Origin of the sequence: Photobacterium sp. MCCC 1A19761 (assembly GCF_037389125.1) — a bacterium.
Lineage (GTDB): Bacteria > Pseudomonadota > Gammaproteobacteria > Enterobacterales > Vibrionaceae > Photobacterium.
In genome coordinates this window covers 1-57,671 of the sequence record NZ_JAZGTF010000036.1, presented here as the reverse complement: position 1 = coordinate 57,671, position 57,671 = coordinate 1, and the positions used below count along the sequence as shown (strand labels likewise).

Sequence of the window (57,671 nt, the reverse complement as noted above, 5' to 3'; positions counted from 1 at the left end):
GATCGTTGCGCTCCAGGACAAGTATGGCCCGATCACGGATCTGGCCAGCTGTGCCGGGATCCTGCATCTGGGGAGTTTGAGTGACATGAATATCGCGGCGGTGCAGGAGACGTTCATGATTAATGCCTTCGGTGCGTTGGCGGTGATGCAGGCATTGAGTGGGCCGATGAAACAGGCCGGTCGCGGCGCGATGGTGGTGGTGGGCTCGAATGCCGCCAATACCCCGCGGCCGAATATGGGGGCCTATCCGGCGTCGAAAGCCGCCCTGCATATGTTGGTGAAAAGTATGGGTATCGAGCTGGCACCGTATGGCATTCGCTGTAATCTTGTCAGCCCGGGGTCAACCCGAACTGAGATGCAGCAGCAGCTCTGGACCGAGAGCTATGGCGAGCCGCAGGTGATTGCCGGGGATGCCGCGCAGTACCGGTTGGGGATCCCGCTCGGAAAGATTGCCGAGCCGCAGGATATCGCAGGTACCGTCCTGTTCCTGCTCTCCGAGGCGGCTAATCACATCACCATGCATGATCTGCGGGTTGACGGCGGGGCAACGCTGGATAACTAGCAGGGCTAGTTTGACCGTGGTCGGGGCTGCTTTGACTTTGGAGCAGATGACAGACTGTCAAACGACAACTGATTTACGCCGGTTCGGGAAACGCAAACCGGCGTTTTGTAATGGTTTTTCAAATCCGGCGTCAGGCTCAGGCGACCGTTGAATATTGTTTGCTGAGCGCTATTTCCTTGGCATTGGCCAGAGTGTCGATCAGCGTGCGGGTATCGTCCCAGCTGAGGCAGGCGTCGGTGATGGACTGGCCGTAGCTCAGCGGCTGCTCACCAAGTTTCTGGCTTTCGCCGACCAGGAAGCTTTCCGCCATGACCCCGGCAATATATTGCTCGCCGTCGATCAGTTGCCGGGCCAGGTCTTCGGCGACATGAAGCTGGTTTTTCGCCACTTTCAGGCTATTGCCGTGACTGCAGTCAACGATCAGGCGGGGGGAGAGCTGGCTGGCTTCGAGCTGTTGGGTCACGGCAACCACATCTTCGGAACTGTAGTTCGGGGTTTTGCCGCCGCGCAAAATCACATGGCCATCCGGATTCCCTCCGGTCATCACCATCTGCGGGCCGCTGCGTAGCCCGGAAATACACAGATGATGCGATGCCTGGGCGGCATGGATTGCATCCATAGCAATCTCGACATTGCCGTCCGTCCCGTTTTTGAACCCGATCGGACACGGCAGACCGGAAGCCATCTGGCGGTGGATTTGAGATTCCGTGGTCCGCGCGCCGATCGCGCCCCAGCAGATCAGATCGCTGAGATACGGATACACCGTGGTATCAAGAAACTCGGTTGCCGTTGCCAGCTCCAGTTGGATCACATCATGAAGAAACTGGCGGGCGATCCGGAGCCCTTTGGGCATGTTGTGGCTGCCGTCGAGATCCGGATCCACCACCAGCCCTTTCCAGCCCACCCGGGTTCTCGGCTTTTCAAAATAGGTTCGCATCACGATCAGTAATTGATCGTGATAGTCCTGCTGTAGCTCGGCCAGCCGGGCGGCATACTCAAGACCGGCCTGAGGATCATGGATCGAGCACGGGCCGACGATCAGTATCAGGCGATCATCGTGACCACGCAGGATGTTGCTGATGGCTTGTCTTTTCTGAGCAATCAACTGGTCGCTGGCGGGATCTAGGGCGATGTCGCTGAGTAGGTCTTCAACATAAGGCAGTGACTCAACAGCGGTTGAGCGCATTACTTTTTGGAGCATTTGCATGTGTATCCCTCACGAGGCAGGTCTTTCTGTACGGGCTAAAAGATTACTCACTTGAAAATGGTAATTATTATCAAGTGGTGATTATGAGGAAGAGGCTCCGCGGTTGTCAAGGTGTTCGCAACGCTTTGATTTCAGCCTGAATTCATTCAACACGTTGATAAAGTGTACTGATCGGCAGGGGCAGGGCATCCGGCGATAGCACGGCTTCCAGAAACTGAAGCAGGCGATGCTGATGCTGCTCAAAGGCTTCCTGTGGATATGCCAGGGGATCGGCATCCAGGCTCAGGCTCAGGGCGTCGGCGTTGGTCCGCCCGCGGAAGGTGATATTGAAGCCGTCGGCCGGGCCACTGGTGATCACCCGATGTTTGACCTCACACCCGGTAAACACGGGAGGATCGAACGGCAGCACATTAACAAAGGGCGAGAAAAAGTAGCGGCTGTTGGCAGTCAGCCCCTGATCGGCGGCAATCTGCTCGATCCGGTAACGACCACGGCTGTAGAGCTGTCGCAGCGCTTGACCGCTGCCGGTCAGGTAGCGGGCCAGAGTGTCATTCGGGTTGACGGTGACTTTGAACGGCAGGATGTTGACCAGCAAAGCCGGCATATAAGCCCCGACGCTGCCCCAGCGACTCATGAACGGGACCCACAACGGCATTGAGTTGCTGCGTGGATTATCACCGGGTTGGTCCAAAAAGCGGTACAGGTAGAGGCCGGAGAGGTTGACCAGCAGATCCGGCCAGCCCATCTTCAGCTCGCCCGCCATCGCTTTGAGCTGCTCGCTCAGGGCCGGGGAAAGCTCGCAACTGAAATGCAGTGTTTCCTCGCCGAAGTCGTCTTCTTTGTTCAGCACCGTCAGCGCATTGCTGCTCGCCAGGTAGTCTTGCCAGAAGGCTTTATCCTGCTCAAAACGGCTGCTGCTGCGATAGCTCTGCTCTTCGTCGAGGAAGCTGGCGAAGGCGTTGAACGGGGCGCCAGCTTCCCCTTGACCCAGGAAGTGGGCATACAAGGTGGCACAGCGTTGCTCCAGTAAGGTCATCCCAAAGCCGTCCATCACAATGTGGTGAGCCCGGATATACCAGAGATAGCGGGATGCATCGAGTTTGATCAGCCACTGAGCGGACAGGGGCTGGCTGAGCAGGTTCAGCGGGGCATCGACATCCACTTGCATCAGGGCTTTGGCGGCCTGCTCTGGAATAGCATGGCCTTGCAGATCAATCAGACGGAGCTGAGGCTGGCGCTGCGGATCCCGGGCTTGTTCCGGGGTGTGGTCGTCTTCACCGATGCGAAAACGCAGCGACAGGACATCAGTTTCCCGGACTGCCTGTTCAATGGCCAGGCTGAGTGCCTGTTCATCAATCACACCGCGAATGTCGATGGTATGGGCAACGGTGGACAGGGGCTCATCCGGGTGACAGGAAAATTCTTCCCAAAAATCCAGTTGGGGCAGCGTGAGTGGCATCCAGTTCAGGGCATGTTCTGACATGTTTTGTACCTTGTGATCAGGTGAGATATAGCAGTATCCATACGTGTTCCGAACGTATTCTGAAGCCGTGGAAACCCCTGGCATGGGATGTCACGGCGGTGAACCAGGACACGTTATGGTTAAAATAATAAATTTATCAATATAAATGGCAATCATTATCATTTGCATCAAGATCATGTTTTTTGTTTTTGCTCTGGAGAAAAAGAGCCGGGGTGTTGACGTCAGGGGGAAGGTGAATTGAAACGCTGAACACGGAGGCGAATGACGATATCGATTAGAATAGTCTTGCAGTTAAATTGATTATTTAGTGTTTTAATTCTCAAATAAATAACTTAAAAATCATTATTTGTGAATTGTTATTCTTTTGGTGTTTATGGCTGATCTGGCGTATTAAAATTTGGTATACATGCTGGTTTTATTGTTTTAGTTGGCATTTGATGCTTTTAGAGCATCAACAATTGCGTCATGGAGTGGTTGTTTTTTATCCGTGTCGGTTTGAGTTTGCAAGATTATCTTTGCTATAACCTAGCTGTATCGCGCTGAGCAAGCGTATTTTTATTCATAACAAAGGATACAAGGATGTTTATGCGAAAGTTTCTGAAAAGCATGATTGCGACGTGTGCATTGATTGGGGTGTCGAGCACCGCCACGGCCGGACCGATTCTGGATGATATTGTTGAGTCGGGGGAGCTGCGCGTCTGTTTTGATGCCGGTTACATGCCGTTCGAGATGAAGAGCAAAAACGGCTCTTATATCGGGTTTGATATCGATCTCGGCAGGCTGATGGCTCGTCAGATGGGCGTGAAATATGTGCCGGTCAACACCGCCTGGGATGGGATTATTCCGACCTTGCTGACCGGCAAGTGCCATATGATCAATGCCGGGATGACGATTAATGCTCAGCGGAACATGCGCGTGAATTTCTCTGATCCGTATATCGTCATCGGCCAGAGTATTTTGCTCAATCCGAAGCTGAAAGGCGAAGTCACCAGCTATCGCGATTTGAACAACAGTAAGTACACCATCGTGTCTAAGCTCGGCACCAGCGGGGAGCAGGCGAGCAAGCGGATGATCGGCAATGCCAAGATGAATGTGTTTGAAACCCAGGCTGATGCGGCGTTGGAAGTGGCCAACGGTAAAGCGGATGCCCTGGTGTATGACATGCCGTTCAATGCGATTTATGCCGCGCAAAATAACGGCAAAGTGGTGCACCTGGAACAACCGTTCACCTATGAGCCGCTGGGCTGGGCCGTCGCCCAGGGCGATATTGATATGCTCAACTTCCTCAATAACTTCCTGCGTCAGGTGAAAGGTGACGGGACGTACGATCGAATTTACGACAAGTGGTTCAAGAGCGACAGCTGGCTGAGCCAGGTGCAATAAGCCGTTGTACTGCAGCGGCCGCCGGGGCGGTCGCTGCGGATTGTGATCCCACAGGACGTCTAAGGAAGAAGTATGATGAAGACGACTCACCGCTGGCTCTGGCACCTGGCATCCTTCGCCATTGTTGGTGCACTGATGCTGGGCCTCTACCAAGCCTCTAAAACCATTAACTATAACTGGCAGTGGCAACGGGTGTTGCCGTTTATTGTCGATACCTCGCCGCAGGAGTTCCGTGCCCAGGGGGACGGCACAGTAGTGCTCAATGCTGACAACTCCCTGACCATTCAGCTTGATTACAGCGACACCCCACAGCAGATCACCGGCTATGACGAGCGGCTGGTTCAGCCCGGCGATTTAGTCTTTGAAGGGGACGTGATTGCTCGCAGCGAACAATGGACCATCGGACCGGTGACTTTAGGGCTCTGGATGACGCTGAAAATTTCGGTGCTCTCACTGTGCTTTGCGATCGTACTCGGTCTGGTGGCCGGGCTGATGCGGATCTCCCATAACCCAATTAGCAGAAACCTGTCGTTGCTTTATGTTGAAGTGATCCGGGGCACGCCGTTGCTGGTGCAAATCTTTATCGTCTACTTCTTTCTCGGCACCATTTTTGAACTGGAGCGGTTTACTGCCGGGGTTGCGGCGCTGTCGATTTTCACCGGGGCCTATATCGCAGAAATCATCCGTTCGGGGATCCAGTCGATTCCACCGGGCCAGATGGAAGCCGCGCGCTCGCTGGGGATGAGTTATCCCAAAGCCATGATGCACGTGATTTTGCCGCAGGCGTTTAAGCGCACCTTGCCGCCGATGGCCGGGCAGTTGATCACCCTGATCAAGGACTCGTCCCTGGTGTCGGTGATTTCCATTACCGATCTGACCAAGGCGGGACGGGAAGTGATCAGCGGCAGCTTTGCCACGTTTGAAGTCTGGTTTGTAGTGGCCGGATTGTACCTGGTGTTGACCACGAGCCTGTCGTGGGGTGTTCAGCGGATTGAAAAGAGGATGGCGAGCAGTGACTAGAGCGTATCAGGGCGATGACATGATCGTCGCAACCGATGTCAACAAGGTGTATCCCAATCAATGCCATGCGCTGAAAAATGTCAGTGCGACCGTCAAGCGCGGCGAAGTGGTGGTGATTATCGGCCCGTCCGGGTCCGGCAAGTCGACCTTTTTGCGAACCCTGAACCAGCTGGAAGTGATCAGCTCAGGGGCAATCCAGATTGATGGTCTGGATATGTATGCCAAATCGACCAACATCAATGATTTGCGTGCCAATGTCGGCATGGTGTTTCAGTCGTTCAACCTGTTCCCGCACAAGACGGTGAAAGGCAATGTGATGCTGGCACCGGAGAAGGTGCTGGGTCGCAGCCGGGCCGAACTGGAGCCGGAAGCTGAGGCGCTGCTCAAGCGGGTCGGGCTGGCTGAAAAAATGAATGTCTACCCGTCGCAGCTGTCCGGCGGTCAGCAGCAGCGGGTGGCCATTGCCCGCGCGCTGGCGATGCAGCCGGATGTGATGCTGTTTGACGAGCCGACCTCGGCACTGGATCCGGAAATGGTCGGCGAGGTGCTGGACGTGATGAAAGATCTGGCCGCGGAAGGGATGACTATGGTGGTGGTGACCCACGAAATGGGCTTTGCCCGTGAAGTCGCCGACCGGGTGCTGTTCATGGAAGATGGCGAGCTGCTAGTGGGCGGCAGCCCGGCAGACATTTTTGACGCGCCTGAGCATCCGCGGTTGCAGCAGTTCTTGTCGAAGATCCTGTAGTGCGGCTTTTATGGTGCCGGTCTTAAACAAACAAAGCCTGACGCTGGTCAGGCTTTGTGTTTTATGGGGCTGAGGGGCTTGCTTTGGAGCGAGATAAGAAAGCCCTGCGATTTGAGGAGATTTGCTTAGAACTCAGGTGAGTGATGATCCATATGAATCGACAATCCCGATTCCCCTGCTGCGAGGTGATCAGCTAAAGTATGACGCTGATAATCGCCACTATTCTGATGCCGGAACGGAATGGGGGTTTCATTAAAGATATTTCTGAGCCGTAAACGCCAGGCCGTCAGCGCCTTCTCCGCCGTGCCTTGTTCTAACTTCCCCGTGCCGTAAATTGCATGGGTCGGTAACACATCAAAGCCGGGAAAAAAGAGCGCACCGTGGGTGATGGGAAAGAGGAGCTCATCCAGGGGGCCATTAATCCCCCGAGGGCCGTAGTCGTCCGCGGGCCCGCCGATCATGACCGATAACAAGGCGCGTTTCCCTTTGAAAATACCGTCTCCGTATCGATAGCGATTGCCCTGGCCTTTGTAGCCGTAGGCAAATCCGTAAGCATACACGCGGTCTATCCACCCCTTCAGAATCGCCGGCATCCCAAACCACCACAGCGGAAAATGGAAGATGACGGCGTCAGCGGCCAGAAGCTTCTGCTGCTCTGCCTCAACATCTTGGGTTTGTTGGCCCGTTGTATAAGCATGTCCGGACTCATGAATCAAAGAAAGGCGGTCATTGTCGAGCCGGTTGGGGAAGTCGTCCTGGTCAAAATGAGCTTTCCAGTTCATGCCGTAAAGATCTGATTGCAAAACCTCGTGGCCTTGCTGCTCCAGGGTTTGTATCGTTTCGCTCACGAATCGGCGGGTCAGAGACATCGGTTCCGGGTGTGCATACACAACTAATACTGTTTGAGTCATCGATTTTTCCTTCAGTGGGTGCAACGAGCGAGGCGCTCTTTCTTGTAGATGCAGAAACCATTGTGCAGTACATTGAAATATCGAAGAAATTCAGATTTTTTACATTAGGTATAAACGAAATGGATACCAAACGGCTCGATCTTAACTTGCTGGCAACGCTTGAGGTCTTGATTGAAGAGAAAAATGTCACCAAGGCGGCCAGTCGTTTACATCTGAGTCAGCCTGCAGTGAGCGCCCAGCTCAGCCGTTTGCGAGATTTGTTCAATGATCAGTTACTGATCCCTGCCCGACATGGGATGATTCCGACCGCAAAGGCCCTGGAGTTAAGTTCACCGTTGCGGCTTGCGATGGATCAGGTGCGGGACACATTGACAACGCATCAATCTTTCGATCCCTTGCAAGCCAATCTAACCGTGATGATCGCCTGCACGGATTACCTGCAATCCGTGATTGGTTTATCCATGATCAAAGCGTTGAGACAGCAAGCTCCCGGAGTGAAGATCGGATTGCGGGCGCTTGAACCGATCCGGTTGGAATCTCAAATGGCCAACGGCGAAGTGGATCTTGCGCTCATGACCCCCGAAGCAGCGCCTTCGGCTCTTCGTTGCAAACATTTATATGATGAAACGTATGTGCTGATCGGGCGTCAGGACCACCCGCACCTTGCTGAAGGAATGACGATAGATGACTATGTCCGGCTTGAACATATTGTGCTTTCACTGAATGAAGGAAGCTTTCTGACACCGATTGATCAGGCACTAAAAACGTTGGGGTACACGCGCGAGGTCGCTCTATCTGCCGCTTCTTTTTTGATTGTCCCTGAGATCGTGTCTCAGTCAGACTTGGTCGCTTTAGTGCCGAAGCGGCTGGTTGAGGGGCGGACGAATTTGACCGTCGTCTCTTCTCCCATTACCTCGGCTGGGTTCTCTGTTGGCATGGTGTGGCATGAGCGCAATCATGGGCACAGTGCACATCGCTGGGTACGTGAAACGATTAGCCATATGATGGCGCTTAAGAAATGACGTGATCAGACTTGTCTCGTGTGGCTAACCTCGATAAGAGGGAATGATGTGAATCATCACTTTTGCAGCGTCTGCGGGATTTACCCTTTCCATGACACATCGTATGAGCCAGGCAAATACAGAATTAATTTAGGATGTGTAGAGAACCTCGAACCAAGAGAGCTGAAGATCACTCACTTTGATGGCAGAAATGCGTTGTAACGGCGAATCGAATGTCGTGATCTCAATGTGAGCTCAATAAAAAACAGGGCAATTTTATTTCAACGAACCCCATTAAATCGGGTTTCGAGGAAGATAAAATTGCCCTGATTGATTTCAACTAAAACCATCGCTTGGCAATCAATCAGAGCCAAGCGAAAGGCGGTTAGAATTGATAATCAGCAACGACACCAATGGTGCGAGGTCCGCCAACTTCAAACATGTCGTTCTTCTGGCGAATAACGTAATCGGTATCCGCAACGTTTTTCACGTATGCACGAACGGTCAGGTTATCACGGGCATAACCCGCATTGAGGTTCAACACCGTATAATCACCCGCTGATTTACTTTCATCATTTTTCAAGTCTGTATAGTAATCTGCGACGTGGTTGACACGCGCGCCGAAGAAGATGCCGGAATCGAAGTTTTGAGTAAAGCCAAGTCCGGCCGATACTTCCGGTGCATAACTGAACTCATTCCCTTGGAAATTCCCCATGATCCCGGTTGGGCTTTCTTTGATTTCGGTTTTTAACAGACCAACAAATGCGAAAATATCCAAACCGGAATCAAACCAGTACGTTGTTTCGATTTCTGTACCGTAAGTCGTTCCTTCCGGAATGTTGGCAATGAAGGTATCAAACCGATTACCGCTGTCACCACGAACAGAGGTTTGGTAGTTCTCGTAATCGTTATAGAAGACGTTGGCAGTGAGGCCTAGTTTATTGTCCATAAAGGTTGAACGGGAACTCAGCTCGTAGGTCCACACTTCTTCCTGATCAAAGGCAAACACCTCTTGTTTGAATTCGTTAAAGCCCAGGCCGCCGACGTTATAACCCTTACGTGCCGTTAAACCAATGATTGATTTGTCAGAGATATCGTATGTGACCCCGACTTTCGGCAGGAAAATGTCATTGTCTTCATCTGCATTAAATTCGATTGAGAACTTAGATGCACCAAAATCGCGCTTGAGGTCGTCATGCTCATAACGCGCGCCGAGTAAGAGTCCCCAACGGTCGGTGAGTTTGACTTTAGAATCAAAGTAGATCGCGTTGGTTAGTACTTCGTCTTTACGCTGTAATGAATCCGTTTGGGTATCCTGATCCTTGAAGTAGCTGCTGATACCGAATGTCGCCCGGTATTTATCATCGAGAGAATTGTACGAAACTTTGGCTTCGGCGGTGTAATTGTCCTCGTCGACGTCGCCCCACCATTTCACCCGTGGGTAGGATTCAAAATCGGTCGAGTAATAACGTTGGGCCAGCAGGACATCTAGAGCTAATTCGTCGTTGATCAGATAAGCCACATCGAAATTGACGTTCCAACTCTTGGTTTCCTGGCGACGAGTCCCTGCTTTGTCGTTATAAATAAATGTGCCTTCCTGTGATACCAAGTTGGTATACTGGCCTTCTTCATTCCGGCTGCCGACCGTCAGTTTTGCAGTCAACTTGTCATTACCCATAGGTCTGAATAACAATTTCCCCCGGACATTAAAGGATTCAATCTCTGACGGATCCCAAGGATACTGGTCATTGTTCGGCAACGAGTATTGAATTGGGGTATTGCCTTTGGTCCCTTCTGCGGCCAGACGGAAGGCAAGCTTCTCATCGACAATCGGTGCCGAAACCATGCCCGCCAGATGGTATTTATCATCTTCATTTTCATAGCCGGCGCGAACTTTGCTCTCGGTGTAGAACGTTGGATCTTTAGTCTTGATGACTACGGCACCACTAATACTGTTTCGACCCTGGTTGGTTGACTGAGGGCCTTTATAAATCTCGACCTGCTCGGTATCCCACAGCCCGGCTTTGCCGAAGGCCTCACCGGTCCAGGACTCGGAGACACCATCCACCGTCGTGTTCACGCGGGGCGTTGCACCGGTCATAAAGGTCAGGAACCCTTCACCCGGGCCACGTCCGTCGACACCCCGAATATGTGGGATCCCAGAAGGGGCATTCAGCACGTTCGGAACGCGATCCAGCAAGTCGTAGTAGGTTTGGTCTTCACCATTATCCGCTTCTTCAGTGAATACAGTCACCGAGCTGGTATTTTCTGCAAGCGTTCCACCCAGTCTTTCACCGGTCACAACGATCGTTTCCATGTTCTTATTTTTGTCTTGCTCATTGGCTGAGGCAGAAATGCTGGTACCGAGACAAATTATGCTGATGAGCGTGGCAAGTTTGGTCTTGTTGGCATGACTGATTGAAATACCGCTGCTTAATTCCATGGGCTTCATGACCTAATAAATCCTTAATTACAAAATGAAGAAAAACATTTGAAGTTGCCGCAACAATTATGTAAAAGTTAACTCGGTTGGCAATACTAATGATAATTGTTTTTATTTGCAATATTGACTTAGGTAAATTTGTGCTAATCAATTTCCATTTTTGCGAATGGCCTTGTGGTCGATGAGTCAGAATCGTGATGTTTACTGAAAAAAGCCAAAGACAAGAAAAGAAATCCCTTTCAGGAATATTTCATTTGCTTTCAAGAGAGCATTGTTGTGTCGGTGATGAACAATGGTGGGCAATCATTCAATCGGAAGGGACGCCTTTATTTCTCACCCAGGATGGGGAATACCGTGAGGTGCTGTTTCTTTGGCGGGAGACTCCGAATAATAATGAGCATTCTATCAAAGAAGTCTATATCGATATTAATGGCGTGACCGATCACCATAGTTTGAATATGGCGAAATTGTCCCGTTTGGAAGGGACGGACGTCTGGTTCTATATCAATAGCATCAAGCAGACTTGGCGTGGGGGATATTCGTTTATTCCGGTCACATTACAGCAGGTGCAACCCCATTATACCGGGAGTGCTGAAGCGCAAAAAGTTCAACACCGGCAATGGCTGCGGTCTATTTTTCCCCTGAGCTGCTGTGATGATTTAAACCCGCACGGGTTGCATCATTGTGAGTGGGGAAAAAATAAGACCCCGTTACAGATGCCAAATGCCCAGCCACAACCTGAATGGCAAGCGTTTGATTTGATATCCGGACAAAGCCGGACTCATGCTGATCTTATTTTGCGCTGGCACAGCAAATTATTAAACGGTACGCGAAAGCTATGGCTTTATTCTACGAGTTTATCAACAACGCGTCGTGATTTGCCTTTGGTACTGATTCTTGATGGCCGATTTTGGGCGCAATCTTTACCTGTCTTTGATGCGCTGTCACAGGCCACACAAAACGGCACATTACCCGAAGCAATCTACGTGTTGATTGATGAGGTCAATGGTCATCAACGCAGTGAAGAGCTGAGTTGCAATCCCACTTTTTGGCAGGCAGTGATGACGGAACTGCTGCCGCTGGTTTCTGACTATTTTCCGGTGACTCAAGATCCCAAGCAAACCGCGATTGTCGGCCAAAGCCTGGGCGGGCTGGCAGCGATGTATGCCGCGTTAAATTGGCCGGAGCGCTTTGGCGCCGTGGTGTGCCAGTCCGGTTCATTTTGGTGGCCCGACTTTTCTCTGGTGAAGCCGCCGAGCGAGTATTCCCCGCCCCAAACGTCCGATTTACTCAGCGAGATGAGCCGCCAGGTGCACGGCGGGCTTGGCGCGAACGCGCGCTTAAACCTCTTTTTAGAAGTGGGGAGTGGTGAAGACATCATGATCGACCTGAGTCGGGATATGTCCAACCAGCTGGCCTCGCAGCAACACCGAATTCAATTCAGAGTCTTTGATGGCGGCCATGAACGCTTATGTTGGCGGGGGGGCATCATCGATGGACTGTCTTACGTTTTCTCTTGTGAATCTTAATCAACATCCGAACGGAGTTAGGTATGTCGGAACAATACGTGAACCCTTTTGATGAGCTGAAACATCAGTTCCTTGTGCTGATGAATCATCGCGGTCAGTACAGCTTGTGGCCGGAGTTTAAGCAAACCCCATCAGGCTGGGAGCGTACTTTTGGCCCGTCTTCAAAACAAGACTGCCTTGAATATATCGAAGCGCATTGGCAGGACATCCGGGTCTGAATCCAACCAGGGTAGAACATCACGATCACGACAATCCGTGATTTTGACTTTAAGGAATGAATGAATGCAGAACCACGACGTACAAGAGGAACTTTGGCCTCTGGTTGGGACGCAGCAGGGGATTTGGTTTGCACAGCAAGTAATGCCGAATCCAGCAGAATTTAATGTCGCTCACTATACAGAGATCTTCGGCGACATTGATCAAGCGCAGTTTGCCAAGTCGGTCAATGCCGGTATCGCAGCCGCTGATTCGCTGCACTGCCGTTATGTGGAAATTGACGGCGAGATCAAACAACAGTTTTCGCGTCCATCCGTGGCGATTGATGCACTGGAAATCCTGGACTTTTCGCAGGCGGCATCCCCGCACGATGCTGCGGTCGCCTGGATGAAGGAAGACCTGGCGATAACGGTTGATCTGCAAAGCGAGGCACCTCGATACCGGCATTGCCTGATTGATGTCGGTGAAGACGGCGCGCCGAAGTGGCTGTGGTATCAACGCTACCACCATATCGATGTGGATGGCTTTAGCTTTCATGGCATCACTGAGCATATCATTCGCGAATATAACCACGCCAAGCACGCGACCGGTGAGCCGGCTCCGTTTGGTGCGTTCACGGCGGTAATAGCTGAACACCAGCAGTTCAAAGAGTCCGCGCAATATCAAAAAGCCCAACAGTTCTGGCAAGACTATGCCGGGGCACTGCCCGAGATCCCGTCGCTGGTGTCTGGCGGTCGCCGTCACGATGCCATCGGTGTCGAAAAATACAGCATCGATCTGGCCGATGGGGCGTGGCTGAGCCGTGAAGGCAACAACATCTTACCGTCAGAGTTCGCGATGTCACTGGTCTTTGCGTACCTGCATCGGGTCACGGGAAACAACCACCTATGTGTCGGTTTCCCACTGATGCGCCGGATGGGGCGTGCCGCCGGTGCCGTTGGTGCGGTGGTGAACGTCTTGCCGTTGTCGTTGACACTTGAGCCTGAGATGACGATTGCTGAGGTCGCGGCTTTGATGAATCGGTCGATTCGCGACATTCGCCGCCACCAAATGTACGATGCCGAGCAAATCCAACGGGATCTGGGCAAAGTCGGGCAACCGCTCTACGGGCCGGTCCTCAACTTCAAGCCATTTGCGGACAACATCGATTTGGCCGGCATCCCCGGAAAAACGCACATTCTGTCGGCCGGGCCGATTGATGAGATTGAATTTTCGCCGGCGCTGGCCCCAAATGCAGAGAGCCAAAACGCGCTCAGCCTCACGCTGACAGCCAATGCGGCGAAATACTCACCACGCGCGTTGGCACTGCATGCCCGCCGCTTTGCCTACATGGTTGAGCAAATTGCGGCCAATCCCGATATGGCGTTAAGCGATCTGGCGCTGGTTCCGCCTAGCGAGCAAGCGGATATTGTACAGTGGTCTCAGGGCCCGATGCTGGATGTCACAGAAGACCAGACGGTCTTGGATGTGTTTGCGCGTCAGGTCCGGTCGAAGCCTGACACAGTGGCGCTGAATTTTGCTCAGCAAAGCTGGACGTTTGCAGCGCTCAGCCAGGCGATTGATTCCCGGGCGCAGCAACTCATGGCCCTCGGTGCCGGAAAAGGCACCCTTGTTGGTGTGGCATTGCCGCGCGGCCCGCAGACTATTATCACGATGCTGGCGGTATTGCGCTGCGGCGCGGTCTATCTACCGATTGATTTGGATTATCCGCAGGAGCGTATTGAAACCATCCTCGAGCAGGCGCAACCCTGGGGCGTGGTTGTCGAAGAGGTTGAAGGTATTGAATGGCGCTCCTTGGCACGCTGTATCACTCTGACAGAGCTGGTCAATAGCAATTTTACCCGTCAATCCGGCCCGGACATTGATCCGTCTGATGTGGCTTATATCGTTTTCACCTCGGGCTCAACCGGCAAGCCGAAGGGCGTGATGAATACGCACGGGGCGCTGCTAAACCTGCTTCATTCACACCAGAGCTCTGTGTTTGCCAAGGCGATTAACCAGATTGCGAAGAAACGGCAATGTGCTGAGCGCGACGTTCAGGTCCGTGCCGCACACACGACGTCTTTCTCATTTGATGCCTCCTGGGAACAAGTCATTTGGATGCTGTGCGGGCATACGCTCTACTTGTACGATGACGAACAGCGCAAAGATGCTTATGAGCTGGTCGCGCGCGTGCAGCAAGATCAGATCGACGCCCTGGATTTACCGCCGTCCTTGTTCAGCCAAATGCTGGATAACGGTCTTATGGATAACGGGCTCATGGACAGCGGACGAATGGACCGTGGAGTGACGAATGCCAACCACGTACCGTCGCTGGTGCTGATCGGCAGTGAAGCCGTCCCTGAAAAACTGTGGTTGAGAGTTCAGGCATTCCCTGAACTACTGGTAGAAAATTTCTATGGCCCGACGGAGTTTACCGTGGATGCGGTGAGCGCGCCGTTAACGGCTGATGACACGCCGGTGATCGGTCGACCAATCCTGAATGCCCGGGCCTATGTGCTGGATCCGCAGCTGACTCAGGTTCCCGTCGGTGTCGTCGGCGAGTTATACCTGGCTGGTGCGGGCCTGGCTAAAGGCTATCTTAACCAGGCGGGTATGACGGCGGAGCGGTTCGTGGCCAACCCGTTTGAACACGGTCAAGTGATGTATCGCACCGGAGATCTGGTGAAATGGCGGGATAACGGCCAGCTGGATTTCATCGGCCGGAGCGATGATCAAGTGAAGATCCGCGGATTCCGAATTGAGCTGGGCGATGTCGAAAGTGCCATCAATGCGGTGGCAGGGGTCGACACCACGGTGGTGATCGCCGAGCGCTTCGGTGAATCACATCGGCTTATTGCTTACTGCACCCTGGTCAGTGCGGCGAAAGCGGCTCTGGATGAGCAAACCTTGTTGGCAACCCTGGCCAACACGCTGCCTGAATATATGGTGCCTGCGGCTTTGGTGATCCTGGATGCGTTTGCGCTCAACGTGAACGGCAAGATCGACCGCAAGGCATTACCCAAACCTGTGTTTGCCTCCCGCGGTGAACGGGTTGCACCGCAGACGAAAGCCGAGCAGGCACTGTGCGAGGCGGTGGGCGAACTGCTCGGGGTTGCTGAAGTCGGCATGTCAGATGATTTCTTCAACCTGGGCGGCGACAGTATTTCCGCGATGGGACTGGGAACCTTGCTGCGAAAGTCTGGGTATGAGCTGCGCTCCAGAGAGATTTTTGCCGCCCGTGAGCTGGGCGCGATGGCCGCATTGATGCAGCCGCTGCAAAACCAGGCGGACATCAACCAGGATGGCGACATTCAACCGCTGCCGATGTGGAACTGGTTTGAAGAGACCTTCTCGGAAGAGACCCGTTATGTTCAGGGGGTGTTTATCGAGATCGAATCTGAGGTTACGCAGGAGCATCTGCAAGCCGCGCTGGCACAATGGGTTGCTCTCAACGCGGCATGCCGACTGGTGAAGCAAGGGACGCAGTATGTGATTGCGCCTGTGAAAGCGCTGGATATGCAGCGCTGGCTGGATTCGGTGTCGGTGGATGCCATGGCTACCGCGCCGCTGGACGAGATCTTTGAACACGCCAGTCGGCGTGTGTCACTCGGGTCGGGGCAACTGTTACAGTTGGTGATGCTGAGCGATCCGAACGGCCGTCGCGGGCTCATGATCCTGGCGCACCACCTGATCATTGATGGTGTGTCGTGGCGGATCGCTTTACCGCAGCTGAGAGCCCTCACCCGCGCTCAAGTGAACGGGGATCAGGTCGAACTTGCGGGCGAAGTGACCGGGATCAATACCTGGTCCAAAGCCCTCTATCAGCACTTAGGCAATCTGGCGAGCCAGATGGATCACTGGCGTCAGCTGGAAGCGCGTTCGGTCGCGCCGTTAAAAGCTCCGGTTGCTCCCGGCAAGGCGGTCCATCGCCGGGTGCTCCTGTCCAGTGCGCTGACTCAGGCGGTGTTAACCCACAGCCAGTCGTCTGCTGCGCTGGATATCGATGAACTGCTGTTGGCGTCGGTGACCTCTGTGCTCGGTGCGACATATCGACGAAACGCCCTGAAGGTGAATGTCGAGTCGCATGGCCGGGAAGAATTTGATCCGGGATTGAACCTGAGCCAGACCCTGGGGTGGTTTACGACCGAGTATCCGCTGGTGATTGATTTGCCGGGTCAGGGCGCCATCCCGGATCTGATCAAAGCCGTCAAGCAAGCCAAGCGAAGCGTCAAAGACAAAGGGCTCGGCTACATGGCGCTCCGGTATCTGGAGAACCCGCATCGTGAGGAGCTGCGGGCACTGTCTGAGGGGAACAAAGCGGCCTTGCTGTTTAACTACCTCGGGCGCTTTGAGCAGGCGCAGGGTGCCGCGACGCCGGAGCCATGGATGCCGCTGAGCCGCTCGGGTAAGTTTGCCGATACTTTTGCTGTCGCGCTCGATAGTGAGTGTGCGCTACAACACGAGCTAGAGCTGAACATTTTTATTGATGAGTCCGACGGCGGGCCGAAGTTTGCCCTGAATTGGTCGTGGAACGAGGCCCAGTTCAGCAGCGAAGAGATCGATGCGATTGGGGAGGGCATTGAGCAAGCACTTGCTGCGCTGGTGGCATGGTTGTCGAACTGTGACGATCCGAGCCTGGCCTTACAAGTGCCTGCGGAATATACCGAAACCGGCATTACCCTGAGAGATGCGCAGGCGTTTACCGATCGCTATGGCCGGGTTGCCGATATTCTCCCTGCGCTGCCGCTCCAGGAAGGGCTGCTGTTCCAGTCGCAAATCGGGGATGAAAACAGCCATTACAACTCGACGACCCGGCTCACCTTTCAGGGTGAAGTGACCTTATCGCGCGTTCAGCAAGCACTGGATGCGGTGATCGATCGCCATCCGCAACTGCTGGCGAAGTTTGACAGCAGTATCCTGGGTCGCACGGTGCAGCTGATGCCGCATCATCGGATGTCGTGGCCGATCGAATTTGTTGATCTCCGCCAGCAAAGTGCCGAGGCGCAGCAGGCTGCGATGACGGCGATTGAAACGAAAGAGCTGGTGCGCCAGTTTGATCTCAACCATCCCGAGCAGTCATTGCTGAATGCGACGCTGATCCATCACCGACAGGACCTCAGCACCTTGTATCTCTCGGCGCACCACCTGGTGGTTGACGGCTGGTCGACGCCGATATTATTGGGCGATTTCCTGACCGCGTACGCCAGCGGCAGTGCAGCACTGCCCAAGGTCTCTGCAAGCTACGCGGATGTCGTCAGCCGGTTGAAGCAACGCGATAAAACGGCGGCAGAAGCACTGTGGCGCGATGTGCTGCAAGACGTTCATCCGACCCTTGCGTTTGAGGATGTGCCGGTTGCAGCGCAAGTCCAGGAGCATGAACTGATCATCTCAGCTGAAAAAACGCAGCAACTGAACCAGTTACTCCACCGATCGGGCCTGACCATGAACTCACTCATGCAAGGGGTTTGGTCCAGCATCCTCGGAATGATGACCGGGCGTGAAGATGTGGTCTTCGGGACCCCGGTGTCGGGCCGATTCGGGGACGTGAAGGGTATCGATGAACATGTCGGTTTGTTCAGTAACACCATTCCGGTGCGCATGAAGCTCCACGCCAACCAGAGCCTGCTGGCGCAATTAAAAGCGCATCAGGAAGTTCAGATCCAACTGATTGAACACGATGAACTGGGGCTGGGTGAAATCCAGCAGCTCGTAGGCGGCGAGACCTTGTTTGACACCCTGCTGGTGGTGGAGAACTACCCGGATCACACCGACTGGTATCAGCAGGATTATGCCGGTGCCCGACTGACGCAGATCCACAACCGGGGGTATACGCACTACCCGCTTACGATCCTGGTGCTGCCGGGCGAGCAAATTCAGATTCTGTTCGAATACCGGGATACCGTCGGGATTGCCCGGCAGGTGGTGCAACGGTTTGAAAACCTGCTGCAGGCGGTGATTGACCATCCTGAGCTGCCGCTCACGCAGCTCGATTTACGACTGAATGAAGAAATCGCCCTCCAGCAGCGGGTGAACCAAACCCAGGCGGCGGTCAGTAGTGACACGCTGCAATCCTTGATGGCGGCGCAAGCGGCGCGGACACCGGAACGTATTGCACTCATCGACAGTGAGTGCCAATTGACTTACCGGGACATGCGCCGGCAAGTAACAGCGATGGCGAATTTACTGGCCAGGCATGGCGTGGGCGTCGGGGACATTGTCGCTGTCGCGCTGCCGAGAAGTGCCAAGCTGAGCCTGGCATTGAACAGCATTCTCGAGTGCGGGGGCGCGTACTTACCGCTGGATGTCAGCTATCCGGATGAACGGCTGGCATACATGGTCGGTGATGCAAAACCTAAACTGATCATCACTACCTCCGAGTTCCAGTCGCGTTTTGACGGGCTGGCAGAATTACTGATCCTCGATACGCTGCCTGAGCCAACTGGTGTCAGCGAAATCGCGCACCAGCCGCTCTCGCCGGAACAGGGAGCCTATATCATTTACACCTCGGGGTCGACGGGCAATCCGAAAGGCGTGCTGGTATCGCATCAAGCCATTGTGAACCGACTGCAATGGATGCAGTTTGAATACCAGCTCACCCCTGATGATGTGGTGCTGCAAAAAACGCCGTGCAGTTTTGATGTGTCGGTGTGGGAGTTCTTCTGGCCGCTGATCCAGGGCGCGAGCCTTGTCATGGCACCGCCTGAATCCCATAAAGATCCGGAGTGGCTGCGTCAGATCATCGATGACTACAAGGTCACCACCCTGCACTTTGTGCCGTCGATGCTGGCGGCTTTCGTGGCATCTTTGGATGCAAGTGCGGCAGCCGGCGATACTGTTGTCCCGAGCCTGCAACGCGTCTTTTGCTCGGGGGAGGCGCTGTCGAAAGCGCTGTCTCAGGCGTACGGTCAATGGATCCATGCGCCGCTGCATAACCTTTACGGCCCGACGGAAGCCGCCGTCGACGTGACCTATTGCCCCGCATTTGGTGAGCCGATGGCGGAAAGCCTCGGCAACAGTGTGCCGATTGGCCTGCCGGTGTGGAATACCCAGGTCTATGTGCTGGACAGTTTCCTGCGCGAAGCGGCAATCGGGGTTCCCGGGGAGCTCTATCTGGCGGGCGATCAGCTGGCAATCGGCTACCTCAACCGGAGCGCACTGACGGCGGACCGCTTTATCGCGAACCCGTTCCGTGCCGGTGAGCGGATGTACCGCACAGGCGATGTCGTGCGTTGGTTGCCTTCCGGCAAAATCGAGTACCTGGGCCGCAGCGATGATCAGTTGAAAATCCGTGGGCAGCGAATTGAGCTTGGCGAGATCGAAACTGCACTCCAGTCATGCGGTGGCGTGAAGCAGGCACTGGTCTGTGCCAAAGCGCTGGGTGCCGAAACCAAAATGGCCGGCGCCGATGACCGGCAGTTGGTGGGTTACGTGATTTTAAATGACGACGCGCAAACGGACGGGGAGGCCCTGCGCGCGCAGTTGGCTGAGCATTTACCTGCCCACATGGTGCCGGTTGCCGTGCTGGTAATGGCGCAGTTCCCGCTGAGTGCCAACGGCAAGTTGGATCGTAAAGCGTTGCCGCTGCCAAGTGAGATTGCCGCCGGGACGGGGCGTACCGCTCATCTGGGTCTTGAAACCCAGTTGGCTGCTATTTTTGCCGAGGTGCTGGGGATCGAAACGCTTTCGGCGGAGGATGACTTCTTTGCGATGGGCGGTCACTCTTTGATGGCCATGAAGCTGGCAGCAGATATCCGACGCGAGTTAGCGGTTCCGGTCACGGTCGGACAAATCATGGTCAATCCGACGGTCGAGAAACTGGCGTTGCTGCTGCAGGATGAAGACGCGCTTCAGGCGCCGGAGTCAGCCGGGTATGGGGAAGTGTTGCCGATCCGGGCCGGGAACGGACCGGCGTTAATCTGTATTAACTCGGCATCGGGCTTTGCCTGGCAATATACCGGCTTACCGAAGCATTTAGGGGGCGCTTACCCGATTGTCGGCTTGCAGTCGCCGCGTCCCGGTGGGCCAATCGCGACGGGGAAAGACATGGAAGAGACCTGTGAAATGTACATGCAAGCGTTGAAGCAGGTGCAACCGCAAGGCCCTTATTATTTACTGGGCTATTCCTTCGGGGGCACGGTGGCGCACAGCCTGGCGGTGATGTTGCAACAGCAAGGCGAAGAAGTGGCGTTTCTGGGGCTGCTCGATACCTATCCGCCGGAAAGCCAGGATTGGGACGGACCATTGAGTGAAGAAGTCCAGGGCGAGATTGAACGGGAGAAAGCGCTGTTCCTTGCCGCGAGCGACGAAACAGATGCCGATGAGGAGCTGGCGCAGCAAAGGGCGGAGATGTTGCAAGACATTACGGCCAGTTATGAAGATGCTGTGCGGTTATTATCGGGGGCGCGTTCGTCTCACTATGACGGACGGGTGGATCTGTTCATTGCCCGGCGGACCCTTCCGGACGACTATGACGTTGACCGGCACTGGCAGCCGTTCTTAACGCAGTTAGACAAGCATTTCTTCGACTGCTCGCATGACGACATGATCGCGCATGAAAATGTCGGTGACATCGGAGAGCAGCTCAATCGGCTGCTCAGCCAGCACCCGACCTTGCAGTGACAAAAACAAAAACCAGCGTTCGCGCTGGTTTTTTTGTCTCTGTTTTTTTGTATCTGTTTTTTGTATTGCTGCCAGCTTCTGTCAGAAGTATCGCCTTTCAGGGGCTTCGTCTTTCCGGGGTTTTGCCTCTCAGGCACTTGGTCTCTCTGGCGCTTCTTCTCTCTGGTGCTGGTCTTTCAGGAAGACGTCTTTTGGGTTTAAGCCGGTGAACCCTAAAGTGTATTCGGTAACACCAGCGGGGTATGCGTCAGGGGATCATCCAGAATGACACTGTTCAGGCCATACACCTCTTTGATGAGGGTTTCGGTAATGATCTGCTTTGGGGCGCCCTGGGCGATGATCTCACCCGATTTCATCACCACCAGGTGATCGGCATACCGGCACGCGTGATTCAGGTCGTGCAGGACGGCGACAATGGTCCGGCCTTGTTGCTGATTCAGGGTTTTGAACAGCTCAAGCAATTCAATTTGGTGGGCGATATCCAAGTATGTGGTGGGCTCATCCAGCAGTAGATAAGGCGTGTCCTGAGCCAGTACCATCGCCACCCAGACCCGCTGGCGTTGCCCGCCGGATAAGGACTCCACGCTCTGTTCCAGCAGCGGCTCAATTTGTGTCGCGGCAATGGCGGCGCGCACGGCCTGCTCATCTGCCGCCGTCCAGCGGCGCAGGAATGACTGATGCGGGAAGCGCCCTCTGGCGACCAAATCATGGACCGTGACGCCGCCGGGTGCAATGGCCGACTGAGGCAGCAACCCCAGCAGCTTTGCCAGTTCGTGGCGCGGATAATGGTCCAGCTGTTTGCCGTCAAAGGTGATACTTCCTTCCCGCGGCGTTAACAGCCTGCTGAGCCCGCGAAGCAACGTCGACTTGCCGCATCCGTTCGGCCCTAAAATCACCGTAAACTGCTGATCCGGGATGTCGAGGGATAAAGCCTGGGTGATCAGCGTGTCCTGATAGCCGAGGGTAATTTTTTCCGCTCTCAGGCGGTGTTGGCTAGGGGGCGGTGCGTGTGATACATCCGTCAAAACATTAATTTCCTGATTGTTGAATCAAAAGATAGATCAGATAGAAGCCGCCAATGCTGATGGTGACCATCCCAACGGGTAACTGATTGGGTGCGATCAGGTTTGAAGCGGCAAAGTCGGACAGGGTCAGCAACATGGCACCCATGAAAGCGGAGGGGATGATGGCGACGCCGCCTTCCCGGGTGAGCTTTTTCGCCAGTTGTGGCGCAACCAGGGCGATGAACGAAATCGGTCCGGCCGCAGCGGTGACGGCCGCCGTTAAAATGACGCCAAACAACATCGCCAGCCGCCGGATCTTTTCGCTGTCGACCCCGAGCATATTGGCGCTGTCGTCGCCCATTTCGAGGATGTTCATCTGCCGGGCAAGCATGGCCGCAGCCATCAGGGCCAAGGAGATAAACAGGAAAGCGGGCATCACTTTGCCCCAACTGAGGCCATTGAGCGAGCCTGCTCCCCAAAGCGCAGCCGTCATCGCGGTTTCCAGGCTGCTCGATACCATCAGCCAGCTATTGAATGCGCCCAGCATGGCGCTGACGCCAATGCCAATAATGATGAGCCTAAAGCCTTGCACGCCTTGTTTAAAGGCCAGCACATAAACCAGCCCTGCGCACATGATGCCGCCGGCAATCGCGCCGAACGCAATCTGGAAGTAGTTGCCGCCAAACCCGATGATGACGATTAAAGCGCCTGTGTAGGCGCCGGTGTTAAACCCGATCACATCGGGGCTACCCAACGGGTTGCGGATCAGGGACTGAAACAGCGCGCCGCTGACTCCCAGCGCCGCGCCAAAGAGCAGGCTTGAGGTCAGTCGGGGTAAGCGCCACTCCAGAATCACTGTGGACAGAAACGGATCCCCTTCGCCCCAGATGACCTGGGACAGCTCGGTCCATGTGGTTTTGAGCTGTCCGGTTGACAGCGTGGTCATGGCGACCATCAGGGTTGCCAACACCAGCGCCAAACACCACATCAGGGTGCGCCGTGAGATCAGAAGATTGTAAAAGCCCGTCTGGCTGCCGATTAAGATGGATTTGGATGGGTGCATTAGAGTTTGCCGAAAGAGGTGACTTTACGCGCCAGGTAAATCAGCACAGGTGCGCCGACGAAAGCCGTGACGATGGAGACGCGAATTTCATTGGTCGCGATGATTCGGCCGAGGATATCGGCACTTAATATCAGCAGCGGCCCCAGACCGATAGAATACAACGTGATCCAGAGTTGATTAGGACCGGCCAGTCTTCGGGCAATATGCGGGATCATTAAGCCAACGAAGCCAATCGGCCCCGCGATGGCCGTTGAACTTCCACATAGCAAGGCAATCGCGCACAAGGCGGTCAGTTGCACCAGTCGGACATTGGTCCCCAAGCCTTGCGCAACATCTTCCCCAAGCGCGAGATTATCCAGGGCCGGAGAAATCGCGAGAGCTGCGACCAGCCCGAGCAGAATCGGCGGCAGCGCGATGGTGGCGAGCGACAGATCCCGGATATCGAGTGAGCCGGCATCCCAAAAGCGCATCTGATCGAAAGCCTCGGGGCTCATCAGCGTGATGGAAGATGAGATCCCGGCAAGCAATGCCCCGATCGCCACCCCCGCGAGGGTGATTTTCAGCGGATTGACCTTGGCCTCTTTATACGTGCCGATAAAGTAAACAAACACGCTGGTCGCCATGGCGCCGACAAAGGCGAACCACAAGTGTTCCGAGATCCCCTGGTTGCCCAGGAAAAGGACGCCCGCCAACACAAAAAAGCTCGCCCCGGCGTTCACCCCGAGAATGCCCGGATCGGCGAGCGGGTTGCGGGTGATGGACTGGATCAGGCAGCCCGAAACAGCCAGCGCAGCCCCCACGAGCAATCCCGCCACGGTCCTCGGCAGGCGGCTTTCCAGCACGATGAGGCTTTCTGTGGTGTTGACCTGACCGGCGAGAATATCGGCCACCGTGCCCGGCGATATATTTTTGGACCCCAGAAACAGGCTCAGCGCGCAGGCAACCAGCACGGTAATCCCCAGGCCGATCAGCCTGACGACCCTGCCGGTGAAAACATCAGACAGAAATGAAACTTGTGCTGGTATTCGGGGATTCAGGAGAGGGGAAACCGCAGATGTTTTCAATTCAGTCATTGTTGTTAATGTAAATGGTTATCATTGCGGTTATTATAGGTTGGTGTTAAGAATGTTCAAGCTTTAAGCATTAACTCTGAAAGTGACTCAAATTTATCCTCAATTTTTAACGTATTAAGATCATGACAATGCCCAAACTTCTGCTGGATTTCAGCTTACTGAAAGAAAATCCGAACTTCCGAATGGTATTTATCGCCCGAATGATGTCCGTGCTTGCGCTCGGCATGATGACCGTGGCGGTCCCGATCCAAATCCATGAGATGACAGGGTCGACATTACAAGTGGGTATGATCATGGCCCTGGACGGGATCGGGATGTTTGTCGGACTCCTGCTCGGCGGGGTCCTGGCGGACAAATATGACAGACGCAAACTAATCCTCATCGCCAGGGGCACGTGTGGCATTGGCTTCGGCGCCTTGGCCCTGAACAGCTTGCTGGCGGAATCATCGTTGGCGGCGCTGTATATTTTGTCGGTGTGGGATGGTTTCTTCGGTGCCATGGGCATGACGGCACTGATGGCCTCACTGCCGGTGATTGTCGGTCGGGAAAACCTGCCGGCGGCGGCGGCGCTGAGCATGCTGACCGTGCGCCTCGGCATGGTGCTGTCCCCGGCCATTGGCGGGCTGCTCATTTCATTTGGCGATGTCAGCTGGAACTATGTGGCAGCGTCTGTCGGCACGCTCTGTACGCTGATCCCGCTGTTCAGGCTGCCATCGATGAAGCCGACGCACCAAACGCCGGAAAACCCGTTCCTGTCGCTCTATGAAGGGGTGAAGTTTCTGACATCCAATAAAGTCGTCGGGTGCGTGGTGGTGTTTGGTACCCTTGAGACGCTGGCAACAGCTGTCAGGGTGATGTTCCCGGCGCTGGCGTTAGAGACGTTTACGGGCGATGCCACCAACGCCGGCCTGATGTATTCGGCGATTCCACTCGGGGCGATGGTCGGCGCGCTGACATCCGGCTGGGTGAAGCAGGCGAAAAAGCCGGGCATGGTGATGATTTACTCGACCATGGGCACCTTTTTCACCATTGTGATGATGGGCCTGACGGCGAACTTCTGGCTGTTTTTAGCCGTGTTGGTGGTGTATGGCTATTTGGGCTCTGTCGCCTCGCTGATCCAGTACTCCATCGTCCAGGGTCACACGCCGGACCATTTACTTGGCCGTGTCAGCAGCTTGTGGACGGCGCAGGATGTGACGGGAGATTCCGTCGGCGCTTTAGGGCTGGGGGCTTTGGGTAAGATCATGGCACCGGCCATGTCTGTGCTGAGCTTCGGGCTCGGGGCGACTGGTATTGGGATGCTGATGGTCCTCGCGTTTCGTCCGCTTCGCCGTGCAACGCTGTTTGACCCGGCACTGGCACCTCAGGGATCCGCGCACTCAGCATCTGCTCCGCAAGACGCCTCGCAACAAAACAACCAGACGGCACCAGCGGCCAGCTAACCAGCCCACGGTGACCGCCTCTGCGGAGGCGGTCACCGTTCTAATCACAACACCTGCTCACGAAACGTTGTGTCTAACGTGGCGAGTAAATTCATGGCGCTGTAGTAATCCAGCCGGAAAGAGTCATTGCCCATCGGGAACACAAGACCTTGCTGGATGGCGGGCAGGTGGGCGATGAACTTGTTGCGCTTCATTTGTTCGACCATGGCATCGTCTGCAGAGAACAGCAAGATTGAATGGCCGGTGATTGCGTCGGCGAAATTCTCTCCGTTTACCGGCACAATATCTTTCCTGACACCCATTTGATGGTTGTTTTTGAATGCCTCCGGTAGCGGGCTCAGGGTAAAGCCCAGCGCATTGAGGATCCCCCCTTGCGCGGAATCGTTGGTCCAGAAGTTTCCGCCCCGATCGTCGCCGTAGTACACCATGGCACTCACCGGTTGCGGTGGAAGATGGATCCGTGTTTTCAGCTCGGCGAGTTTGGTCTCAAAGGTCTGTATCGCGGCTTCGGCCTGTTTTTCCCGATCGGTGATGGCTGCCAACAGACGGGCCAGCGCTTGCCAGCTTTTATCGTCGTAATTGATGACGACCGTCGGTGCTATCGATGCAAACTGCTCGTATAACTTCACCTCAGAGTCACCGCCGGTTGCAGAAACGATGATCAAGTCCGGCTTTTCCTTGGCAATGGTTTCGGCATTCGCCTTCCCCTGATACAGCGATTTAATCCCGCGCTCATAGGCCACATGATGCCATTGCTTAAAAAAACCGTTGGCGTCGGCGATGGTCGTATTCGGGCCGGTACCGCCGGAAGCGATGATTGGCGCATCGATGGCCAGTAAGGTGCCGGTGATCGAGACACTGGTGGAGACAATGCGCTTCGGCGGCGCGTTGAGCGTGATGTCGCCATAGCGACTGGAGATGGTTTTCGGCCATCCCTCAGAAATGGTTATCGCCTTTTCAGGTGGGCTGTCACGATTGCAGCCTGCAAGAAGCAGCGAAAAAATCAGCCCGAAGACGGGCAAGTGAAGGCGAGAACGAGACATAAGTCACTCCATGATGTCCAAGTACTACCGCGCGCGTTGCCAGGTTTCTAAGTGCTGTTGGGATAAAACAGCGCACTGGCGGTGACTTGAATTGGTCCATTGAGAAAAAAGATACTTTATTGCGAATGGCTCTCATTATCAATTTGTTTGCGTTTGATGTGATCTCGTTTTGTGCGCAGCACCTTGCCAGGGTGAAACGGAGTGTGGATACTGAGGCGCTATTGTTAGACTAGTTGCGTATGTGATTGTTTTCGAGGCTGTCCGTGATTGGCCGACGGGCTGGTCCGGTGGCTAAAGCCTGATGAGGTCGGGCTGGTCATTCAATCGGTATTTGAAGGAGGAAAGATGGCGTTTTCGGATTCAGAAAGAGAAGCACTGCTGGCGGTGAAGGGGGTGGGTCCTACCGTCCTGAAAAGATTCGAGGAAATTGGCATCGACACCTTGTCTGATTTAGCCACGTATCAGGCGGATGACATCGCGGAAATGGTGGCTTCCATGCTGCGAACCACATGTTGGAAGAATAGTCCGCAAGCCAAGGCAGCCATCACAGCGGCAATTGCCCGAGCGAAAGAAGGGCTAGGGTGAGTTATTGAAATGTTTGATGAGGAGAGTCCGTAACATTGCCCGGCTGAGGAGAACATCCAATGAAATGGATGGATAAAATATTATGGATAGATGGCCTTGCCGCGCTGTTTGTCGGGTCTGTTTTAATCAGCTTTCATTCGTTTATTGGTGAAATTTACAGCATGCCGGAAAAGGTTGTGATCTTTCTGGCGTCCGCGAATTTACTCTATGGCCTCTATTCGTCGAGCCTCGCGATGAGCCGGAAAGTCTCGCTACGAAAGATTCAGGGACTGGTTTTCGGTAATTGTCTTTGGGCATTGATTTGTCTACTCCTCGTTTATCGATTCATGGATAGCGCAAGTTGGATCGGGATTGTGTTCATTTTGTCTGAGGCTTTATTCGTCACTCTTCTTGCAGGCGTCGAATGGCGCTGCAGATTTGACTTGTCCGAAGCCCAAGCCACAGTCTAACAAGGTGACAAGAACGCCTTTGGCAGCCACGACAGCTTCAACGCATTATGGAATGCAATGTTGGGCGATAAGATGTGGTTTTGAATACCACACCTTATCTGAAGCAACAAGAATGGAGTATATGCTTTAACAAGTTTCTGCCCCAAAACAATTCAGAGCAAATAATCCATCATATTCTTTTAATGCCCCTTTACCTTACCAGAACTCATCCGAATACTCGTAAGACTACGATCTGCTGAATGCAAATGATGACCTTTCTGCCTATTAAGCGACTTGCGGATTTTTAACATATCAATTTACATCCTAAATATCTGATTTAATGTTGTATAAAGATGTAAAACTCTGCAAGATAAGCGTTAAAAGACGACTTTGTGAAGTATAGAAAACGTTAGCTGTTTCATTGGCATAGTTGTAAATTATATTTCGACATACAACGATTGAGACAGATAAAATAGTTAATATGGGAGAGTACATGAAAGAAGTTATCGTAGAAAAAAGTAAGCTAGGTGAGATTGTATATTTGTTCTACTACAAAAAAGAGTCGATAAATAAACCTTTAGTCATCATTTCTCATGGTGCTGGTAATGACAAATATGAAGTTTCAAATTTGGCCTTGAATCTGGCTATTCAAGGTTATTGCGTTATCTGCTTTGATGCAGATAAACATGGTGAAAGAGATGATGGCAGTACTCAAAATGCTGGTAGTCATTCAAGTTTTGCTAAGATAATGGTACACGTCATTAAGCAAAGTTCCGATGATATTAACCTTTTGATTAATAATTGTAAGTCGGATAATCGTGTTGATCAGTCTAGAATTGCATTGGTAGGTATTTCCATGGGGGCAATGTCTACATTTTATACTCTAACTAAGAATCAGGATATTAAAGTAGCTATACCAATCATCGGCTCCCCAGACTTTGTAGGTTTAGAAAAGTACGCTTTAGAAGCTAACTCGGCTAACAAGGTTCTCAGCCAAGATGAGAAAATAGGGATCAAATATATGGAAGATATCGATCCATATTTATATCTGATCGAAAACGAGAACCGTCCCTTGCTAATTATGAATGGCGAAAAAGATGACTGGGTTCCTGCTAATTTCTCTAAAGGGTTTTATGAAAAAATCAGGGAAAAATACGAGAAAAATAACACTCAAATAGATTTCTTTCTATCTGATGAATCGCATTACTTTTCTAATGGTATGCGAGATTATGCTATAAAGTGGTTGAACGAAAATCTCTAAGTTCACTTTAAGGTTTCAAGATTATTTTTCGCATTCGAATAAACCAAGTTAGAACAGATAGTCTAACTTGGTTTTGTCCAAAAATAAGTGACGACCCCAGCAGTCCAACCTACTGGCGTCGTCACTCCCGCGGATGGTTCAGGACTTAAACCCGGCGGCGTGCATCAGGGCGCGGAATCCGAAGGAGACCAGCGCCAGTGAGGCGATACTTCCCACCCAAATCAAGATGAGCCAGGACCACTGTTTCAACGGTTGCTTCATGCCCGGTTTGGGGTCGGTCACTTTCTCCATGGTTCCTCCTTTTTTGCAATTACATCGTCATATCAGGTGGCGCGGTGGTTCAAGCGCATCAGTGATACGCTTCCCCGGCTTTCACCTTGCCGCTGAACACGTAGTAGCTCCAGTAGGTGTACACCAGAATAAACGGGATGATGAACAGGGCCCCGACCAGCATGAATCCCAGGCTTTGCGGTGGTGCGGCAGCTTCCCAGATGCTGATTTCCGGCGGAATGATATTCGGCCACAGGCTGATCCCTAAGCCGCTGAACCCGAGGAATGTCAGCAGCAGCGCCATCACGAACGGGCTGGTTTGTCCGCCGCGTTTCACCGCCGTGGTGATCCGCCACAGGCAGAACAGGGAAAGCAGCGGTACCGGTGCCAGGAAGTACAAGTTCGGCAGGCTGAACCACCGCTCGGCAATCTGCGGATAGGCCAGCGGCGTCCACAGGCTGACGACAACCATGGCAATCGCAAAGGCGGTCAGCAGCGGCGTGGTGGCCTGATACATCCGGCGCTGGAGATCGCCTTCGGTTTTTTTGATCAGCCAGGTGGCGCCCAGCAGGGCGTAAGTCACCACGAGCCCCAGGCCGCAAAAGAGCGTGAACGGTGTCAGCCAGTCAAACGCGCCGCCGGCAAAACTGCGTCCGACAACCGGAAAACCCTGGATCACCGCGCCGACGGTTACGCCCTGACAGAAGGTGGCGACGATCGAGCCGATGATAAACGCTTTGTCCCAGAAGGCGCGGTGGTTTGGCAGCGCCTTGAAACGAAACTCAAAGGCCACACCGCGGAAGATCAGGGCAATCAGCATGATGGAAAGCGGGATGGTCAGGGCGTCGACGATCACCGCGTAAGCCAGCGGAAATGCGCCGAACAGCCCGGCACCGCCGAGCACCAGCCAGGTCTCATTGCCGTCCCAGACCGGGGCGACGGTGTTGACCATCAAGTCCCGATCGTCTTTATTGCGGACCAGCGGCATCAGGATCCCGATGCCCAAATCAAAGCCGTCCATGGTGATATACATCAGGGTGGCGAAAATAATAATGCCGAACCAGATCACGGCAAGTTCAATACCCATGGGGTTCTCCTTCTCAAATAAGCCGGGCGTTACACGCGGCCGGAAATCGACAGCGGTTCGTGGTCAGGGAGGGCATCACCGGGTTCGGCGTCACCGTCGTGATCCGGGCCTTGTTTGATTTGGTGGATGAGGTAGACATACCCGATCCCGAACACCAGGGAATAGACCACGAAGAAAGTCAGCAGGCTGATGCTCATGTGCAGCTCGCCGTGGGCCGATACCGCATCCTTGGTGCGTTGCAGCCCGTGGACCACCCAGGGCTGGCGGCCGACTTCGGTGGTCACCCATCCGGCCAGAATGGCGATGAGGCCGGAGGGGCCCATCATCAGGACAAATTTGAGGAAGGTCTGATTTTGATAAAGCGTCCCTTTGCGGCGCAGCCAGAGGCCAATCAGGCCCTGCAGGATCATCAGCATTCCCAGCGCAACCATGATGCGGAATGACCAGAATACCACCGGCGAGTTCGGCCGATCTTCGGGGGCAAAGTCCTTCAGGGCCGGGATCTGCTGATCCCAGCTGTGGGTCAGGATCAGGCTAGCCAGATAGGGGATTTCGATTTTGTAATCGGTCTGCTCGGTGTCCATGTTCGGCATCCCGAACAGGATCAGCGGTGTCGGCTCGCCGTCGCTGTTGTCCCAGTGACCTTCAATCGCTGCGATTTTGGCAGGCTGGTAGACCAGGGTATTGAGCCCGTGCAGATCGCCGATCACGGCCTGGATCGGTGCGGTGATGACCAGCATCCACAGCGACATGGAAAACATCCGCTTGATGGCAGAGGTCCGGTTGCCCTTGAGCAAATGCCAGGCTGCGGAAGCACCGACGAACAGCGCGCTGCTCAGGAAGGCCGCGACAACCATGTGGAACAAGCGGTACGGGAAGGACGGGTTGAAAATCACCGCCAGCCAGTCCACCGGGACCACCTGACCGTCGATGATCTCGTGGCCCTGAGGGGTGTGCATCCAGCTGTTTGAGGCCAGGATCCAGAAGGTGGAGATCAAGGTGCCGAGCGCGACCATACAGGTGGCAAAAAAGTGAAGGCGATCGCCGACCCGGTGCCAGCCGAACAGCATCACGCCGAGGAACCCGGCTTCGAGGAAGAAGGCGGTCAGCACCTCATAGGTCAGCAGCGGCCCGGTAATGCTCCCGGCAAATTCCGAGAAACCGCTCCAGTTGGTGCCGAACTGATAAGCCATAACCAGACCCGAAACAACGCCCATCCCGAAGTTGACGGCGAAAATTTTCGACCAGAAGTGATAGAGGGTTTTGTAATCGGGATTGCGGGTTTTGAGCCAAAGCCCTTCCAGTACCGCGAGGTAGCTGGCGAGGCCTATGGTGATGGCGGGGAAAATAATGTGGAACGATACCGTGAAAGCAAACTGGACACGGGCCAGCATAAACGCATCAACATCGAACATAAGACGACCTGCGATTGTGATTGATGATGCCGGGATCGTAGGCTGTAGCACATGTTTGGCATAGATACAGAATGGGACGCTTTACCTATAACAGATCTGTGTTATGGTTTGTTATATTTTTGTTGCCTGTCCCTGTACCCCACTGCACGAGGAAATCCCGTCATGGCGAAATATGAACAACTGGTCAGCCAGATCCAGCAGCAAATCCATACCGGCGTCTGGCTGGCGGGGGATAAGCTGCCGTCGCTGCGCAAACAGGCCGAACATGCCGGGATGAGTCTGATGACCGTCCTGCAGGCTTATCAGGTGCTGGAAAGTCAGGGCTGGGTGGTGTCTTATCCCCGTTCCGGTTATCGGGTGGCGCCGGAAATGGCGCAACAGGTTCAGGACACCATGGCGGTGCAGCCGACCGAGTCGGTTGATGTGAACGATTTTATTTTTGATGTGCTTCAGGCCAGCCGTAACCCGCGCATGGCCAGCTTCGGCCACGCGTATCTGGATCCGGCGCTGGCACCGCGTCATCAGGTCAACAAGTCACTGACCGCGGCGGTGCGCACCATGCCGCTCTCCAGTGTGGTCGATAATCTGCCGCCGGGTAACGATGAGCTGCGCCACTTGATCGCTAAACGCTACGCGGCGCAGGGGATGAACATTTCCCCCGATGAGATTGTGATCACTGCCGGTGGTCTGGAAGCGCTGAACCTCAGTCTGCGGGCAGTCACCCGGCCGGGGGACTGGGTGGTGGTCGAATCACCGACGTTCTACGGCGCGCTGCAATCGCTGGAAAATCTGGGACTGAAGGCGATCGCGGTGCGTACCCATCCCGGCGAGGGGATCGATCTGGGGTCGCTGGAGCGGGCGCTGCAAACCCATCCGGTTCGGGCCTGCTGGCTGATGACCAATCTCCAGAACCCGCTGGGGTATTCTCTGTCGGTGGAGAAAAAGCAACAACTGGCCGCGTTGCTGAACAAGTACCAGGTTCACCTGATCGAAGATGATGTCTACAGCGAGCTGTATGTCGGTGACAGCAAACCGTTACCGGCTAAAGCCTTTGATGCGCAGGGCCGTTTCATGCACTGCTCGTCGTTTTCCAAAACCCTGGTGGAAGGCTTTCGCATCGGCTGGGTGGCTGCCGGGAAGCAGGCGCTCAAGATCCAGAAACTCCAGCTGATGAGTACCCTGACCACCAGCGTGCCGATCCAGCTGGCGCTGGTCCATTACCTGACCACCCGCAACTACGGCAGCCATTTGCGGTTGCTGCGCCGTACGCTGGATCAGCGCAAAGCGGCGAACGAAGCCTGCCTGAAAGCGAATTTGCCGGATTGCGCGCGGATTTATAATTCCGAAGGCGGCTACTTTCTCTGGGTCGAACTGCCGCGGCATGTCGATACCACGGTGCTGTATCATCTGGCCCTGGCAGAGACGATCAGCATTGCGCCCGGCCGGATGTTTGCCACCAGCGATCAGTTCAACCACTGTTTCCGGTTCAATGCCTCTTTTGCCCTCACGGATGCCCATCAACAGGCGATTGCCCGGCTGGGAGAGCTGGTGAAACAACTGATTTAGAGTCAGGGGCAAAAGCACGGGATTTGGCGGTGCAGGATCAGGGCCGGGCTGGAGTGGACCTGGGTTGGATGGCGTGATCTGCTGAACCGACCGAGCCATCGTTGAGTTGCTGTCGTTTGGGCGAGCGCGTTTGGTCGATCTAGCTTGGCTGATTGAAGCGCTGCGTGGTGGGTGGAGCATTTCAGGGAGGCATACCGCCACGCAGCAATTGGAGCCGAGGACTTACTGTTTAACCGCAGCCGTCACCAGTAGTTCGACTTTCAGCTCCGGGCGGGCCAGTTTAGCTTCGCCGCAGGCACGTGCCGGTTGGAAGCCTTCTTCAAACCACGCATCCCAGACCGCATTCATTTCATTGAAATCGCTCATGTCGGCCAGCCAGACGGTGGTTTGCAGGATATGGTGTTTATCAGAGCCGGCTTCAAGCAGCAGCGCTTCGACCCGGCGCAGGGCCTCGGCGGTTTGCTCGGCCACACTGGTGCCGCCGACACCCACCTGGCCACAGAGATAAACCGTGTCTTGGTGGATCACGATTTTACTCATGCGTTGATTGGTGTGCTTTCTGATGATCTGTGTCATGGGTCGTTTCCTTGGATTGATAAGGCTGAATAAAAGAATGCGTCACCGGGGTCAGGCTGGCGAGCTCGCCCAGCTTCAATGGCTTGATGGGATGGCGAATACGGTAGTAGCCGACATCTGACGGTGACTGGTTGGTTTCCGCCGCGATGATTTCGGCCACGGTCGGACCGCAGTAGCGTCCCTGGCACGGCCCCATCCCGCAGCGGGTCAGGCTCTTGATCTGGTTGATCCCGTTACACTGATTGCGCGCCAGATGGCGGATTTCCCCGGCGGTGACTTCTTCGCAGCGGCAGACGAGGGTGCGGTCAGCCGGGGCCAATGCCTGCTGAGGCGGCGGATACAAGGTGTCGAGAAATGGCCGGATCGCCAGCTCTTTGCTGATCCGGGCAAGCAGCGGCTCAGTCTGCTGTTGGTGCTGCTCCTGGCTCAGCAGGCCTAAGGCTCGGAGAGCTTCGGCCGCAACCAAGCTGCCCTGCAACTCGGCCACTTTGGCCCCGCCGATCCCACTGCCGTCCCCGGCGACGGCGACGCCGTCCAGCGAGGTGTTGTAATTGGGATCAAGCGCCGGTTGCCAGCAACGCTGCACTTGGTCCCAGACGTGGTCGAGGCCCATGGCGCGGGTGAGCTGGACATTGGGGATCACCCCGATGTGGCTCAGCACGGTCGTCGCTTCCAGACTGACTGCTTTGCCTTTGCTGCGAAAGCGCAGTTGCTCGACGGTTTGCGTGCCGACGGCTTCAATGTCAGTGGCCTGGGTGTAGTGGGCGATCCCGGCCTGTTTGATCTGGCGCAGCAGCTTCAGCCCTTTGACCAGATATTGATGGCCCTGCAGCGCGCCGGCCAGATGGCGGCTGGCTTTGAGGTAACTGCCCGGCATTTGGGTATCGACAATCGCCGATGGCGGTGCCCCGGCACTGATCAACTGGGCGGCCAGTAAATACAGCAGTGGCCCGGTGCCGACCATCACTGCTTTTTGAGGCGCGATCCGGGCGGTTTTGATCAAAATTTGGCTGGCGCCGGCGGTCATCACCCCCGGCAGGGTCCAGCCCGGAAACGGGAAACTGCGCTCAATCGCACCGGTGGCGAGGATGATCCGTTTCGCTTGCAGCTGCTCACTCTTGCCGTGGCGGCTCCAGTAGACGGTCCGATCGGCATCGACCCGCCAGATCGTGGCTTCGGTGATGTGCTCCAGGGGCGCGGCGTCGAGCGCCTGAACCAGAGTGGCCCCGTGAAGGTAATCCGGCCCCAGCACCTCGCTCAGCGGGTGGCCATCCGCGGTAATGGCGCGGTAAATCTGTCCGCCGGCCCGGGCTTGTTCATCAAGCAGCACCACGCTGGCCCCGGCGTTGGCACATTGCGTCGCGGCCGCCATCCCTGCCGGTCCGGCCCCGATAATACAAACATCGACTGTACGCATAATTCTTCCTCAGTTGGCTAAATAACGCTGGCGCTGGTGGCTCAGTATCGCTGGCGTTTGACCTGCATGCCCGGCGCAACCTGGCGCATGCAGCCCTGCACGTTCGGCTCGCCATCGACTTCGACCCGGCACTCAAAGCAACTGCCCATCATGCAAAACGGCGCGCGCGGAGACTGGGAAGTCGGGGTTTCGCGGGTATGGTCGATCCCGGCTGCCAGTAGGGCGGCGGCGATGGTGTCGCCTTCGCGGGCGCTGATGGCCTGTCCTTCCCAGTGAAACACCACCGTTGGGGCAGATGAGGCGTTATCGAGCCTCAGAAATTTCGAATCGTTTTTCACTGAATCGCTCCAAATCAGGTTGGTTGGCATCGTTTTCCAGCCACAACGGCAGCAAATAGCTGTGCGCGGCGGCCAGGGTGATCCCGCTGTGGCAGCTGATGATGTACGCGCCCGGATGTGAGTCGGACTGCTGATAGATCGGCAGGCCGTCCGGCGAAATCACTCGCAGCGCCCCCCAGCCGCGGATCAGCTTGGTATGGGCCAGGAAGGGATAGACGGCAATCGCCCGCTCGGCAATTGCAGCAGTGACGGCCAGGGTATCCTGATCATCAAATCCGGCGTTTTCCTTGGAATCGCCGATCTGGATCCCGCCCTCATCGACCTGGCGGATAATGCCGGACGGGCGCTGCATCATCGGCGGCATTTTTTCGGTGATCAGCACCTGGCCTTTCTGGGGCTGCACCGGCGCTTTTAATCCGACCTGCGGGCCGAGCTGCGCGGCGCCCAATCCGGCGCACAGCACCAGTTTGTCGCTGTGAAACTGGCGGCCGTCGGTTGTGGTGGCCTGATAGCGGCCATTAGCATCGCGTTCGATGTGCTCGACCTGAACCCGGGTGATCCGCTCGCCGCCCAGTTGGGTAATGGCCAGGGTGTAGGCTTTGAGCAGTTTGAGCGGGTTGAGATGGCCGTCTTCAGCGCCGTAAATGGCGCCGACGACATCCGGGCCGATGTTCGGCTCTTCCTGGCGCAGGCGTTCACGATCCCAGATCTCGTACGGGTGATCGCTGCCGAGTTCCTGGCGAAGACGGTCGTACTGGGCAGCGCGGGCCATCATTTCTGATTCGCTGAAATGGAAATCGTAGCCGCCGTTTTGGACCAGGTTGACATCAATGCCGGTGGACGCCAGCAGCTCGTCGGCCAGGGTTCGCCACATCCCGACGGAGCGGCGGGTCCAGGCAGCATAGTGCGGGGCGTCCAGTCCTTTACAGGAGAGCCAGACCAGACCGAAGTTGCCCCGGGAAGCGCGGTGATCACGGTCGCCGCCATCCAGGATGGTTATCCGGTGGCCGGCTTTGAGCAGCCCGTAAGCCACGGCGCAGCCCACGACACCGCCGCCGATAATGGTATATTCCGGTTTCATGACATTTCTCTTCAGGGTTGCAGCGACGGGGCAGGTGCCCCGCCGTCGGTTGGGTGAAGGATTAGTTCGGGGTCTTTTCCAGCGCCTGATCCAGGATCGACTGGCTCCACTCGGCACCGATATCGCTTAGGATCTCCGGCCACACGGTGCTGCGCACCTTGGCTGAGGTTTGCGCCAGTTGTTGTGGGCTGACCTGGATGATTTCTGCGCCGTTGGCCGCCAATTTTTGCTCGTTCGCTGCCTGATCCTGCTCCGCATGCTGCCAGCGGCGTTGCTCGAAATCGGCTGCGGCCGTTTTCAGTGCGGCCTGCTCGCTGTCGGACAGGTCGTTAAAGCGCTCGCTGTTAATCATCAGGTACCAGATCTCAAAGTGGGTATTGAGCGGAATATAGGTTTTGGTCACATCGCGGAACGAGGCGTAATAGCCTTCGGCTCCCGAGCCGATCACCCCGTCCACCACCCCGGTTTGTACTGCGGTGAAGGCTTCCGAGAACGGCAGCGGCGAGCCGATGTAGCCGACGTTATCCGCCAGCAACTGGAAGCTCTTGATCGGCGGCACCCGCAATTTGATGCCTTTGCTGACGTCCGGCTGGCCCGGCTGAACGGCGTCGCGGTTCAGTGAAATCCCGCCGAAATAGACCGGGTAGGCAGCCAGCAGGGTGATATCCTGCTGGGCAAACAGTTTTGCCATCGCTTCGCGAACCGGAGCGCCGTTGCCGTAAATGGCCTGCGCTTCGGCCCAGTTGGTGGCGAGATACGGCAGCAGCCCGAGCTGCATCCGGCGGTCGGTGGCAGTTGAGGCGGGTTGTACCGCCATGTCGATGGCGCCGACTGAAATACGCTCCTGCACCAGGGTGTAGTCACCGAGGGCGTTGGCGGCATAGACGCGCAGTTTAACGTCACCATCAGTGGCGGCTTTCAGTGCTTCACCCATGCGTTTGATGTCCTGATCGATCACGGTGCCTTGCGGGCGCACATGGCTGATTTTCAGCGTTGCAGCAGAGGCCGGCAGGACGCTCAGCGCCGTTGCGGCCAGCAGCAGGGCTTGAGCCGTTTGTTTCAGTTTGAAGCTTTTTTTTAGTTTGGAGCTTTTTCTTAGTTTGAAGCTTTTGTTCAGTTTGAAGGAGTGGGTGAACTTACCTGTCAATTTCATCATCAATATCCTTATGATCAGTAGCCAAACAGCGTTGGCAGGAAGAGTGATAAGTCAGACCAGAACGAGGTCAGAATCACCACCGGTAGGTAGCCGAACAGGATCAGCTTCATGGCCGGGCCGACGACTTCGGCAAACTTGACGTTGCCGATGCGGGCACCGAGGTACAGAATCGAGGCGTAGGGTGGTGTCACGCCACCCATTGCGGTATTCACGCCCATGATGGCGGCGAACTGGATTGGGCTGATGCCAATCGCCGTCATCAGCGGCAACAACAGTGGTGCAATCAGAATGATGGCGGTGATGTCGTTGACCACCATGCCGACCAGAAACAGCATGAAGTTAATGAAAATCAGCAGCAGGGCTTTGTTCTCGGTAATGCCGAAAATGGCATCGACCAGCTCCTGCGGTACATTCTCCACCACGAACATCTGGCTGAGGATCAGGCTGAACAGGATCATGAACATAATCGAGCCGACCGCAGTGGCGGACTCTTTGCCCGAGGCCAGCAGTGATTTCCAGCTCAGGCCCTTGTAGATCATAAAGCCGACCGGGATGGCGTAAATGACCGCCACGGCAGCGGCTTCCGTCGGGGTCATGATGCCGCCGTAGATGCCACCGAGAATAATCACCGGCATCAACAGCGCCGGGATCGCATGCACGGTCCGGGACGAGGCTTCTTTGAGCATGTCGCCAAACGGCAGTTTTTCTTCCAGCACCAGCGGGAACTTGCGCGCCATCAGCAGGTTGATCACCGCAAAGTTAAAGGTCACCAGCAGGCCGGGACCGAGCGTCGCCAGGAAACAGGCCAGGATCGAGGTATCGGTGACCCAGCCGTAGACAATCATGGTCACACTCGGCGGGATCAGCAGCCCGAGAATGGAGGAGTTGGCAATCAGCGCCGTGGCATAGGCGCGCGGGTAGCCGCGTTTTTCCATCTCCGGGATCAGCAGCGGGCCGATGGCGGCAACACCGGTCAGGCCGCTGCCCGAAATGGCCCCGATGATGGCACAGCTGACCGAGGCGACAATGCCCAGTCCGCCGCGGATATGGCCGACGAACACGTTGACGAACCGGAGCAAGCTGGCGGCGATGCCGCTCTGGCTCATGATGGTGCCGGACAACACAAACAACGGGATCGCCAGCAGGATCGGGTTGGTCAGCTGGCCGGTGCCCCACATCATATTGCCTTTCATCGACATGTCGCCGAGGTAGGTCATGATCATCAGGGCGCCGCCGAAACAGAACGGCAACGGCACGCCAATCGTCAGCAGCAGGACCAGCGCGCCTACCGCAAATAGTGCAACTTCAACCATGGTTTAAGCCTTCTCTGTTGAATAGTCGGGGGCGTTGAGCTGGCGCACCAGCCGGATGATGTGTAGGCCGATAAAGCCAGTGATCATCGCGAGGCCGAGGAACAGCGAGCACTCGTGGAAAAAAGTGGGGATATAAAGGGTCGGGCTTTCTTTCCACACGCGCAGGGCATATTTGAAATAGTCCCAGGCCCAGTATGTCAGCCACAGGGAGATCACAAAGCTGATCACTTCCCCGACCAGCGCCAGGATGGTGTGGCCGCGCTCGGTCTTGATCAAGATCTCCAGCACATTGGCCCGGATCTGGGTATCTTCCCGCGAGGCGTTCACCGCGCCCAGCATGTAGAGCCACAGGGTCGGGATGATGACGGATTCTTCCAGCCCCATGATCGGGACCTCGAAGATGTATCGGGTTATCACCTGCACGAACTGGGTCAGGGCCACAATGCCCATCAGCGCAGTAAGCAGGTATCTGAACAATCGCTCCACAGCACATTTCCTTATTGTTGCTTTTGTGAATACGTTGTTAATCTAATGCTGACAACCAATAGAAACAAATTTAAAATTTCTCTAATTCCATAAATTTTTCCTATAGGGTATGGCATGGACACCAACCTCTCGATTAAGCAGTTGGAAACATTCAGAACGGTGATGCGCTCTGGCTCGGTTTCAGTGGCGGCGCGCACCCTGTGCCGCACCCAACCGGCCGTCAGTGCGATGCTGGTCAGCCTGGAAAACGAACTCGGGTTTAAGTTGTTTGAACGCAACAAAGGGCGCCTGATCCCCAAGCCGGAAGCGTTTTTCCTGCTCGAAGAGACCGATGCAATCTTAGAGCGCCTGACGCGGGCGGCGCAGCTGATGGCTGAAGTGAAGAATCTGTCGCGGGGCAACCTGCGGGTGGCCTGTATGCCGGCAGCGTCGCTGTATTTTATGCCGCACGTGATTGCTGACTTTGTCAAAGACCGGCCCGAAGTGAATGTGTCGATGATGATGCGCAGCTCGATGATTGTGCATGACTGGGTGGCGGCGCAGCAGTATGACATCGGCTATGCGGAAATGCCGAAGGAGCGGGATTCGATCAATGTCGAGCCGATCCGGCTCAAAGGGGTCTGTGCGGTGCACCGGGATCATCCGCTGGCCGGAAAAGCGGTGATCACCCCGGCTGATCTTGATAACGTGCCGCTGGCGACCCTGTTTGCCCAGCACCCGACCAGTGAGCTGGTGCGCTTTTTATTCGAAGAGCAGGGCGCTCGTTACCATCCGCGGTTCGAATTGCAAAATTACATCTCCGGCTTTGAATTCGTTGAGCATCAGTTGTGCTGCTCGATTTGCGATCCCATGAGTGCGGCCAGCTACACCATCAGTAAATCCGGCCAGGGCGCCGTGGTGTTTCGTCCGTTTGCGCCGGAGGTGATTTTTGAACACGCCATCATTACCCCGTCGCACAAACCCTTGTCCCGTCTGGCGCAGGCGTTTGTGGATCATATCTATGCCGGGCTGAAAAATGCCGGTTTGGAGGAATATCTCGCGCCGGGCTCCAGCACCGGATTCTCGCGACAGATGATGGTTGCGACCGGGTGCCACCAGCACTGCAAGGCGTGAGGCTGCTCGCGTTTTGTACAGGGAGAGTCCGCAACATTCATCGTGCGGGCTCTGCCTGCTTTTCCTGAAATCACATCTCAGTGAAGCATGTTTCTGTGCTCATTATATGCACTCAAGGTCATCAGAGACCCGTCCGGCCGGGGTTGCGGCGCGGTGATGAACTTGCCAAAGGGACGCAGCGGGATGTCTTTTAAATAAGACATTTTTTGGGATTTTGACAAGGCATTATGACCTGATTTGTTGATAATGTGATGATGGTTCTAACCATTTACATTTATTTAACTAATGATACCCAGAGCGTTGAAACTCTTCGGTAATCGCCCTAAATTAGGTTCAAATCACGTTAGCCGGACAGGATGTCGAGCCGTGTTTCGAGTATTAATTCTACTTCATGTTGTTGTTTTATCAGGCTATGCTGTCGCAGAGACTGCCGTTGTCGATGATGAGCGAATGATTCGCTCGCTGATTGCCCGCGGGGTGATCTGCCAGGGACTGACCGCGCACGAACAGCAACAGGCGCTGCAAATCTACCTCAATCAAAAACATCGTCGGCAAAAATTGCCTGCCGGAACCCCCGGGAAAGAGGTGTCTGAAAATGAAGACACTTCCTGTATCGGGCGTGCCGCGATCACGCAGCATCTCACGCCGACATCAAACTCGGGCTGATAGCCCCGAATCGCTCCGGATTTATTGCATTTTTCAGTTTCGCTACGGCGAAGTCGGGTTGCTGCACCTTCAAGACAGCACAACATTATCATTGATAAAAGGAATAATAATGATAAGCATAAAAAGAACTGCAATCGCAACGTCACTGATTGCTTTGCTAGGAACGGCGTCTGCCCACGCGGCAACGCCGGCGGACTTGGCCATTGCCAATGAAGAGAAGCTGATCGAGATGCTGATCCAGCGTGGGGACATTGCGCCTGACGCGACGAGCCAGCAGAAGCAGCAAGCGCTGGAAGCTTACCTGGCCAAGAAGGCCAACAAAGGCTTCCATGGGGATGCGCAGTTTGACAAGCAGGCGCTGCTTAACCGGGCCAATGTGCTGAAGCAGATGAAAATGCCGGGTCATGCCCATGGTCCGAGTATCTTTGCGCTGGATCTGAGCCAGAAACGCACCGACAAAGTGCTGGCGCTGCTGGTCGATTTCCCGGATCTGCCGTGGGATGACAATCGCCTGACCTCAGAGCATACCGAAATGCTCTATGACAGTTATTCGAACGAGCACTACCAGAACCTGCTGTTCTCCGGTGAGGGATACACCGGCCCGAACGGCGAGAATTTGATCTCGATGCGTCAGTATTACGAGCAGGAATCCGGCAACACCTATAGCGTGTCCGGCCAGGCTTTCGGTTGGTACCGGGCGAGCCAGAACGCGGCTTATTACGGCGGTAACTCGCCGACCACTGACAACGATCTGCGGGCGCAGGATCTGGTGCGTGAAGCGCTGGACCAGCTGGCCAAAGATCCGAATATCAATCTGGCCGATTACGATATCGAAGATCGCTACGACTACGACGGTGACGGGAATTTCCGTGAGCCGGACGGCGTGATTGACCACCTGATGGTGTTCCATGCGTCGGTCGGTGAAGAGGCCGGTGGCGGGGTGCTGAATGAGAACGCAATCTGGTCCCACCGTTTCAACCTGGGCCAGCCGCATATCCTGGCCGGTACATCAAGCCAGGTGCCGGGCCGGTTCAACGGCCAGTACGCGGCCTTTGACTACACCATTCAGCCAATCGATGCCGCGGCCGGGGTGTGTGCCCACGAATACGGCCACGACCTGGGTCTGCCGGATGAGTACGACACCAAGTACACCGGGCAGGGCGAGCCGGTGTCTTACTGGTCGATCATGTCTTCGGGCAGCTGGGCCGGTCAGATCGGCGGGACGCAGCCGACTGCATTCAGTGGCTGGGCGAAAACCTTCCTGCAATCGGCCATCGGTGGCAACTGGATCCTCGACAGCACCCTGTCGCTGGATGAGCTGAAAGGCCAGTCGCATACCATTACCCTGTCCGAAACCGTCAATAATGACGCCATGAACCTGGTGCGCATTAATCTGCCGCGCAAGCAGGTGGACGGGGTGGCCCCGTTTGCCGGGGACTACCAGTTCTACTCGCAGAAAGGTGACGATCTGCGTACCAGCATGAGCCGCGACATCACCCTGCCGTCGGCCGGTCAGATCTCGCTGGACTTCAAAGCCTGGTTCCAGATCGAAACCGACTATGACTTTGCCCGCGTGCTGGTCAACGGCCAGCCGATTGCCGGTTCAATCACCACCATGAACGATCCGCTCAATACCGGTCTGGTGCCGGCCGTGACCGGCTCGTCCGAAGGCTGGACCGACGCCAAGTTTGATCTGACCCCGTGGGCCGGACAGACCATCACCCTGAGCTTTGACTACATCACCGATGGCGGCCTGGCCGAAGAAGGTTTCTATCTCGATCAGATGACGGTGACGGCCGATGAAAGCTTGGTGTTCAGCGCGGATGCGGAAACTGAAGATCAGTTTGTCTTTACCGGTTATACCCGCAACCAGGGCTTCCACGAAGCTGATCAGTACTATCTGCTGCAATGGCGTAGCCATCAGGATGTCGATCAGGGTCTGGCGAACATCAAGCGCATGGGTCAGCTGATGACCTTCGAGCCGGGTCTGATTGTGTGGTATGTCGATGAGTCGATGACCGACAACTGGGTCGGCGAGCATCCGGGCGCAGGCTGGTTAGGCGTGGTGGATGCCGATCAGGCAACCCTGAAATGGTCACAAACCGGTGAGCCGGCGACCACCCGCTACCAGGTTCGCGATGCGGCATTCTCACTGCAGGATCAGGCCCCGCTGCGTCTGGTCAACAATGATGATGTGCTGGAAGATCCGAGCCTGATTGCCAATGCATCGTTCTACGATGGCGCAGACTACACCTCTCCGGAGATCCCGGATGCCGGTCGTCAGCTGGCGCAGTTCGGGATTTCGATTGATGTGGTGCGCCAGGCGGACGATAACCGCTACGGGGTGATCCGGATTTCTGCCGAAGCAGACAATGCCGCGCCGGAAGCGAACTTCACGTATCTGTCTCGTCACAAGCGTGTTGATTTCGTCAACCAGAGCCTGGACAGCGACGGTGAAATTACTGGCGTGCAGTGGGACTTCGGTGACGGTGCGACCAGCACCGAGGCGAATCCGTCGCATCGTTATCAGCATTTTGGTCGTTATACCGTGACTCTGACCGTCACCGATAATTCTGGCGCGACCAGCTCTACCCAGCAAGTGGTTGAGTTAGAGCCGCGTAACCAGAAGCCGGTTGCCGAAGCGGGTTATTTCAACCTGGGCCGGATGGCAATGCTGTGGTCGGAAAGCAGTGACTCGGATGGCCATATTGTCGACACCAAATGGGTTTTCCCGGACGGCAGCGTGCAAAAAGGTGTAGTGGCTTTCCACCTGTTTGAGCAACGCGGCAAACAGAAAGTACAGCTGATTGTCACTGACAATCAGGGCAAGAAAGCCCGCAAGACGATTATCTTGGATATCTAACCTTGTTCTGGAGAGCGCATCGTGATTGATGCGTTCCCTTGAACGTCAAACCGGCCGACCAGGCCGGTTTTTTTTGCTGTCGACAATCTGCTTGTCGGGCCGCTATTTTTGCGGTCTTTTTTCTGGCTATTCCTCACATTGTCGACAATATAGACCAAGGTCTAATTCAAACTGTTAACAATTCCCCTTGATTGAACGCATTTTAAGCGCTATTTTTGTTCTTAAGTTAAGCAATTGTTGACAGTTATGATGAAAGAACAAGCCGTCGCCTTACGCGATGTCGACAATCAGGTTGAGCCAGCGGGGGAAGCCTCCTCTCTTTCGATGGCTGCGGCCAAGGAGCTGACCAAGTCGGAGAACCTGACAGAGCAGCTGATTGATTTGATTGTCAAAGGACAGTTTGCCGCCGGCAGTAAGATCTCTGAGCCGGAACTGGCACGCCGTTTCGGCGTCAGTCGCGGGCCGCTGCGCGAAGCCATGATGCGGGTGGAATCCCTCGGTTTGGTAGAGCGGGTGCCCCATGTCGGCGCGCGGGTCATTGCCCTGAGCCGGGAAAAACTGGTCGAGATCTACGCGGTGCGCGAAGCGCTGGAAGGGATGGCGGTGCGCCTGGCCTGCCAGCATATTACCGATGCCGAAATTGAGGCCCTGCAGCAGTTGCTCGATACCCACCAGCAACATATCGAAGAGGTGGAAGGTGCGTCCTATTTCCACCAGCAAGGGGATTTCGACTTTCATTACCGGATCATCCAGGCCAGCCGCAACAGCACCCTGATCGGTCTGCTGTGCGACGAGCTTTATCATTTGCTGCGGATGTACCGCCATCAGTCCCAGCGCTCGCATTCCCGTCCGGAGCAGGCGCTGACCGAACATTTCCACCTGCTCTCAGCCCTGCGTGAGCGGGATGCCGAACTGGCCGAAATGCTGATGCGCCGGCACATCATGCGCAGCCGATTGTTAATCGAACAACAACTCACTGAGGACAAGGAGAAAGTGTCATGAGTCCAGGAAAACGCTTCCGCCAGGCCGTTGCCACCAGCCAGCCATTGCAGGTGGTCGGGACGATCAACCCGTACTGCGCCATGATGGCGGAGCAGGTCGGTCACCAGGCTATTTACCTCTCCGGCGGCGGGATTGCCAATGCCTCGTACGGCTTGCCGGATCTCGGCATCACCACCCTCAACGATGTGCTGGAAGATGTCCGTCGCATCACAGCGGCTTCAAGCCTGCCGCTGCTGGTGGATATTGATACCGGTTTTGGCGGCGCCTTCAATATTGCCCGGACCATTAAAGAGATGGAGCGTGCCGGTGCGGCGGCGGTCCACATGGAAGATCAGGTGGCGCAGAAGCGCTGTGGTCACCGCCCGAACAAAGCGATTGTCAGCCAGGATGAAATGGTCGATCGGATCAAGGCGGCAGTCGATGCCCGCGTGGATCCGGACTTCGTCATCATGGCTCGTACCGATGCGCTGGCTGTCGAAGGGATGGATGCCGCGATCGAACGGGCGATAGCCTGTGTCGAAGCCGGGGCCGATATGATTTTTCCCGAAGCGATTAACACGCTGGAGCAGTACAAGCAGTTTGCCGAGGCGGTGAAGGTGCCGATCCTGGCTAATATTACCGAATTCGGTCAGACCCCGCTGTTCAGCCGTGAAGAGCTGGCCGAGTGCGGTGTCGACATGGTGCTGTATCCGCTGTCGGCGTTCCGCGCAATGAATCAGGCGGCGCTCAATGTGTATCAGCATCTGCTGAAAGATGGTCATCAGCGCAACGTGGTCGATCAGATGCAAACCCGTGAGCAGCTCTACCATTATCTTGGCTACCATGATTATGAGAAGAAACTCGACCAGCTGTTTGATCAGCAAAAGGGCGAGTGATTCAACGCTGAACGGCAGGGAGTCGCCGTTCGGTCGCTAAAGTGCGCAATGAAATCAAGAACACAGTGAAATAAAGCGCATAATAAAATGGAGAGAAGGTGTGACGAGTTGCTTTGCCCTGGGGCGTGCGGCTCGCAGTGTCCGCCTTGTCAGTCCTCCGCAGCAAGACCCGCAACGCCGCGCGTTGCGAAGACCAGATTAATTATTTTGATAACAAACCAAATGCTGGAAACAGTCATTGCCTGATGATCAAAGCGAGGGCGATCAGCCGTCGCAATTGAGACTCAGGCGTTGGATAACGTGAACAAATAAGGAGTCTGCTATGACTGCGTTAGCCGTAGCTGATAAGGAAAAGGATAACAAACAATTAGGTGGTGCCGGTCTGCGTGGCCAGAGCGCTGGGACAACAGCGCTGTGTACCGTGGGTAAAAGCGGCACCGGCCTGACCTACCGTGGCTATGACATCACGGATCTGGCCCATCATGCCGAATTCGAAGAAGTGGCGCATTTGCTGCTGAAAGGCAAGCTGCCGACGCAGGCCGAGCTGGACGGCTACAAGCAAGTGCTGAAACAGGCCCGTGGTCTGCCGCCGGCGCTGTGTCGGGTGTTGGAAGAAATCCCGGCCGATGCCCATCCGATGGATGTGATGCGTACCGGATGCTCGATGCTGGGCAACCTGGATCAGGAGCTGGACTTTTCCGAGCAGGAAAGCAAGACCGACATCCTGCTGGCGATGCTGCCAGCCATCATTTGTTACTGGTACCGCTACAGCCACGACGGCGTGCGGATTGATACCGCCAACAGCGATCAGGACAGCATCGGCGGCTATTTCCTGGAAATGCTGACTGGCAAAGCGCCGTCTGAGCTGCACAAACAAGTGATGCATTGCTCGCTGGTGCTGTATGCCGAGCACGAATTTAATGCTTCAACCTTCACCGCCCGGGTGTGTGCATCGACCCTGTCGGATCTGCACTCGTGCATTACCGCGGCAATCGGCAGCCTGCGCGGCCCGCTGCACGGCGGTGCCAACGAAGCGGCAATGGAAATGATCGAGCAGTGGCAGACGCCGGATGAAGCGGAAGCCGGGATCATGGACATGCTGGCGAAGAAAGAGAAAATCATGGGCTTTGGTCACGCGATTTACCGCGAGTCCGATCCCCGCAATGCTTTAATTAAAACATGGTCGGAAAAACTGGCTGCCGATGTGGGCGACACCCATCTGTACGCAGTGTCCGAGCGGGTAGAGCAGGTGATGAAGCGCGAGAAAAATCTGTTCTGTAACGCTGATTTCTTCCACGCCTCGGCCTATCACTTCATGGGTATCCCGACCAAGTTGTTCACGCCGATCTTTGTGATGAGTCGGGTGACAGGCTGGGCCGCTCATGTGTATGAGCAGCGCGCCAACAACCGCATCATCCGCCCGAGCGCCGACTACGTCGGGCCGGAGCCGCAAGCGTGGCTGCCCATCGAAGCGCGGAAATAACACGCTGCAGCAGACTCCGCCCCAGGAGTCCCGCCAATCCCTCCCCCCGGCGCAGATGCCCGGGGGGAGCATCAAGACCTGAACGTCGCCTGAAAGCGTCTGTGAGCACAAGACTCACGGAGGGAAGCAATGAAGATAAACACCCAATACCGTAAGCCGCTGGCTGGCAGCGGACTCGATTTTTTTGATACCCGGGAAGCCGTCAATGCGATTGCGGCCGGGGCCTACGAGACACTCCCCTACACCTCACGCGTGCTGGCCGAACAGCTGGTTCGACGCTGCGATCCGGACAGTCTCACGGAGAGTTTGAAGCAACTGATTGAGCGCAAGCGCGATCTGGATTTCCCCTGGTATCCGGCGCGCGTGGTGTGCCATGACATTCTGGGCCAAACCGCCTTGGTTGATTTGGCGGGCCTGCGTGATGCCATTGCTGAGCAAGGCGGCGATCCGGCTAAAGTGAATCCGGTGGTGGAAACCCAGCTCATCGTCGACCACTCTCTCGCGGTGGAGTACGCCGGGTTTGACCCGGATGCCTTTGAGAAGAACCGCGCCGTCGAAGATCGCCGCAACGAAGACAGGTTTCACTTCATTAACTGGTGTAAAACCGCGTTTGAGAACGTCAGCGTGATCCCGGCCGGGAACGGCATCATGCACCAGATCAATCTGGAGAAAATGTCGCCGGTGATCCAGGCCAAGGACGGGATTGCTTATCCCGATACCTGTGTCGGGACCGACAGCCACACCCCGCATGTCGATGCGCTGGGCGTGATCGCTATTGGGGTCGGGGGCCTCGAAGCTGAAACCGTGATGCTGGGCCGCCCGTCCATGATGCGCCTGCCGGATATTGTCGGGGTTAAACTGACCGGCCAACGCCAGCCGGGCATTACCGCCACCGATATTGTGCTGGCCTTAACCGAGTTCCTGCGTAATGCGCGGGTGGTGTCCTCGTATCTGGAATTTTTCGGCGAAGGGACCCAAGATCTGACGATTGGCGATCGGGCAACGATTTCCAATATGACCCCGGAATATGGCGCCACCGCCGGGATGTTCTACATCGACGAGCAGACCATTAACTACCTTAAGCTGACCGATCGCGATGACGCGCAAGTCAAGCTGGTGGAGCAATACGCCAAACAGACCGGCCTGTGGGCCGATGATCTGCAAAATGCGGTGTACGAGCGGGTACTGGAATTTGATATCTCGCAAGTCGCGCGCAATATGGCCGGTCCGTCGAACCCGCATCGCCGCCTGCCGACTTCCGAGCTGGCCGCGCGGGGCATTGCCGGTCCGTGGGAAGAAAAAGCCGGTGAGCTGCCGGACGGCGCTGTGATTATTGCCGCCATTACTTCCTGTACCAATACCAGTAACCCGCGCAACGTCGTGGCCGCCGGGCTGCTGGCCAAGAAAGCCAATCAACTGGGGTTGGTGCGCAAGCCTTGGGTGAAGACCTCGTTTGCACCGGGCTCGAAAGTTGCCAAGTTGTACTTAGAAGAATCCGGGTTGCTGCCGGAAATGGAAAAGCTGGGCTTCGGGATTGTCGGTTATGCCTGTACCACCTGTAACGGCATGAGCGGCGCACTGGATCCGGAAATTCAGCAAGAGATTATTGAGCGCGATCTCTACACCACTGCTGTTCTTTCAGGCAACCGTAACTTCGATGGTCGGATCCACCCGTACGCCAAGCAGGCGTTCCTGGCCTCGCCGCCGCTGGTGGTCGCCTATGCGCTGGCAGGCTCGATCCGCTTTGATATCGAGCGCGATGCGCTGGGGAGGGACTCGCAGGGCAATCCGGTCTACCTCAATGACTTGTGGCCAACGGATGAAGAAATCGATGCGGTGGTTGGTCAATACGTTAAGCCGGAGCAGTTCAATCAGGTCTATATCCAGATGTTCAAGCTGGATGATGAAGCCCGCAACAGCAACCCGCTGTATGACTGGCGTCCGATGAGCACCTATATTCGCCGTCCGCCATACTGGGAAGGCGCGTTGGCCGGGGAGCGGACCCTGTCGGGGATGCGTCCGCTGGCGATCCTGGGCGATAACATCACCACCGACCACTTATCGCCGTCCAATGCGATTCTGGCGTCCAGTGCGGCTGGAGAATATCTGGCCACCATGGGGTTGCCGGAAGAGGACTTTAACTCGTACGCCACCCACCGCGGCGATCACCTGACCGCGCAGCGGGCAACGCTGGCGAATCCGAAACTGTTCAACGAAATGGTCAAAGACAACGGCGAGGTGGTGCAGGGCTCGCTGGCGCGGATTGAGCCGGAAGGCAAAGTGACGCGGATGTGGGAAGCGATTGAAACCTACATGAACCGCAAGCAGCCGCTGATCGTGGTGGCCGGGGCCGATTACGGTCAGGGCTCGTCCCGCGACTGGGCCGCCAAAGGGGTGCGTCTGGCCGGGGTCGAAGCCATTGTTGCTGAAGGGTTCGAGCGCATTCACCGCACCAACCTGGTCGGTATGGGCGTGTTGCCTTTGCAGTTCAAAGCCGGGGTCAACCGCAAGACGTTAGCACTGGACGGCACCGAGCTGTACGACGTGGTCGGTGAGATCACCCCGGGGGCCGAGCTGGCACTGGTGATCACCCGTGCTAACGGCGAAAAAGTCGATGTGCCGGTCACCTGTCGCCTTGATACCGCCGATGAAGTGCATGTCTATGCTGCGGGCGGTGTGTTGCAGCGCTTCGCGCAAGACTTTCTGGCCAAGTAAAGGGGGAATCATGACAAGGAGTGTGTCTGCGTCTCAAGTTAAAGTGCCCGCCACCTATATGCGTGGCGGCACCAGCAAAGGCGTATTTTTTAGTCTGGAAGATCTCCCGCCGGCTGCTCAGGTGCCCGGCGAAGCTCGTGACCGCCTGCTGCTGCGAGTGATTGGCAGCCCGGACCCTTACGGCAAGCAGATTGACGGCATGGGCGGTGCGACCTCGAGCACCAGTAAAACCGTGATTGTCTCCAAAAGCGAGCGTGCAGATCATGATGTGGATTACCTGTTCGGTCAGGTGTCGATTGATCAGCCGTTTGTCGATTGGAGCGGCAACTGCGGCAATTTGTCGGCGGCGGTCGGCCCGTTTGCAATCCATGCCGGTTTAATCGCCAGAGAGCGTTTGCCGGAAAACGGGATTGCGACGGTGCGGGTGTGGCAGGTCAATATCGGCAAAACCATTGTGGTCCATGTGCCGATCGTCAAGGGTCAGGTGCAGGAGACCGGGGCCTTTGCGCTCGACGGGGTCACGTTTCCGGCAGCTGAAATTCAGGTTGATTTTATGGATCCGGCCGATGGCGAAGGGGCGATGTTTCCGACCGGGAATGTGGTCGATACGCTGGAGGTGCCGGGCGTCGGCACCTTTGATGCCACGCTGATCAATGCCGGGATCCCGACCATTTTTATCAACGCCGAAGCGATTGGCTTCACCGGCACCGAGCTGCAGGATGACATCAACAATGATGAACAAACGCTGGCAATGTTCGAGCAGATCCGGGCTTACGGGGCGCTGAAAATGGGGCTGATTGAGCGGCTGGAAGAAGCGAAGAGCCGCCAGCATACGCCGAAAGTTGCTTTTGTGGCTGAGCCGAAAACCTATGTGTCGTCGAGCGGTAAACCCGTTGCGGCGGGGGACGTTGATGTGCTGGTGCGGGCGTTGTCGATGGGCAAGCTGCACCACGCCATGATGGGAACTGCGGCAGTCGCGATTGCCTCAGCGGCCTGTGTCCCGGGAACCCTGGTGAATATCGCTGCCGGCGGCGGTGAGCGGGAATCGGTGACCTTCGGCCATCCGTCCGGCACCTTAAAGGTGGGGGCAAAGGCGCGGGTTGTGGGTCAGGACTGGGTGGTGGAAAAAGCCATCATGAGCCGTAGTGCGCGGATCCTGATGGAAGGATTTGTCCGGGTGCCCGCCGAAGTGGTGGCCTGAGCGCGTTTGGAGATGAGCAATGTCAGGACATACTGGAGGAAGCAATATGTCTGCATATCAGGAAGCATTTGATTTATCGGCCGCAGAGCCGGAAGTCTTTTGGAAGCAGCAGGCCGAGAATCTGGCCTGGTTTCAATTCCCACAAACAATTTTGAGTCAGGACGAACACGGCATCGAGCGCTGGTTCGCCGACGGTGAACTCAACACGGCCTATCTGGCGCTGGACCACCATGTGGCACAGGGCCGGGGCGATCAGACGGCGCTGATTTACGACTCGCCGGTCACCGGGCAGAAAGCCCGCTATACCTACCGGGTGCTGCGGGATCAGGTCGCCAAGGTGGCCGGGATGCTGGCCGGACTCGGCGTCGAGAAAGGCGATCGGGTGGTGATTTACATGCCGATGATCCCGGAAGCGGCAATGGCGATGCTGGCGTGTGCCCGTCTGGGCGCGATTCACTCGGTTGTGTTCGGCGGTTTCGCCCCTAACGAGCTGGCGGTGCGGATTGAAGATGCCGAGCCGAAAGTGGTCATTACTGCCAGCTGTGGGGTGGAAGTTAGCAAAGTGATCCCCTATAAACCGATGGTCGATCAGGCGGTAATGGACAGCCGCTGGAAGCCGGCGCATGTGGTGGTTTATCAGCGCAAGCAGTGCCTGGCGGACCTGCATCATGAGCGGGATAAAGACTGGTCGGCATTGATGCAAACGGCGACGCCTCACGATTGTGTCCCGGTCAAAGCGACCGATCCGCTCTATATTCTCTACACCTCGGGCACCACCGGCAAACCCAAAGGCGTGGTGCGCGATAACGGCGGCCATGCGGTGGCGATGCACTACAGCATGTCGACGATTTATAACGTCGATCCGGGTGATGTGTTCTGGGCAGCCTCGGATGTCGGCTGGGTGGTCGGCCATTCCTACATTGTGTATGCCCCGCTGATTTATGGTTGCACCACCATTATGTATGAAGGCAAACCGGTCCGAACGCCGGATCCCGGCGCGTTCTGGCGGGTCTGTGATGAATATGGTGTGCGGGTGTTGTTCTCGGCCCCGACAGCGTTTCGGGCGATCAAGAAAGAAGACCCGGACGGCACCTCTCTGCAGGATTATCCGATGGTCAACCTGACCACGATTTTCATGGCTGGCGAGCGGCTGGATCCGCCGACGCTGGAGTGGGTCGAGGCGAAAACCGGACGCCCGGTGGTGGATCACTGGTGGCAGACCGAAACCGGTTGGGCGATTGCCGGCAATCCGCTCGGGCTAGAGCGCTTTGCGGTCAAACCCGGCTCGGCGACTAAGCCGATCCCGGGTTATCAGGTAGCGGTGCTCAACGAGCTGGGCGAGGTGCAGCCTGCCAATACACAAGGCTATATCGCGATCAAACGCCCGTTGCCGCCGAGCTGCCTGCCGACCGTGTGGCGCAATCACGATCGCTTTGAGTCCGGTTATCTGAGCCAGTTTCCGGGCTATTATGTCTCCGGTGACGGCGGCTATATCGATGAAGATGGTTACCTGTTCGTCATGGGCCGGATTGACGATGTGATCAACGTGGCCGGGCACCGGCTCTCGACCGGGGAGATGGAAGAAGTGGTCGGCAGCCATGAGGCCGTTGCCGAATGTGCGGTGATCGGGATCCATGACGAGCTGAAAGGTCAGCTGCCGCTCGGGCTGGTGGTGCTCAAAGACGGTTTTGTCTCAGAGAACGGCAATATTGAGCAGGCGTTGCTGCAGAAAGTGCGGCAGGAGATCGGTGCGGTGGCGTGCTTTAAGCAGGCAATCATCGTCGACCGACTGCCGAAAACCCGCTCCGGCAAGATCCTGCGCCGGGTGATCCGTCAGATTGCCGATGGCGAGCAATATGTGGTGCCTTCAACCATCGATGATCCGTCCTCCCTGGATGAACTGGCCCGGGTGCTGGAATAACCCGCTTCAAGCGCCAGTGACAGCAAAGCGGCAAGCATAGGCTTGCCGCTTTACAATGTAAACCGCCCGGTTTGATGCGGCTAACGACATCAAACCAGGCGGTTTTTTTATGGCTGAGACTCAATCTTTTCAGGGTGTTACAGCGCTTCGCCGTTGACGCTCAGCTGTACATCGATGTTGCCTTTGACGGCGTTGGAGTACGGGCAGACGCTGTGGGCGGTGCGGATCAGGGCGATGGCCTGCTCTTGTGGCAGATCTACCGTGGCGGCCAGACTGACGCTCAGGGCAAAACCACCTTGTGAATTGGGGCCTATGCCGACCTGGGCGGAGACCGGTGCTGCTTTGAGTGCCACTTTGCCTTCGCGGGCCACGTGAAGCACGGCATTGGAAAAACAGGCGGCATAACCCGCGGCAAAGAGTTGCTCCGGGTTGGTGTGCTCACCGCTGCCGCCCATCTCTTTCGGGTAGCTCAGGTTGACGTTGAGTTTGCCGTCGTCGGTGCTGGCTTGACCGTTGCGACCGGCAGAAGCTGTGGCGGTGGTGGTGTATAGCGTCGTCATGTGGACTCCTTTGTTTGGATTTGCTGAGTAATTTAAATTGTGTGCAATCTAATTGCTTACAATATTAATTCGATCTTGCAGGTGAAGGCAAGTATATTGTGCGCAATTTATTTTTGTCGGGGACATTACAATGACAGACAAGGAACCATTCCAGGGGAGATCTCAAGTGCGATCACAAGAGCAAGCATCTGATTTAGTGCTGGAAAAACAGGTCTGTTTTTCTCTCTATAGTGCGGCGAATGCGATGATCCGGGCTTATCGGCCGCTCCTGGCGCAGCTGGATCTCACTTATCCGCAATATCTGGTGATGATGGTGCTGTGGTCTGAAAACGGCATCAACGTGAAAGATCTTGGCACCCGGCTGCATTTGGATTCCGGCACGCTGACACCGTTGCTCAAGCGGCTGGAAGGCAAAGGTCTGGTCAGCCGCCGCCGCAGTGACAAAGATGAGCGGGTGCGTGAGTTGTATCTGACCGAGCAGGGCGATGCGTTGAAAGCACAAGCGGAGTCGATCCCGGCAGCGATTTTCTGCAAAAGTGCTTTGCCGTTGGAGGAGCTGATGGCGTTGAAACAGCGCTGTGACCAGTTGGTCGAAAACCTCAGCTAGTCTCTTCGTCGCCGATCTTCGATGCCTGATTGTCGTTGCCGGTGGCGTGGCCCGGTCACGGTGCTGCGCTGGGAGATCGGGCAATAAAACTACGTCTTCGCGACATTCTCTTCTATGGTTTGTGTAGGCATTGGCCGGCGGTGTGCCGGCTGATGTACCTGTGGCGGTAGGGTCTGAAAGGAGATTGTCATGGGATACAAGCATTTACTCCTGGCGGTGAATCTGGATGAGTACGCTGAATATCTGATTTCGAAAGCGGCAGAGCAGGCGCGGATTCACCATGCCTTGTTTAGCGTGATCCATATGGACCCGGATTTGGGCCACCTGGAAGTCGGTGTACGTGAATACGATGCAGTGAACATCGACGAAAGCGAGCACTATGCGTCGGTGGCGGCCATGAGGCGACTGCTGAAAGGCACCAATTATCCGCTGTATAAACACCTCTTCTACACCGGCTATCTTGAAGATCAACTGATCACCGCCATTTCACAGTTCGAAGTGGATTTACTGGTGCTCGGCCATCACCAGTGTAACCTGTTCCGTCAGTTGTTCCTCTCCCCGAGCGAGCCGCTGGTGCGCCAGATGCCCTGTGATTTGCTGTTACTGAAGCTCAACGATTAAGTCGTTGCTTTTATTGGCTGAGATCACGTCTCGGAGCGTCGCCCCCTCGATAGTGATGACTTCATGGCATATGATGCAGTGAGTTTTTTGAAGTGAGTGCAGGACATGAAGCCGGGTGAGACGGGATTAAAGCGGGTCTATGATGCGGCCTGTTATTCCATTCTGGGACTGAAAGCAGCCTGGAAGTATGAAGAAGCGTTTCGGATGGAGCTTGGGATCCTGGCTTTGCTCACGCCGATGACGTTTTTTCTGCCGGTGAGCAAGCTGGAGCAATTGGCGCTGGTGGCCAGTCTGGTCCTGGTATTGATTGTCGAGCTGCTCAATTCGGCGGTTGAAGCCGTGGTGGATCGGGTGGGGGATGAATATCACGAGTTGTCCGGCCGGGCCAAAGATATTGGCTCGGCGGCGGTCTTTGTTTCGATGCTGCTGGCCGGGCTGGTCTGGGCGGTGATCCTGTTTTCTGAACTCTGAACTCTGAACTCTGAACTCTGAACTCTGAACTCTGAACCCAGGGCCCAGAGCCTCGCTCTCGGGCATTAACGCCGGTATTGACCGGGACCGGTATGTTGCAACGGCTGGAAACTGTCGGGAGAGGCGGCGGCCCACCACTCGGCGTAAGGGGTGGCATCCGGATCATCCAACAGGGCCCGGTAGGGCAGGAACTCTTTGATTTTATCCATGGTGGCAATCGCGTTGGGGCTGGTTCTGTGGTGCAGGTGATGGGGACGCAGTTCGCTCGGATGCTCCAGGCCGATGGCCCCGATGAGCTCTCCGAGTCTTGCCAGCGTATTGCGATGGAAATTGGCGACCCGGATGGATTTGTCGGCCACCACCAGGCCGTGCTGCCGATTCGGATTTTGCGTGGTGATCCCGGTCGGACACTTGTCGGTATGGCATTTTTTCGACATCACACAGCCGAGGCTGAACATAAACGCCCGACCGGCGTTGCACCAGTCCGCACCCAGCGCCAGATTGCTGGCAATCGAAAAAGCGCTGCAGACTTTGCCGCTGGCTCCCAGGCTGACATGATTGCGTAATCCGGTCCCGACCAGCGCGTTGCGGGTCAGGATCAGCCCTTCGCGCAGCGTCATACCGAGATGATCGGAAAACTCTTCCGGTGCTGCGCCGGTGCCACCTTCCGCACCATCGACCACAATAAAGTCGAGCAGAATGTCGGTTTTCAGCATCGCCTTACAGATCGCAAACAGCTCCCAGGGGTGACCGATGCAGAGCTTGATTCCGACGGGCTTACCACCTGAATGTTCCCGGAGCAAGGCGACGAACTCCAGCAGTTCAATCGGGGTACGGAAGGTGCTGTGGGCGGGTGGAGACACGCACGCCACGCCGACCGGGACATGCCGGGCAAGCGCGATTTCTTCGGTCACTTTAATGCCCGGCAAAACACCGCCGTGGCCAGGTTTGGCGCCCTGGCTGATCTTAATTTCAATCATCTTCACTTGATCGCGCCGGGCTTGTTTGGCGAATAATGCCAGGTCGAAATGACCGGCCTGATCCCGGCAGCCGAAGTAGCCGGTGCCGATCTCCCACACCAAATCGCCGTTGTGACGGCGATGATAAGAGCTGATCCCTCCTTCCCCGGTATCGTGATAAAACCCGCCGATGGCGGCCCCTTTGTTCAGGGCTTCAATGGCTTTCCCGCTGAGAGCACCGAAGCTCATCGCCGAGATATTGAGCAGCGACACATCGTACGGCTGACTGCATTGCGGACCGCCGACCCGGAACCGGAAATTGGTATCTTCTATTTTGCGGGCGCAAATCGAATGGGTGAGCAGTTCGTACTGGGTGTTGTAGAGATCCAGATCGGTGCCGAAGGGCTGCGAGTCGACGGTATTTTTAGCGCGCTCGTAAACCAGCGAGCGTTGTTTGCGGTTGAAGGGACGCTCGCTTAAATCACTTTCAACGATGTATTGGCGTAAATAGGGACGGGAGGTCTCGAACATCCAGCGGATATGCGCCACCAGGGGGTAGTTGCGCAGCAGGTTATGGCGGGGTTGCATTAAATCCCACAGCCCGACAAGCGCCAGGGGGACCAGCAAGATCAGGTACACCCGCCACTCAGGGTGTGCGAGGCTGCCGAAGCCGACCAGCAGCGTGAGCAGCATGATCAGGACAAACAGGCCGTATCGAATGCTCAAGTCCACGATCACTTTCATGTTCCCTCCTGCCGTCCACGTCGGTTGATGACTTCTTTTCCCCGGAAAGCGAGGGGAGATCGCACTGCAATTTCTAAGTTTGGCACAGTCCCCCGGTGTTCGGGGTGAAGTGGCGTAACTGGAGGGGAATCGGGCGTGCGACCGGGGTTATTCGGGGGGGGGGGG

45 protein-coding genes (1 of these 45 running past the window's edge) are annotated in these 57,671 nt (G+C 55.7%); 25 read left to right on the top strand and 20 right to left on the bottom strand.

Annotated features, from left to right (window positions below; all coding sequences use genetic code 11):
- On the top strand, positions 1 to 562 hold the 3' portion of the coding sequence (locus VV869_RS21775) for a 2,3-dihydro-2,3-dihydroxybenzoate dehydrogenase (RefSeq protein ID WP_337737041.1). The gene continues 224 nt to the left of window position 1, outside the view; 562 of the gene's 786 nt are visible here — the last part of the coding sequence; the start codon falls outside the window, past its left edge; the stop codon is at positions 560 to 562.
- A gap of 136 nt (positions 563 to 698) precedes the next feature.
- Here VV869_RS21775 and VV869_RS21770 read toward each other — a convergent pair whose 3' ends face one another.
- Both VV869_RS21770 and VV869_RS21765 read right to left on the bottom strand, forming a co-directional pair.
- Positions 699 to 1,769 (bottom strand): 3-deoxy-7-phosphoheptulonate synthase, encoded by a 1,071-nt coding sequence (locus VV869_RS21770; RefSeq protein WP_337737040.1) that lies wholly within the window; start codon positions 1,767 to 1,769, stop codon positions 699 to 701.
- Between the two features lie 142 nt (positions 1,770 to 1,911).
- Entirely contained in the window at positions 1,912 to 3,252 is a 1,341-nt protein-coding gene (locus tag VV869_RS21765; protein ID WP_337737039.1) for a condensation domain-containing protein, read from the bottom strand.
- 585 nt (positions 3,253 to 3,837) lie between these two features.
- On the opposite strand from VV869_RS21765, the gene VV869_RS21760 reads away from it, so the two are divergent.
- From VV869_RS21760 to VV869_RS21750, 3 genes are all read left to right on the top strand, one after another.
- Positions 3,838 to 4,635: a transporter substrate-binding domain-containing protein gene (locus tag VV869_RS21760; protein WP_337737038.1), complete on the top strand. Its 798-nt coding sequence runs from the start codon at positions 3,838 to 3,840 to the stop codon at positions 4,633 to 4,635.
- A 72-nt stretch (positions 4,636 to 4,707) separates the two neighbouring features.
- Positions 4,708 to 5,655: an amino acid ABC transporter permease gene (locus tag VV869_RS21755; RefSeq protein WP_337737037.1), complete on the top strand. Its 948-nt coding sequence runs from the start codon at positions 4,708 to 4,710 to the stop codon at positions 5,653 to 5,655.
- A 19-nt stretch (positions 5,656 to 5,674) separates the two neighbouring features.
- Positions 5,675 to 6,400: an amino acid ABC transporter ATP-binding protein gene (locus tag VV869_RS21750; RefSeq protein WP_261604617.1), complete on the top strand. Its 726-nt coding sequence runs from the start codon at positions 5,675 to 5,677 to the stop codon at positions 6,398 to 6,400.
- Between the two features lie 125 nt (positions 6,401 to 6,525).
- Here the strand turns inward: VV869_RS21750 and VV869_RS21745 are convergent, their stop codons facing one another.
- Positions 6,526 to 7,311: an NAD(P)H-dependent oxidoreductase gene (locus tag VV869_RS21745; RefSeq protein WP_337737036.1), complete on the bottom strand. Its 786-nt coding sequence runs from the start codon at positions 7,309 to 7,311 to the stop codon at positions 6,526 to 6,528.
- On the opposite strand from VV869_RS21745, the gene VV869_RS21740 reads away from it, so the two are divergent.
- The gene (locus tag VV869_RS21740; RefSeq protein WP_337737035.1) at positions 7,281 to 8,333 is read left to right on the top strand and encodes a LysR family transcriptional regulator; all 1,053 of its coding nucleotides are present in this window, start codon (positions 7,281 to 7,283) and stop codon (positions 8,331 to 8,333) included. The two genes, VV869_RS21745 and VV869_RS21740, sit on opposite strands and share 31 nt — an antisense overlap.
- 364 nt (positions 8,334 to 8,697) lie before the next feature.
- On the opposite strand, the gene VV869_RS21735 is transcribed toward VV869_RS21740, so the two are convergent.
- On the bottom strand, positions 8,698 to 10,764 hold the full coding sequence (locus VV869_RS21735) for a TonB-dependent receptor (protein ID WP_337737034.1): 2,067 nt from the start codon (positions 10,762 to 10,764) through the stop codon (positions 8,698 to 8,700).
- Positions 10,765 to 10,952: 188 nt separating this feature from the next.
- Here VV869_RS21735 and fes point away from each other — a divergent pair, with 188 nt between their 5' ends.
- The 3 genes from fes to VV869_RS21720 all read left to right on the top strand — a co-directional run bounded on the left by fes (position 10,953) and on the right by VV869_RS21720 (position 21,101).
- On the top strand, positions 10,953 to 12,284 hold the full coding sequence (gene fes, locus VV869_RS21730) for an enterochelin esterase (RefSeq protein ID WP_337737058.1): 1,332 nt from the start codon (positions 10,953 to 10,955) through the stop codon (positions 12,282 to 12,284).
- Positions 12,285 to 12,307: 23 nt separating this feature from the next.
- Positions 12,308 to 12,502, top strand: a complete 195-nt coding sequence (locus tag VV869_RS21725; RefSeq protein WP_261603291.1) for an MbtH family protein — start codon at positions 12,308 to 12,310, stop codon at positions 12,500 to 12,502.
- A gap of 64 nt (positions 12,503 to 12,566) precedes the next feature.
- A complete protein-coding gene (locus tag VV869_RS21720; protein ID WP_337737033.1) occupies positions 12,567 to 21,101 on the top strand; it encodes an amino acid adenylation domain-containing protein in 8,535 nt (2,844 codons plus the stop codon).
- A 212-nt stretch (positions 21,102 to 21,313) separates the two neighbouring features.
- Here VV869_RS21720 and VV869_RS21715 read toward each other — a convergent pair whose 3' ends face one another.
- The 3 genes from VV869_RS21715 to VV869_RS21705 are packed head-to-tail and all read right to left on the bottom strand — an operon-like array spanning position 21,314 to position 24,241.
- Positions 21,314 to 22,126, bottom strand: a complete 813-nt coding sequence (locus VV869_RS21715) for an ABC transporter ATP-binding protein (protein WP_443147355.1) — start codon at positions 22,124 to 22,126, stop codon at positions 21,314 to 21,316.
- Between the two features lie 4 nt (positions 22,127 to 22,130).
- A complete protein-coding gene (gene fepG / locus VV869_RS21710) occupies positions 22,131 to 23,168 on the bottom strand; it encodes an iron-enterobactin ABC transporter permease (protein WP_337737032.1) in 1,038 nt (345 codons plus the stop codon).
- Complete coding sequence (locus VV869_RS21705; RefSeq protein WP_337737031.1) at positions 23,168 to 24,241, bottom strand: iron chelate uptake ABC transporter family permease subunit; 1,074 nt, start codon at positions 24,239 to 24,241, stop codon at positions 23,168 to 23,170. Before VV869_RS21705 ends, fepG begins: the two co-directional genes overlap by 1 nt.
- A 128-nt stretch (positions 24,242 to 24,369) precedes the next feature.
- Between VV869_RS21705 and entS the strand changes: the two genes are divergently transcribed.
- Positions 24,370 to 25,683 carry an enterobactin transporter EntS gene (entS, locus tag VV869_RS21700; RefSeq protein WP_261603287.1) on the top strand — a complete coding sequence of 438 codons (1,314 nt, stop codon included), beginning with the start codon at positions 24,370 to 24,372 and terminating at the stop codon, positions 25,681 to 25,683.
- Between the two features lie 44 nt (positions 25,684 to 25,727).
- On the opposite strand, the gene fepB is transcribed toward entS, so the two are convergent.
- On the bottom strand, positions 25,728 to 26,726 hold the full coding sequence (fepB, locus tag VV869_RS21695) for a Fe2+-enterobactin ABC transporter substrate-binding protein (protein ID WP_337737030.1): 999 nt from the start codon (positions 26,724 to 26,726) through the stop codon (positions 25,728 to 25,730).
- Between the two features lie 345 nt (positions 26,727 to 27,071).
- On the opposite strand from fepB, the gene VV869_RS21690 reads away from it, so the two are divergent.
- The 3 genes from VV869_RS21690 to VV869_RS21680 all read left to right on the top strand — a co-directional run bounded on the left by VV869_RS21690 (position 27,072) and on the right by VV869_RS21680 (position 29,000).
- Positions 27,072 to 27,311: a hypothetical protein gene (locus tag VV869_RS21690; RefSeq protein ID WP_337737029.1), complete on the top strand. Its 240-nt coding sequence runs from the start codon at positions 27,072 to 27,074 to the stop codon at positions 27,309 to 27,311.
- Positions 27,312 to 27,370: 59 nt separating this feature from the next.
- Positions 27,371 to 27,760 carry a hypothetical protein gene (locus VV869_RS21685; RefSeq protein WP_337737028.1) on the top strand — a complete coding sequence of 130 codons (390 nt, stop codon included), beginning with the start codon at positions 27,371 to 27,373 and terminating at the stop codon, positions 27,758 to 27,760.
- Between the two features lie 472 nt (positions 27,761 to 28,232).
- The gene (locus VV869_RS21680; RefSeq protein ID WP_337737027.1) at positions 28,233 to 29,000 is read left to right on the top strand and encodes an alpha/beta hydrolase family protein; all 768 of its coding nucleotides are present in this window, start codon (positions 28,233 to 28,235) and stop codon (positions 28,998 to 29,000) included.
- 138 nt (positions 29,001 to 29,138) lie between these two features.
- Here the strand turns inward: VV869_RS21680 and VV869_RS21675 are convergent, their stop codons facing one another.
- From VV869_RS21675 to VV869_RS21665, 3 genes are read right to left on the bottom strand one after another with little or no spacing between them, the layout of a single operon-like run.
- Positions 29,139 to 29,291: a DUF2474 domain-containing protein gene (locus VV869_RS21675; RefSeq protein WP_443147354.1), complete on the bottom strand. Its 153-nt coding sequence runs from the start codon at positions 29,289 to 29,291 to the stop codon at positions 29,139 to 29,141.
- Between the two features lie 58 nt (positions 29,292 to 29,349).
- Positions 29,350 to 30,357 carry a cytochrome d ubiquinol oxidase subunit II gene (cydB, locus tag VV869_RS21670; RefSeq protein WP_337737026.1) on the bottom strand — a complete coding sequence of 336 codons (1,008 nt, stop codon included), beginning with the start codon at positions 30,355 to 30,357 and terminating at the stop codon, positions 29,350 to 29,352.
- Between the two features lie 29 nt (positions 30,358 to 30,386).
- Positions 30,387 to 31,772, bottom strand: a complete 1,386-nt coding sequence (locus VV869_RS21665; protein WP_337737025.1) for a cytochrome ubiquinol oxidase subunit I — start codon at positions 31,770 to 31,772, stop codon at positions 30,387 to 30,389.
- A gap of 162 nt (positions 31,773 to 31,934) precedes the next feature.
- Between VV869_RS21665 and VV869_RS21660 the strand changes: the two genes are divergently transcribed.
- Positions 31,935 to 33,338 (top strand): aminotransferase-like domain-containing protein, encoded by a 1,404-nt coding sequence (locus VV869_RS21660; protein WP_337737024.1) that lies wholly within the window; start codon positions 31,935 to 31,937, stop codon positions 33,336 to 33,338.
- A gap of 222 nt (positions 33,339 to 33,560) precedes the next feature.
- Here the strand turns inward: VV869_RS21660 and VV869_RS21655 are convergent, their stop codons facing one another.
- The 7 genes from VV869_RS21655 to VV869_RS21625 all read right to left on the bottom strand — a co-directional run bounded on the left by VV869_RS21655 (position 33,561) and on the right by VV869_RS21625 (position 39,705).
- Positions 33,561 to 33,914, bottom strand: coding sequence for a RidA family protein (locus tag VV869_RS21655; RefSeq protein ID WP_337737023.1), 354 nt, complete (start codon positions 33,912 to 33,914; stop codon positions 33,561 to 33,563).
- Positions 33,871 to 35,331, bottom strand: coding sequence for an FAD/NAD(P)-dependent oxidoreductase (locus tag VV869_RS21650; protein WP_337737022.1), 1,461 nt, complete (start codon positions 35,329 to 35,331; stop codon positions 33,871 to 33,873). Before VV869_RS21650 ends, VV869_RS21655 begins: the two co-directional genes overlap by 44 nt.
- Positions 35,332 to 35,372: 41 nt before the next feature.
- On the bottom strand, positions 35,373 to 35,669 hold the full coding sequence (locus VV869_RS21645) for a (2Fe-2S)-binding protein (RefSeq protein ID WP_337737021.1): 297 nt from the start codon (positions 35,667 to 35,669) through the stop codon (positions 35,373 to 35,375).
- Positions 35,635 to 36,750, bottom strand: a complete 1,116-nt coding sequence (locus VV869_RS21640) for an NAD(P)/FAD-dependent oxidoreductase (protein ID WP_337737020.1) — start codon at positions 36,748 to 36,750, stop codon at positions 35,635 to 35,637. Before VV869_RS21640 ends, VV869_RS21645 begins: the two co-directional genes overlap by 35 nt.
- 61 nt (positions 36,751 to 36,811) lie before the next feature.
- Positions 36,812 to 37,906: a TRAP transporter substrate-binding protein DctP gene (gene dctP / locus VV869_RS21635; RefSeq protein WP_337737019.1), complete on the bottom strand. Its 1,095-nt coding sequence runs from the start codon at positions 37,904 to 37,906 to the stop codon at positions 36,812 to 36,814.
- Positions 37,907 to 37,920: 14 nt separating this feature from the next.
- On the bottom strand, positions 37,921 to 39,219 hold the full coding sequence (locus VV869_RS21630; RefSeq protein ID WP_337737018.1) for a TRAP transporter large permease: 1,299 nt from the start codon (positions 39,217 to 39,219) through the stop codon (positions 37,921 to 37,923).
- Between the two features lie 3 nt (positions 39,220 to 39,222).
- A complete protein-coding gene (locus tag VV869_RS21625) occupies positions 39,223 to 39,705 on the bottom strand; it encodes a TRAP transporter small permease (protein WP_337737017.1) in 483 nt (160 codons plus the stop codon).
- A 114-nt stretch (positions 39,706 to 39,819) separates the two neighbouring features.
- Here VV869_RS21625 and VV869_RS21620 point away from each other — a divergent pair, with 114 nt between their 5' ends.
- The 9 genes from VV869_RS21620 to VV869_RS21580 all read left to right on the top strand — a co-directional run bounded on the left by VV869_RS21620 (position 39,820) and on the right by VV869_RS21580 (position 53,544).
- On the top strand, positions 39,820 to 40,818 hold the full coding sequence (locus VV869_RS21620; RefSeq protein WP_337737016.1) for a LysR family transcriptional regulator: 999 nt from the start codon (positions 39,820 to 39,822) through the stop codon (positions 40,816 to 40,818).
- Positions 40,819 to 41,184: 366 nt separating this feature from the next.
- Positions 41,185 to 41,484 carry a hypothetical protein gene (locus VV869_RS21615; protein ID WP_443147353.1) on the top strand — a complete coding sequence of 100 codons (300 nt, stop codon included), beginning with the start codon at positions 41,185 to 41,187 and terminating at the stop codon, positions 41,482 to 41,484.
- 109 nt (positions 41,485 to 41,593) lie between these two features.
- Complete coding sequence (locus VV869_RS21610) at positions 41,594 to 44,347, top strand: immune inhibitor A domain-containing protein (protein ID WP_337737015.1); 2,754 nt, start codon at positions 41,594 to 41,596, stop codon at positions 44,345 to 44,347.
- A gap of 324 nt (positions 44,348 to 44,671) precedes the next feature.
- The gene (locus tag VV869_RS21605; RefSeq protein WP_443147356.1) at positions 44,672 to 45,349 is read left to right on the top strand and encodes a GntR family transcriptional regulator; all 678 of its coding nucleotides are present in this window, start codon (positions 44,672 to 44,674) and stop codon (positions 45,347 to 45,349) included.
- A complete protein-coding gene (gene prpB / locus VV869_RS21600; protein WP_337737014.1) occupies positions 45,346 to 46,224 on the top strand; it encodes a methylisocitrate lyase in 879 nt (292 codons plus the stop codon). Before VV869_RS21605 ends, prpB begins: the two co-directional genes overlap by 4 nt.
- Before the next feature lie 322 nt (positions 46,225 to 46,546).
- Positions 46,547 to 47,707 carry a bifunctional 2-methylcitrate synthase/citrate synthase gene (gene prpC / locus VV869_RS21595; protein ID WP_337737013.1) on the top strand — a complete coding sequence of 387 codons (1,161 nt, stop codon included), beginning with the start codon at positions 46,547 to 46,549 and terminating at the stop codon, positions 47,705 to 47,707.
- 129 nt (positions 47,708 to 47,836) lie between these two features.
- A complete protein-coding gene (gene acnD, locus VV869_RS21590) occupies positions 47,837 to 50,422 on the top strand; it encodes a Fe/S-dependent 2-methylisocitrate dehydratase AcnD (protein ID WP_337737012.1) in 2,586 nt (861 codons plus the stop codon).
- Between the two features lie 10 nt (positions 50,423 to 50,432).
- A complete protein-coding gene (gene prpF, locus VV869_RS21585; RefSeq protein ID WP_337737011.1) occupies positions 50,433 to 51,623 on the top strand; it encodes a 2-methylaconitate cis-trans isomerase PrpF in 1,191 nt (396 codons plus the stop codon).
- Between the two features lie 46 nt (positions 51,624 to 51,669).
- The gene (locus VV869_RS21580; protein ID WP_337737010.1) at positions 51,670 to 53,544 is read left to right on the top strand and encodes a propionyl-CoA synthetase; all 1,875 of its coding nucleotides are present in this window, start codon (positions 51,670 to 51,672) and stop codon (positions 53,542 to 53,544) included.
- Positions 53,545 to 53,681: 137 nt separating this feature from the next.
- On the opposite strand, the gene VV869_RS21575 is transcribed toward VV869_RS21580, so the two are convergent.
- A complete protein-coding gene (locus tag VV869_RS21575; protein ID WP_337737009.1) occupies positions 53,682 to 54,104 on the bottom strand; it encodes an organic hydroperoxide resistance protein in 423 nt (140 codons plus the stop codon).
- A 130-nt stretch (positions 54,105 to 54,234) separates the two neighbouring features.
- Between VV869_RS21575 and VV869_RS21570 the strand changes: the two genes are divergently transcribed.
- From VV869_RS21570 to VV869_RS21560, 3 genes are all read left to right on the top strand, one after another.
- Positions 54,235 to 54,711: a MarR family winged helix-turn-helix transcriptional regulator gene (locus tag VV869_RS21570; RefSeq protein WP_337737008.1), complete on the top strand. Its 477-nt coding sequence runs from the start codon at positions 54,235 to 54,237 to the stop codon at positions 54,709 to 54,711.
- A 189-nt stretch (positions 54,712 to 54,900) separates the two neighbouring features.
- Complete coding sequence (locus tag VV869_RS21565; RefSeq protein WP_261603257.1) at positions 54,901 to 55,332, top strand: universal stress protein; 432 nt, start codon at positions 54,901 to 54,903, stop codon at positions 55,330 to 55,332.
- A gap of 105 nt (positions 55,333 to 55,437) precedes the next feature.
- On the top strand, positions 55,438 to 55,803 hold the full coding sequence (locus tag VV869_RS21560; protein WP_337737007.1) for a diacylglycerol kinase: 366 nt from the start codon (positions 55,438 to 55,440) through the stop codon (positions 55,801 to 55,803).
- A 65-nt stretch (positions 55,804 to 55,868) separates the two neighbouring features.
- Here VV869_RS21560 and VV869_RS21555 read toward each other — a convergent pair whose 3' ends face one another.
- Entirely contained in the window at positions 55,869 to 57,506 is a 1,638-nt protein-coding gene (locus tag VV869_RS21555) for an FMN-binding glutamate synthase family protein (protein WP_337737006.1), read from the bottom strand.
- Between the last annotated feature and the right edge of the window lie 165 nt (positions 57,507 to 57,671).

Coding starts and splice junctions, on each gene's coding strand:
- VV869_RS21605 (WP_443147356.1), top strand. CDS start 44,672: ATGGCTGCGGCCAAGGAGCTGACCAAGTCGGAGAACCTGACAGAGCAG.
- VV869_RS21650 (WP_337737022.1), bottom strand. CDS start 35,331: ATGCGTACAGTCGATGTTTGTATTATCGGGGCCGGACCGGCAGGGATG.
- VV869_RS21655 (WP_337737023.1), bottom strand. CDS start 33,914: ATGACACAGATCATCAGAAAGCACACCAATCAACGCATGAGTAAAATC.
- VV869_RS21640 (WP_337737020.1), bottom strand. CDS start 36,750: ATGAAACCGGAATATACCATTATCGGCGGCGGTGTCGTGGGCTGCGCC.
- VV869_RS21660 (WP_337737024.1), top strand. CDS start 31,935: ATGGCGAAATATGAACAACTGGTCAGCCAGATCCAGCAGCAAATCCAT.
- VV869_RS21560 (WP_337737007.1), top strand. CDS start 55,438: ATGAAGCCGGGTGAGACGGGATTAAAGCGGGTCTATGATGCGGCCTGT.
- VV869_RS21680 (WP_337737027.1), top strand. CDS start 28,233: ATGAAAGAAGTTATCGTAGAAAAAAGTAAGCTAGGTGAGATTGTATAT.
- VV869_RS21770 (WP_337737040.1), bottom strand. CDS start 1,769: ATGCAAATGCTCCAAAAAGTAATGCGCTCAACCGCTGTTGAGTCACTG.
- fepB (WP_337737030.1), bottom strand. CDS start 26,726: ATGTCTCGTTCTCGCCTTCACTTGCCCGTCTTCGGGCTGATTTTTTCG.
- VV869_RS21565 (WP_261603257.1), top strand. CDS start 54,901: ATGGGATACAAGCATTTACTCCTGGCGGTGAATCTGGATGAGTACGCT.
- VV869_RS21745 (WP_337737036.1), bottom strand. CDS start 7,311: ATGACTCAAACAGTATTAGTTGTGTATGCACACCCGGAACCGATGTCT.
- VV869_RS21665 (WP_337737025.1), bottom strand. CDS start 31,772: ATGTTCGATGTTGATGCGTTTATGCTGGCCCGTGTCCAGTTTGCTTTC.
- fes (WP_337737058.1), top strand. CDS start 10,953: ATGTTTACTGAAAAAAGCCAAAGACAAGAAAAGAAATCCCTTTCAGGA.
- VV869_RS21555 (WP_337737006.1), bottom strand. CDS start 57,506: ATGAAAGTGATCGTGGACTTGAGCATTCGATACGGCCTGTTTGTCCTG.
- VV869_RS21620 (WP_337737016.1), top strand. CDS start 39,820: ATGGACACCAACCTCTCGATTAAGCAGTTGGAAACATTCAGAACGGTG.
- VV869_RS21630 (WP_337737018.1), bottom strand. CDS start 39,219: ATGGTTGAAGTTGCACTATTTGCGGTAGGCGCGCTGGTCCTGCTGCTG.
- VV869_RS21570 (WP_337737008.1), top strand. CDS start 54,235: ATGACAGACAAGGAACCATTCCAGGGGAGATCTCAAGTGCGATCACAA.
- VV869_RS21580 (WP_337737010.1), top strand. CDS start 51,670: ATGTCTGCATATCAGGAAGCATTTGATTTATCGGCCGCAGAGCCGGAA.
- VV869_RS21685 (WP_337737028.1), top strand. CDS start 27,371: ATGAAATGGATGGATAAAATATTATGGATAGATGGCCTTGCCGCGCTG.
- VV869_RS21760 (WP_337737038.1), top strand. CDS start 3,838: ATGCGAAAGTTTCTGAAAAGCATGATTGCGACGTGTGCATTGATTGGG.
- acnD (WP_337737012.1), top strand. CDS start 47,837: ATGAAGATAAACACCCAATACCGTAAGCCGCTGGCTGGCAGCGGACTC.
- cydB (WP_337737026.1), bottom strand. CDS start 30,357: ATGGGTATTGAACTTGCCGTGATCTGGTTCGGCATTATTATTTTCGCC.
- VV869_RS21735 (WP_337737034.1), bottom strand. CDS start 10,764: ATGAAGCCCATGGAATTAAGCAGCGGTATTTCAATCAGTCATGCCAAC.
- VV869_RS21765 (WP_337737039.1), bottom strand. CDS start 3,252: ATGTCAGAACATGCCCTGAACTGGATGCCACTCACGCTGCCCCAACTG.
- VV869_RS21725 (WP_261603291.1), top strand. CDS start 12,308: ATGTCGGAACAATACGTGAACCCTTTTGATGAGCTGAAACATCAGTTC.
- VV869_RS21705 (WP_337737031.1), bottom strand. CDS start 24,241: ATGACTGAATTGAAAACATCTGCGGTTTCCCCTCTCCTGAATCCCCGA.
- VV869_RS21720 (WP_337737033.1), top strand. CDS start 12,567: ATGCAGAACCACGACGTACAAGAGGAACTTTGGCCTCTGGTTGGGACG.
- VV869_RS21675 (WP_443147354.1), bottom strand. CDS start 29,291: ATGGAGAAAGTGACCGACCCCAAACCGGGCATGAAGCAACCGTTGAAA.
- prpB (WP_337737014.1), top strand. CDS start 45,346: ATGAGTCCAGGAAAACGCTTCCGCCAGGCCGTTGCCACCAGCCAGCCA.
- VV869_RS21575 (WP_337737009.1), bottom strand. CDS start 54,104: ATGACGACGCTATACACCACCACCGCCACAGCTTCTGCCGGTCGCAAC.
- VV869_RS21690 (WP_337737029.1), top strand. CDS start 27,072: ATGGCGTTTTCGGATTCAGAAAGAGAAGCACTGCTGGCGGTGAAGGGG.
- prpF (WP_337737011.1), top strand. CDS start 50,433: ATGACAAGGAGTGTGTCTGCGTCTCAAGTTAAAGTGCCCGCCACCTAT.
- VV869_RS21610 (WP_337737015.1), top strand. CDS start 41,594: ATGATAAGCATAAAAAGAACTGCAATCGCAACGTCACTGATTGCTTTG.
- VV869_RS21750 (WP_261604617.1), top strand. CDS start 5,675: ATGATCGTCGCAACCGATGTCAACAAGGTGTATCCCAATCAATGCCAT.
- fepG (WP_337737032.1), bottom strand. CDS start 23,168: ATGCACCCATCCAAATCCATCTTAATCGGCAGCCAGACGGGCTTTTAC.
- VV869_RS21755 (WP_337737037.1), top strand. CDS start 4,708: ATGATGAAGACGACTCACCGCTGGCTCTGGCACCTGGCATCCTTCGCC.
- prpC (WP_337737013.1), top strand. CDS start 46,547: ATGACTGCGTTAGCCGTAGCTGATAAGGAAAAGGATAACAAACAATTA.
- dctP (WP_337737019.1), bottom strand. CDS start 37,906: ATGATGAAATTGACAGGTAAGTTCACCCACTCCTTCAAACTGAACAAA.
- entS (WP_261603287.1), top strand. CDS start 24,370: ATGCCCAAACTTCTGCTGGATTTCAGCTTACTGAAAGAAAATCCGAAC.